Genomic DNA, 56,932 nt, shown 5'->3' on the forward strand with positions numbered 1-56,932 from the left:
AGCGGGTGCTGAGCGAGGCGGGCGCGGAGGACATGCGCAACCTGGGCACGCTGATGGCGGCGAACGACGTGCTGCCGTCGCGGATCGTAGCCAGCCAGTGGTGCCGCAACCAGCAGACGGTGGAGGCCCTCCTCGAAGGCTTCGACCGGGTGGACCCGGAGATTGCGGCGACCATGCCGGTCGCCTCCGACGCGGAGCTCAACCTGCTGCTGTCGCTGCAGGGCGCCCGAAGCACCGCCGCGCTGCGCGACCTGATCTCGGCCTGGGACGGCGACCCGGAGCGGTCGGGGCCGCTGCTGCTCGTCAGCCATTACACCAACATCGAGGAGCTGACGCAGTTCCGGGTGTTCGAGGGCGAGGTCCTGGTGCTCGACCCCGGGCGCGACAACCAGGTGCTGGGCTACCTGCGCCTGCGGTCGGCGGAGCCGGACGTGGGGCATTTCGCCGACGCGCTGGCCTCGCCGCTTCTCGACCGCAGCCGGGCGCTCGACATGCTGGACCGGTACTACGTGGCGCTGGACACCGGCGACGAGGATCTTCTGGCCGACATCCTCTCGGACCAATGGGTCATCCACGGAGGATCGCCGTCGCAGCCCGACCGGGACTCGGCCGGGTTCCTCGATGCGCTGTCGGGCCTGGCGCAGGGCCTCACGGACAGGACGCTGTCGGTCGACGACGTCTACCTCGCCGACGACGTCGTCACCGTGCGGGGCACGATCACGGGCCGCCACACCGGCCCGCTCTACGGCATTCCCGCGACCGGGCGGGAGGTCACCTTCGGCCACATGGGCGTCCACCGCATCGCGAACGGCAAGATCGTCGAGAGCTGGCAGATGCCCGACCGCGCGACCCTGATGGACCAGATCACCCGGGAGGAGTGAGCGACCGGCGGGATGCCACCCGCCCCCCGGGCATCATCGACGACGGCCGATCGCCCGATCGGCCCCGGACGACGGAGCATGGAATGGACGACGACATCGAGATCACCCGCGAGGAGAGCGAGACGAAGGGACGCTACGGCGCCCTCGTGGACGGTCACGAGGCCGAGATGACCTGGTCCCGCGCCGGCGCGGCGACGATCATCATCGACCACACCGCCGTGCCGGGCGCCCTGCGCGGCCGCGGCGTGGGCCAGGCCCTGGTGCGCCGCGCGGTCGAGGATGCCCGCGCCGAAGGCCGCAGGATCGTGCCCCTCTGCCCCTTCGCCCGCGCACAGATCGCAAGACACCCCCAATGGCAGGACGTGCTGGAAGGTTGATACCCGCACCCTGCGAACCATCCTGAAAGGACCAGGACCATGAGCTGGAGCCCCTGCCCCGACCCCGTCCCCGGCGACGTGGAAAGCGTGGACGCCGTCGAGACCCTGATCGTGCCGCGCGCGGTCGACCTGGGCGAGATGGAGGTGCGTCGCGCGCTGCCGTCCGTGAAGCGCCAGATGGTCGGGCCGTTCATCTTCTTCGACCAGATGGGTCCGGCGGAGTTCCTGACCGATCAGGGCATCGACGTGCGGCCGCACCCCCACATCAACCTCGCCACGCTGACCTATCTCTTCGAGGGACAGATCCATCACCGCGACAGCCTCGGCACCGATCTCGCCATCGAACCGGGGGCGGTGAACTGGATGAAGGCCGGACGCGGCATCGTCCACTCCGAGCGGACCGCGCCCGAGCGTCGCGCCACCGGTCAGCGCCTGTTCGGCATCCAGACCTGGATGGCCCTGCCCGAGCGCGACGAGGAGTCGGACCCCGCCTTCATGCATCACGGCAAGACCGACCTGCCCGTGGTCGAGGCCGAGGGCCTGAGCGCCCGCCTCATCGCGGGCTCGGCCTTCGGCGCGACCTCGCCGCTCGTGACCGCGTCCGACACGCTCTACGCCGACGTGACACTGGCCCCCGGCGCCCGCGCACCCATCGCCGCGAATGCCGAGGAGCGCGCGCTCTACACCCTCCATGGCCGGATCGACGTGGCCGGGGACACGTTCGAACCCGGCCAGCTTCTGGTGCTGCGTCCGGGCGACGAGATCACCGTCACGGCCCTGCCGGACGGCACGGGCGACCACGCGCGGTTCATGCTGTTCGGCGGCGCGCCGATGGACGGCCCGCGCTGGATCTGGTGGAACTTCGTCTCATCCCGCCCCGAGCGCATCGAGCAGGCCCGCGAGGAATGGCGGCGCGGCCGGTTCGAGACCGTGCCGGGCGACGAGGAGGACTTCATCCCCCTGCCCGAAGACCAGACCAAGGCACGACGCGCCGAAGGCGGCGTGCATTATCCGTGATCCACGTCCCGACCCTCTCGGCCGGGGCCAGGAAGGCGCAACACACGAAAGGCCCCGCAAGCGGGGCCTTTCTCGGTCTGCCAATCCGTGCGACCCCCACGGGCCGGGCCGGTCATTCGTTGACGGAATCCTTCAGCGCCTTGGCGATGGTCATCTTGACCACCTTGTCGGCGTCCTTCTTGAACTGCTCGCCGGTGGCCGGGTTGCGGACCATGCGCTCGGGGCGCTCACGGCACATGATCTTGCCGACGCCGGGAAGGGTGACGGCGCCGCCGTTCGACACTTCCTCGGTGATGATCGCGGTGATCGAGTCCAGCGCATTGGTCGCAGTCTTCTTGTCCGCATCCATCTTGTCGGCAAGTGCGGCGACGAGTTGCGTCTTGGTCATCGGTTTGTTGGCCATTTTCGGCTCCCCTTTCCCCGCAGGGATTTGTTGAGTTCGTCCGGACCTTAGACCACAGGATTGTCGGGTCACAAGATTTCAAAAGCAGCTTTTCCCCGGATTCCGGCGGAAATCGGCCTCAGAGAAAGGCCGTTTCCTCGAAACTGCGCAGTTTTCGGCTGTGCAGACGCTCCAGCGGCATGTCCCGCAGGTCCTCCATGGCACGGATTCCGATAAGGAGGTGCCGGCTGACCTGCGTTCGGTAGAAAGCCGAGGCCATGCCCGGCAACTTCAGCTCGCCGTGAAGCGGCTTGTCGGAGACGCATAGCAGCGTGCCATAGGGCACCCGGAAGCGGAACCCGTTGGCCGCGATGGTGGCCGACTCCATGTCGAGCGCCACGGCCCGGCTCTGCGACAGGCGCTGCACCGGGCCGGCCTGCTCCCGCAACTCCCAGTTGCGATTGTCGATGGTGGCCACGGTGCCCGTTCGCATGATGCGCTTGAGCTCGAACCCCTCGAGCGCGGTGACATGCTCGACCGCATCCTCCAGCGCCACCTGAACCTCGGCCAGCGCAGGGATCGGCACCCAGACCGGCAGGTCGTCGTCGAGCACGTGATCCTCGCGCAGGTAGGCGTGGGCCAGGACGAAATCGCCCAGGCTCTGCGAATTGCGAAGCCCGGCGCAGTGGCCCACCATCAGCCAGACATGGGGGCGCAGCACCGCGATATGGTCGGTGGCCGTCTTGGCGTTCGACGGGCCGACGCCGATGTTGACCAGCGTGATGCCCTGCCCACCCTTCCGCGTCAGGTGATAGGTCGGCATCTGCGGCAGCTTGGGCGGATCGACCATGGGCGCGTCCGGATCATCGGGCCCCAGCCGCTGGCCCATGGGCCCGACCAGCTCCTCATAGCCCGACGCGGGGTCGCGCAGCGCCTCGCGCCCGTAGGCCACGAATTCGTCGACGTAGAACTGGTAATTGGTGAACAGGACGTGGTTCTGGAAGTCCGACGGATCGGTCGCGGTGTAATGCGACAGCCGCGCCAGCGAATAGTCGATGCGCTGCGCGGTGAAGGGCGCGAGCGGCCGGGCGCCGTCCTCGTAGGTGAAGCCCACGCCGTTGACGATGGCGTCGTTGGTGCTTTCCAGGTCCGGCACGTCGAAGACGTCGCGCATCAGGAAGGGCAGGACGCCGTCCTGGGGCACCGAAAGCTCCGCATCGTTCAGGACGGCGAAATGCACCGGGATCGGCGTGCGCGAGAAGCCGATGATGACGGGCACGTCGTGCGAGGTCATCAGCAGGTCGATCTGCTGCGTCAGATAGCTGGCGAACAGGTCGGGGCGCGTGACGGTGGTGGCGTAGCGTCCCGGCTCGGCCACATGGCCGAAGGACAGGCGGCTGTCGGTGCGGCCGTAGCTGGTCGTGGTGATGCGGATCTCGGGGTAATAGGCGCGGAACCGGCAATCGGGCATCCCGCCCTCGATGGCGCGGGCGAATTCGCGCCGCAGGTAATCCGTCGACAGGTCGTAGAGGTGCCGCAGATGCGCCACCGCCTCGGCCGCGTCGGTGAAGCTGCGCGGGTCGGGCATGTCAGGCGTGCGAAGGGGGGCAAGGGTGCGGGTCATGGCGTCTCGATCAGGTCGGTGAGTTCGAATTTCGTGACATCCACCAGCCCCAGGTCGCTGATCCGCAACTCGGGGATCACGACGAGGGCCAGCAGGGAGTGCTGCATGTAGGCGTTGTTCAAGGTGCAGCCCGCGTCGCGCATCGCCTGCCCCAGCCGGTCGGTGCAGGCGGCCACCTCGGCGGCGGGCGCGTCGGACATCAGTCCCGCGATGGGCAGGGGCACCAGCGCCCGCTCCTTGCCATCCGCCCAGAATGTCACGCCGCCGCCGACCTCTGCCAGCCGGTTCGCGGCGCGCGCCATATCCTCGCGCGAGGTGCCGACGACGATCATGTGGTGGCTGTCGTGCGCCACGGTCGAGGCCATGGCCATCGGCCCCTCGTATCCGAACCCGGCGACGAAGGCGTTGACCACCCGGCCCGTGCCCCGGTGCCGCTCGACCAGCGCGATGTGGCAGGTGTCGTCCGCGCCCTCGATGGTGCCGTCCCGCACCGGTAGGTCGCGGCTCAGTGCGCGGGTGGGGGCCTGGTTCTCGACCACGCCGATCACGCGGACGCGCGCCTGCGACCCTTCGGCCACCACGGCAAAATCACGGGCCTCCAGCACGCGGCCCGGATGCACCGTATCGCGCGCGGCGGCGGGCCAGTCGAGGTGCGGACACTCCGCGACCAGCCGCCCGCCTTCGGCCACCGTCTGCCCCAGGGCGATCACGTGCTCGACGGGCAGGTCGCGCAGGTCCGACGTCAGGATCAGGTCGGCACGGCGGCCGGGGGCGATGGACCCGATCTCCCGCTCCAGCCCGAAATGGCTCGCGGTGTTGATCGTGCACATCTGAAGCGCGACAAGCGGATCGCACCCGCAGGCGATGGCATGGCGTAGCACCCGGTCCATGTGCCCGTCGTTCATCAGCGTCCCGGCCATGCAGTCGTCGGTGCACAGGACGAAGTTGCGCGGGTCCAGCCCCCGTTCGGTGACGGCGGTGATCTGGCTTTCGACGTCGTACCACGCCGACCCCAGCCGCATCATCGACCGCATCCCCTGGCGCACGCGGGCCAGGGCATCGGCCTCGCAGGTGCCTTCGTGGTCGTCGGCCGGCCCGCCCGCGGCATAGGCGTGGAACGCGGGGCCGAGGTCGGGCGAGGCGTAGTGCCCGCCGATCGTGCGCCCCGCCCGCGCCGTGGCCGCCATCTCGGCCAGCATCTTCGGATCGCCCGCCGCCACGCCGGGAAAGTTCATCATCTCGCCCAGCCCCACGATGCCGGGCCAGGTCATGGCTTCGGCCACATCCTCGGGCGTGATCTCGTGCCCCGTCGTCTCCAGCCCCGGGGCGGAGGGCGCGCAGGAGGGCATCTGCACGAACATCGAGCAGGGCTGCATCCGCGCCTCGTCGTGCATCAGACGCACACCCGCCAGCCCCATGACGTTGGCGATCTCGTGAGGGTCGGTGAACATGGTGGTGGTGCCGTGCGGCAGGACAGCGGCACAGAACCCCGCGGGCGTCAGCATCCCCGACTCCACATGCATGTGCGCGTCGCAAAGACCGGGGATCACATACCGACCTGCCGCGTCGATCACCCGCGTGTCCGGTCCGATGCAATGGCTTGCATCCGGCCCGACATAGGCAAACCGGCCGCGGGCGATGGCCACCTCCCACTCCAGCACTTCGCGCGTGTGGACGCAGACGACGCGTCCCCCGCGAACGACGGTCTCGGCAGGCGCGCGGCCGGCGGCGACGGCGATCAGGGTGGGGGCCGCTTCGGGCCAGGACGGCAGGGTGTCGGGAGTCATGGCGGAACGTCTCACGACGCGGCGGGGGGTGCAAGCGGCGGCGCAACCCGGATGCCCGATCGCGCGTTGCACGGGATGAAGCTGCCGGACCTCATCTACTATCCCGACGACCGCCCCGGCATCACTCGCCGGAAGGCCGGCACGGGCTGGTCCTATCGCGCCCCCGACGGCACCACCATCGACGATGCAAAGGAACGGGAGCGGCTGAACGCCCTGGCCGTGCCGCCCGCATATGTCGACGTCTGGATCAGTCCAGAGACGCGCGGCCACCTTCAGGCGACCGGCTACGATGAGAAGACGCGCAAGCAGTACCGCTATCACCCCGACTGGTCCGAGTGGCGCGCGCAGGAGAAATACGCCGAGCTTCCCGCCTTCGGGACGGCGCTGCCCGCGCTCCGGCGGCGCATCGCGCGGGCGCTCTCGGGCGAAGCGGGGGAGCGGGACTTCGCCATCGCCGCCGTGCTGCGCCTGATCGACCATACGTCGATGCGCGTCGGCTCCGAAGCCTACCGCGCCGAGAACGGGACCGAGGGGGCGACGACCCTGCGGTCGCGCAACCTGCGGATGGACGGCAAGGGACTGCGCCTAGACTTCACCGCCAAGGGCGGCAAGCGGGTGCGGCGGCAGCTGTCGGACCGGACGCTGCTGCGCGCGCTTCACGACCTGTCCGACCTGCCCGGCGCGCCGGTCTTCGAATGGATCGAGGAGGGCGAACGCCACACCGTCCAGGCCGACCATGTCAACGACTGGCTGCGCGAGGCGACGGGGCTGGAGGGGGCCACGGCCAAGACCTTCCGGACCTGGAACGGCTCCGTCGTCGCGCTGGAGGAGGCTATGAAGGCGGGCGAGGGCGTCACGATCAAGGCCATGTCGGAGGCCGCGGCGGAGGCCCTGCACAACACGCCGACCATCGCGCGCACCTCCTACATACATCCGCAGGTGATCGATCTCGCCGAGACATGGCGCGACCCCGCGGTGCCCGATGGCCCCGGCGGTCTGCGGCAGGCGGAGCGCGCCCTTCTGGGACTGATCGGTCAGGACAGATAGGGAATGTCCACCAGCGGAATGCCGATCCGGGTCAGGAACCAGTAAAGCCCGATCGCCGCGATGGCGACCGAGGCCGGGATGGCGATACGCCGCCGATACCAGGGCCGCGACCCGAACGGCAGGCCCAGCAGGAGGAACGCGGCGGCGATGACCGTGAGCTGCCCGATCTCGACGCCGAGGTTGAACGACAGGAGCTTGGCCAGGAAGTCGTCGCCCAGCCCGAATTCCGACAGGACGGCGGCGAAGCCGAGCCCGTGCAACAGGCCGAAGCCGAAGACGACCAGAAGCCGCGCGCGCCCGACCCGTCTGCCGCCGGGCGACAGGATGTTCTCGACCGCGACGAAGACGATGGAGAGCGCGATGAGCGGCTCGACCACCGACCCGGGCACGGCGACGATGCCCGTCGCCGCCAGCGCCAGCGTGACCGTATGTGCCAGCGTGAAGGCCGTGACTTGCCAGAGGAGCGGCCCCCAGGCGAGGCTGTAGAAGAACAGGCCCAGCACGAAGAGGATGTGGTCCAGCCCCTTTGGGATGATGTGATCGAAGCCGGAGGCCACATACCGCGTCACCACCGGGCCCGTGCCCGACAGGTCGGTCGCCACCAACGCGATGGCCAGCACCCCGAGCCCCCCTGCCGCAAGCGCGCCCAGCGGCGCGAGTCCCGTCATCCTCATGTCCAGTCCCCCTGTCGGTTCGCGATCGTTGGGACCACAGCCGCCCGGCGACCGCAAGCCCGCCGGACCCGCGTTGACGGCGACGGGCGCCCGGGGGTAATCCGATGCGGCACCTTCGGAGGGACCCATGGACAAGTTCGAGACCATCACCGGCGTGGCGGCGCCCCTGCCGCTGATCAACGTCGACACCGACATGATCATCCCCAAGCAGTTCCTGAAGACGATCAAGCGGTCGGGCCTGGGCGTGAACCTGTTCGACGAGATGCGCTATGGCGACGACGGGGAGGAATTGCCCGACTTCGTCCTCAACCGGCCCGCCTACCGCAACGCGCAGATCCTGGTCGCCGGCGAGAATTTCGGATGCGGGTCGTCGCGCGAACACGCGCCCTGGGCGCTGCTCGACTTCGGCATCCGCGCGGTGATCGCGCCCAGCTTCGCAGACATCTTCCATAACAACTGCTTCAAGAACGGCATCCTGCCCATCGTCCTGCCGCAGGATCAGGTCGATGCCCTGATGGACGATGCGCGCAAGGGAGAGAATGCACGCATTACCGTGGACCTCGAAAACCAGACCGTCACCACAACGGACGGCACGTCCTACCCGTTCGAAGTGGACGCTTTCAAGAAGCATTGCCTCCTCAACGGGTTGGACGACATCGGGTTGACGATGGAGAAGGCGCCGGCAATCGAAACGTATGAGTCGCGCTTGGGGCAGGACCGACCCTGGGTCTGACGTCAAGCACTTTAACATCATTCTATAAATCGTTGATCTTGCAAAGCCTTCCCGCCCCGCGGGAGGGTTTTGCGGCTTTCGGAACACACAAAATCGCCGATCGCCTTTCTGTTGCCAATCAGGTGCTTGCGAGACGAAGTTAAACAAGGCACGTTGGTGGCAACATTGAGGCAGCCGCCCCAACGAGGGCGGAGATTCTAAAACAGGACCCGCAAAAGGGTCCGACCGGCAAGGATCGACAGGCAGTGATATCGCAGCTTTCAGGTGCATGCATCCGAGCATTACTCATGGTGGCGATGGTCTTGACCCCATCGCTTCTGCTGCCGGAATCGAACCCGGAGATGACCGACGCCGCCGTCCTGATCGCATTGTTCGCAGCGGTCTTCGTGATCGTCGAATACGGCTCCACCTACCCGGGCCTGATCGAGTTCCGCGGCGCGCCGCCGTTCAATCGTGTCCGCTTCGCCACTCTGTTCGTCACACTCACCCTGATCTCGATCGCGCTGTCCTCGCGGCAGGAACCGACGGTCCTGTCGCGCCTGGTGTTGGCCGTGGGCGTCCTGCTGGGCCAGTCGATGGATTTCCCCCTGAGCCCCATCCGTCTGATCCTGTGGCTGCTGCCCGAAGGCACGACGCTGTCGCAGGTTCATTCGGTGCGGGCGGCGGTGGGTCTGGCCTATCTGACCGGACTCGTCGGGCTGACGGTCTTCGCCATCCTGATCCGGGTACGGGGCTGGCCCTCGCCCACCGGGTCGTTCAACGTCTGGATCAACCTGCCCACGTTCGATCCGACGGCGGGCGCCGACGTGGTCAAGCAACTGCGCCGCGACGGGGCCGTTAACATCCTGTTAGGGCTTCTGCTCCCATATGTGAGCCCGCTGGTTGCGATCCTTGTCGCACGCTCGCAGGGCGTCTCGATGCTGGACAGCGACCTGACCTTGACCTGGGTGATGTCGCTATGGGCCTTTTCTACCGTCTCGCTTCTCCAGCGGGGCATCGCAATGCGCCGGCTGGCACTGATGATCTCGCACAAGCGCCGCCGGATCGAAGCCGAGGACGGCCTGGCCGAGCCTGCCTTCCTGCCTGCCTGATCGCGCTCGCCATCGGGTTCTGCGCCGCGTCGGCGCAGGCCGAGACCATTCGCATCGCTGCCTATCATTCCGGACTGGGCCGCAAGGGGCCGGGCGTCATGCTGCGCGATCTGCGCGCCGCCCGCGACGACCAGGCGGAGGCCGCGCTGGCCGTCATCGCGGCCGCTGACCCGGACGTGATCCTGCTGCTCGACGTGGACTGGGACGTGGCGGGGGAGGGGCTGGCGACCTTGCAGGACAGGCTGGGCTATGACCATGCCCTTGCCCTGCAGCCCAATTCGGGCGTGCCCTCCGGCTTCGATCTCGACGGCGATGGCACCACGCATGAGGCGCGGGATGCGCTGGGCTATGGCCGGTTCACCGGCGACAGCGGGATGGCCCTGCTGTCCCGTCTGCCGCTGGGGCCGGCCAAGGACCTGAGCGCGACGCTCTGGGCCGACCGGGCGGAGACCGAGGGCCTGCTGCCCGAGGCGGCGCGCGGGGTGGTGCCGCTGGCCACGACGGCGCAGTGGGTCGTGCCGCTGGAGGTCGGCGACACGACGCTGACGCTGGTGACGATGGCGGCCGGCACCCCGGTCTTCGACGGGCCGGAGGATCGCAACGGCCTGCGGAATCGCGCCGAACTCGAACACGTCGCCGAACTCGCCCGCGAAGTCCCTTTGCCCGTCGTGCTGGGCCGCTCCAACCTCGACCCCGACACCGGGGAGGGATACCGCGACGCCATGCGTGCGCTGCTGGACCTGCCTGCGTTGCAGGACCCGATGCCGCGCGCGCCAGACGGCACCGACGACACCGTGGCATGGAGCGGGCCGGGCCCGATGCGCGTCGACTACGTCCTGCCCGCGCGCGACCTGACGGTCACGGGGTCGGGCGTCATCTGGCCCGGCGACGACGACCCCCTCGCCGCCGCCGCGCGCGACGCCGGCCCCGCGCGGCTGGTCTGGGTCGATGTCGCCCTTCCTTGACGGACGCGGGGTCACGGCTTACCCCGCTGGAAACCCCGCATCGAAAGGCCCCCCGACATGGCGAACCCCTCCCTCCTGATCCTGCCGGGCGACGGCATCGGCCCTGAAGTCATGGCCGAGGTGCGCCGGGTGATCGACTGGTTCGGGGCCAACCGGGGCCTGACCTTCGACGTGTCGGAGGATCTGGTGGGCGGCGCGGCCTACGACGCCCATGGCACGCCCCTGCACGACGACACGATGGCCAAGGCGCAGGAGGTGGACGCCGTCCTGCTGGGTGCCGTGGGCGGGCCGAAGTACGACGATCTGGATTTCTCGGTGAAGCCCGAGCGGGGGTTGCTGCGCCTGCGCAAGGAGATGGACCTGTTCTCGAACCTGCGGCCGGCGCAATGCTTCGACGCGTTGGCCGATTTCTCGTCGCTCAAGCGCGAGGTGGTGGCGGGCCTCGACATCATGATCGTGCGGGAACTGACCTCCGGCGTCTATTTCGGCGAGCCGCGCGGCATCCACCGCGAGGGGAACGAGCGTGTGGGCATCAACACCCAGCGCTATACCGAAAGCGAGATCGCCCGCGTCGCCCGGTCGGCCTTCGATCTCGCGCGCAAGCGGTCGAACAAGGTCTGCTCCATGGAGAAGGCCAACGTGATGGAATCCGGCATCCTCTGGCGCGAGGTCGTGCAGGAGGTCCACGACGCCGAATACCCGGACGTGGCGCTGACGCACATGTACGCCGACAACGGCGCGATGCAGCTTGTCCGCGCGCCCAAGCAGTTCGACGTGATCGTGACCGACAACCTGTTCGGCGACGTCCTGTCGGATTGCGCGGCGATGCTGACCGGGTCGCTGGGCATGCTGCCCTCGGCCTCGCTGGGCCTGCCGATGGCGAACGGGCGCCCGAAGGCCATGTACGAGCCGGTGCACGGATCGGCCCCCGACATCGCCGGACAGGGCAAGGCCAACCCCATCGCCTGCATCCTGAGCTTCGCCATGGCGCTGCGCTATTCCTTCGACGAGGGCGCGGCGGCCGACCTTCTGGAAGGCGCGGTCGAGAAGGTGCTGGCCGACGGTGTCCGCACCGCCGACCTGATGGGCCCCGACGGCGGGACGCCGGTTGGCACCACGCAGATGGGCGATGCCATCCTCGCCGCGCTCGACGCGGGCTGACAGCCGCACGAACCGCGCCCATGGCGCGCACGACCGGAGGGTTCCCGATGTCGGACAGAACGTCCCCGCTTTCGGGCATCCTGATGGCGCTCGCCGCCTTCGGCTTCTTCTCCATGCACGACGTGGCGGTGAAGCTGCTGGGCGGCGGCTACGCGACCTTTCAGATCGTGTTCTTCAGCGTGCTGCTGAGCTTCCCGCTGGTGATCTTCATGCTGCTGCGCGACCCGCAGCCGGGCACCCTGATCCCGCGGCATCCGTGGTGGACGGCGCTGCGGACTGCTTCGGCGGTGACGACGGGCACCTGCGCGTTCTATTCATTCTCGGTGCTGCCGCTGGCGCAGGTCTATGCGATCCTGTTCGCTTCGCCCCTCGTCATCACGCTGCTGGCGATTCCGATCCTGGGGGAAAAGGTCGGCGTGCATCGTGGCGCGGCGATCGTGGTGGGTCTGATCGGCGTCCTCATCGTACTGCGACCGGGCAACGTCACACCGGGCCTGGGTCATGCGGCCGCGCTGACGGCGGCGGTGTCCAGCGCCATGGCCTCGGTCATCGTGCGCAAGATCGGGCGGGAGGAACGGGCCGCCGTCCTGCTGCTCTATCCGATGGTGGGGAACTTCGTGTTGATGGGCGCGCTTCTGCCCTTCGTCTACCGGCCGATCCCCTTGCCGGATCTGGGGCTCTGGGCGCTGATGGCGGGGCTGGCCTTCCTGGCCGGACTCGCGCTGATCCAGGCGTACCGTCGTGCGGATGCGGTGCTTGTGGCGCCCATGCAGTACAGCCAGATCATCTGGGCCGCCCTCTATGGCTGGCTCTTTTTCAACGAGACCATCGACGCGGGCACGGCGGCGGGGGCGGCTGTCGTCATCGTCAGCGGTCTCTACATCGTGTTCCGTGAAGGGCGGGGCCGGTCGCGGAACTCGCCGGTCCTGCGGACCCGGTCGCGTCCCGAGACGGGGACCACGCCCCGCATCTCGCCTATGCTGGCCGAAAAAGACCGCAAGGTGCCGCAGGACCTGAGCGACCAGTCCGCGCCGCAATAGACGCTTGCATGGGCCCGATGGTGCCGATATGTGCCGCTGCACGGTCGGGCAGTGGCGCAGCCTGGTAGCGCACCTGCTTCGGGAGCAGGGGGTCGGAGGTTCGAATCCTCTCTGCCCGACCAGATTTCCGGTTTTGTCGATTGCAGAGATGTTCTGCCTTTCGGGGGTCTCTGTTGCGCAAATCAGTTGACGGCCAAGGGTCCTCTTTCCCCGGACACATTTATCCCACGGCTTCTGTGACGGGTATGCCACGGGCGGTGAAGTGGTTCATTGCGGCAACACGGAGCTGAAGCTCGGCAACCTGTCGGTCGGGGTCCCGTGCCATCAGCCTTTGACCGGGCAGTTTCATGCAGTGCATCCATCGACCGACAGAGTTATGCGAAGCATGATCCCGAGAGGCTCGGGTTCGGCACGACTTCGGCGGTGATATCCACTCCATCTCTGCCCATGCGCCCGGCCGAGGTGTCTCGACGGCCGCGGCGCCTCGTTGCCCGCGATGGCGCCTGCAGTGTCGGGCTTCCGGGGATTGGCGTTCTTGCGGGGCGGGACGACGGCATTGGCGCCCTCGTTAGCCCCTCTCATGCATGTAAACATGCGCTGCCGGGCAGTGGATGGCATCGTGGTACTTGCGCGTGTCGTAGGCGCCGTTTGCAGTGACGCTGCCGGTTTCCCACTCAGGCGGGATCCGGTCAAGAAGTCCCGGCAGCATGGAAGTATCTCCGATGTTGCTGCTGGTGAACTCCCTCTCAATGATTGCCTTGCAATCACCCGTCGGCAATGGACTGCCCGGGTTTCCAGTGTCTTTTCGTCGATACCGAGATGAACCTTGCGCCACACGCGGCGTTTGGAGCCGCGGTGCTTGCGCGCATTCCACTCACCTTCGCCTTTCACCTCCATACCGGTGCTATCGACCAGCAGGTGCAGCGGCCGCTGCGATCCCCGATACGGGATGTCCACGTTCAGCGCCTTTTGCCAGCGGCTGAGGGTGCTGAAATCCGGCGCCAGCCAGTCCGGCCCGCTCAGGCGCAGAAGACACTCCACCAAGCCGGTCGTCTGCCTGAGCGCCAGGCCGAACAGCACTTTCATCGCCAGGCAGGTCTGGATCGCAGCATCGCTTCAGGTGGGCTGTCGGCCACGTCTGCCGGTAGGCCTGGCCTTCAATGTCATCTCGGGATCGAACCAGATCGTCAGCGAGCCCCGGCGCTTGGGCGCTTCGTCATAGGCCCGCCAGTTCCTGGTCTTGTAGCTCGGGCGTGTCGGCCTGTTCATGACCTCCAACTACCACGCCCGATTCCCAGGATGAATCCCCAACTCGATCTGCGCAACAAATCCTGAGACAATCCCACTCGATCCGGTGCTGATCATCGTGTCACGCATCACGGGCACTGTCTCCTGTCCGGTAACAGTCGATTTCAAAGGGGGCTACTCGGAAACCCGGGCGGGGATCGTCTGAAACATGCAGCGCGTCATCAAGGCGCTGGCGGCTCACTGCTCCGCGTTGAAGGTGAAGACCTGCTCGCCGCCGACGCGGTAGCCGTCGATCAGGTCGCGGGCGGTGGCTGACACCAGCCAGTTCTCGACCGAACCGGCGGCATCGGCCTTCAGGTGATCGCCCTTGGCGGGGTTCACGGGCAGGTAGGCGTATTGGTTGAACAGCGCCGGATCGCCCTCGAACAGGATCGCCATGTCGGCCTTGTTGTCGAAGTTGAGCCAGGTCGCCCGGTCCGACAGGATATAGGCGCCCATCCCCACGGCGGTGTTGAGCGATGCGCCCATCCCCGCGCCGACGGGGCGGTACCATGTGCCCTCGGGCGCCATGCCCGCATCCTCCCAGAGCGCCAGTTCCGCCTTGTGCGTGCCGCTGTCGTCGCCCCGGCTGACAAACGAGGCTTCGGCTGCGGCGATGCGGGTCATGGCTTCGGGCGCGGTTCCGGCCCCCGTCACATCCGCCGGGTCGGCGACGGGGCCCAAGACGACGAAATCGTTGTACATGAAGGGCGTCCGGTGGGTGGCGTGACCCGCAGCGACGAAGGCCTCCTCCGCCGCGCGGGAATGGACGAGCACCGCATCGACGTCGCCCGCCTCGCCCAGACGCAGGGCCTGGCCGGTGCCGACGACGATCAGTTCCACATCCACGCCGGTCTCCTCGGCGATCCGCGGCACCAGGACTTCGGCCAGGCCCGAGTTCTGAAAGGACGTCGTGACAGCCATCTTCATGGTCTCGGCCGCGGCGACGATCGGCAGCAGGATCGACAGGGCGGCGGCGAGGAGGGGGATGCGGGTCATTCCAGGATATCTCCGTTCAGGAAGGCGCGGGCCTCGAGGGTGCGGGGGGCGTCGAAGAAGGCGTCGGCGGGGCCGCTCTCGTGGATGCGGCCATGAAGCAGGAAGATCACCTCGCGGGCAAGCCGCCGGGCCTGCCCCATGTCGTGCGTGGCCATGACGATGCGGGTGGTGGCGGCCGCGGAGAGCAGCATCCCCTCGATCCGGCGGGTGGCGGCCCCGTCGAGCGCGGCACAGGGCTCGTCCGCGAACAGGATCTCGGGGTCGGTGATGAGGGCGCGGGCCAGGGCCAGACGCTGCATCTCGCCCCCCGACAGCGACGGGGCGGACTGCGACAGGCGGTCGTCCAGGCCAACGCGCCGTGCGGCGTCCTCGGCGGCGGCGCGGGCCCGCGCGCGGGGGACGCCGCGCAGGCGCAGCGGGAAGGCCAGGTTCTCCAGCACCGACCGGCGCAGCGCCACAGGCTGCTGAAAAACATAGGACTGCCGCGTGCGGGCCGAGGCGTCGGGCAGGGCCCATTCCACGCGGCCCGCGGCGGGGCGCTGCAATCCGTGCATCAGCCGGAGAAGCGACGTCTTGCCGGATCCGTTCGGCCCGATCACCACCGTTGTGCCCCCCGCCGCGAGCGTCAGGTCGATGGGTCCCACCAGCGTCCGGCCTCGCCGGGCCAGCGTGGCCCCGGTCAGCCGCAGCGGCAGCACCGTCACCACCGGCCCCGCCGTTCCGTCCGCAGCGCCCAGTGGCTGGCAACCGAAACCGCAAGCGACAGGCCGATGAGGATGACGCCGAGGCCCAGGGCCAGCGCGAAATCGCCGCGCCCGGTCTCCAACGCGATGGCGGTGGTGAGCACGCGCGTCGCGCCTTCGATGTTGCCGCCCACGATCATCACCGCGCCGACCTCGCCGATGGCGCGGCCGAAGCCCGCCAGCGCCGCCGTCAGCAGCCCCCGTCGCCCGTCGATCAGCAACGTCGCGATCCGTTGCCACCGCGTGGCGTTCATCGAGATGAGCAGGTCGTGATAATCGGCCCAGAGGTCGCGCATCGCCTGATGCGCGATGCTGGCGACCAGCGGCGTGATGATGACCGCCTGCGCCGCGATCATCGCTGCCGGTGTGAACAACAGGCCCAGCACGCCGAGCGGCCCCGACCGCGACAGGAGCAGATAGACCACGAGACCCACGACCACCGGCGGAAGACCGATCAGCGCGTTCAGCGCGGCGATGGCGGCGCGGCGCAGACGGAAGCGGCGCACGGCGAGCCAGCCGCCCAGTGGCAGGCCGATGGCGCAGGCGATGGCCAGCGCGGTGAGCGTGACACCCAGCGACCGCAGCGTGATCTCGATGAGTTCCGGGTCAAGGGTCACGATCAGGTGCAGCGCACGTCCGAGCCCGGCCAGAAGATCCTGCATCCGCTCCACCCCCTTCCGCGCAGTTGGACCGGGGTGGCGCGCGGGTTCAACCCCCGCCGGCGCGTCAGAATCGGTTGAGCGCGACCGAGGCCCAGAGCCCCGCCTGACCCAGCGACCCGCCCCGGTGGATGCCGGTCCGCCGGAACGCGCTCAGCCGGGGGCGCAGCGGCCGGTCGCGCAGGGCGCGCACCTGGTCGAGCAGCGCCTGCGCCTCCGGCGTCACCAGGTCGCGGATCGCGTCGAGGTTGACCAGGTTCGCATCGGTCCAGTCGCGGTAGCGGCCCCGCACCATGTCGCGCATCCGCGACAGCGCGGCGACGGCCCCGCTGTTCGAGCCGATCAGGTTGGCGCCGTGCTGGCGGTAGAGAAGGCGCGGCACGTCGTCGAAGATCACCGCCCCCCCGGCGCCGGTCACGACCTGATAGATCCACCAGTCATGCACCGGAGTCGCGCGCAGCCGCCGGGCCGCCTGCCGCATGAGATCGGCGCCCGCACGGTTCAGCATCATGGTGTTGCCGCCCGCGAAGTTCCGCACCAGCGCGTGCCCGAAGGTGGGCGGAACGCGCAGGCCGCGCGACAGGCGGCGGCGGCCCAGGTCTTCGGTCACGACCCAGCTGCGACCGCCATAAAGGGCGGGGCGGTCCCGGGGCAGGGCATCGAGCGCGGCCATCGCCATCGCCGTCTTGTCGGGCAGCCAGACATCGTCCTGGTCAGCCAGCGCAAGATGCGTGGCACCCTCGGGCGCGATGGCCAGAAGCGAGGCGAAGTTGCGGCCGTAGCCGCGCCCCGGCCCCGCCACCACGGTCTGCATCCAGGGTGCGCCCGCCGCGAACCCGGCAAGGATGTCGCATGTGGCGTCGGTCGAGCCGTCGTCGCTGACCAGAAGGACGTCCGGGGGCCGCTGCTGTGCCGCGAGCGACTCGAGCTGGGCAGGCAGGAAGGCCGCGCCGTTCCGCGTCGCCAGGACGACGACAAGCAGATCCCGCGCTTCGGCCATGGTCATAGGATCGTCAGGTCGTCCGCCAGGCCCGCGATGGTTCCCAGACCGACGAGCCGGATGTGATCGCGTCCGCCGAAGTCGAACATCACGCCGTCGTCGACGATCCGCACGAAGGTGTCGACCACCGCCTGCACGTCCAACAGGCCGCCGGTCAGGGCGCGTCCGATCTCCATCCGGTCGATGCCGACTTCGTAGTCGCCGATGGAGTCGGGGCCGCAGCCGACCTCGAAGATGAAGGTGTCGGCGTCGCTGCCGCCGACCATGTAATCGCGCCCCGTGCCGCCGTTCAACCTGTCGCGCCCTTCGTTGCCGGCCATCCGGTCGTTGCCGTCCTCGCCGAAGATCACGTCGTCGCCCCAGGCACCGATGAGGCGGTCGTGGCCGGACCCGCCGTGGATCGTCGAATCCCCCGCGCCGTCATAGACGACGTCGCGCCCGTCGCCCGCAAGGAGGAGGTCGTCGCCCCCGCCGCCGATCAGGGTGTCGTTGCCCGCATCGCCCCATAGGCGGTCGTTCCCTTTCTCGCCCACCAGCCGGTCGTTGCCCGACCCGCCGTCCAGGACGTCGTCGCCGTCGCCGCCGTTCAGGATGTCGTTGCCGTCCGCACCCGAAAGGGTGTCGTGCCCCCGGCTGCCGATCAGGATATCGTCGCCGCCACGGCCCGCGATCAGGTCGTCCCCCCAGGAGCCGTTGATGATGTTCGCCCCCGCGTCCCCGCGCAGGTCGTCGTCGGCAAGCCCGCCGCGCAGGTCCTCGATGCCCAAGAAACGATCGCCGGCGGCATAGCCCGCGTTGTTGCGGTCGTCGGCCAGATCGGCGGTCAGGCCGCGCCGCGCGTCGATGTAGTCGGCCCGGTCTCGTCCCGCGCCGCCCCGCAGGTCGTCGGCCCCGGCCCCGCCCTGCAGGATATCGTTGCCGCGCATCCCCATCAGGACGTTGTTCCCGGCGTTGCCGACCAGCAGGTCGTCGCCGTCGCCCGTCACGATGTTCTCGACCGTGGTGCCGCCCGCGATGGTGAACCAGCGGTCGCCCGCGACCGTGACGGACCCATCGCGCCCCAGATCGGCCACGACGTCGCCCCGTACCGCCGACATGTCGATCCAGTCGGTGCCGCCGTCGGTGTCGGTCAGGCGGTCGCGCGCGCCGTCGCGGTCGCGGTAATACGCGAAGTCGTCGGTGAAGGTATGGACGTCGTTGGCCCCGGAGGGCGCGCCCCGCACTTCGACCCGGAAGTCGGTGAGGGTGCCGGTGTCGCCGCGCTCTGTATCGCGTACTTCGAGCCGCCAGGTCCCGGCCGACCCTTCGCCCATCAGGCCCGAGACCCCGAACTGCCAGTCGAGCGCGGTGACGGGCCGGCCGGAGGGATCGGTCAGGCCGGCCAACTCGTTCTGCATCAGCGTGATGCGCGTGCCTTGCGGAGAGATCAGCGTCAGGATCAGGTCGCCCACGTCCGAATGGGTGCCGGCGACGGTCACGGTGACGTGCTGGATCGCGATGTCGCGGTCGAGCGTCAGGGCGGCCGTGACCTGCCCCCGGTCGGGCACCGGCAGATCGCGCACGTTCGCACCGCGGAGGATGACGACGTTGCCCGAGGTTTCGGCCGGGCCGTGAACGACGGATCGCACTTCGGCCATGCGGACGGCGGCGAAGGCGTCGACCATGCCGTAGCCATAGCTGTGGTGCCAAGACAGGCCGCCGTTGTTCCAGCCGGTGGCCCCGTTGGCGAGCCAGGCCCCCTCCTCCCACCCCGAGGCCCCGCGTCCCATGGCGGAGCCGGTATGCGCGGCCGACAGCGCCAGAACCTCGCGGATGTCGCGCCAGCCGAGACCCGCGTTCGCGTCGAGCATCAGCGCGACCACGCCCGAGACCACCGGCGTGGCGGCCGAGGTGCCGCCGAAGTTGCCGATGTAATGGTCCGCGCTGTCGGACCCGCGCGAGCGGTCCGTCGTGACGGAGGCGGAGGGGGCGGCGATCAGGATGGCCGGACCCCAGTTGGAATAATACTGCACGTTCCCCGCACGGTCGGCCGCGGCGACCGACACGACCTCATGCATGTTGGAGAGCCCCTCGCCCGAGGCGTTGCCATGGAAGCCCATGTCCTCCAGCTCGAAATTGTTGTTCTCGTTCCCGGCCGCCTTGACCATGACGGTGCCAAGGCCGCCGCGTCCCTCCGCCGCGGCATGGCGGAACCCTGCGGCGTCGAACGTGCCGCCCAGCCGAAGGTCGACGCTCGCCTCATAGGTGCCGAGCGTCCCCCAGGAGTTGTTGACCACGTCGAACCGCGCCATGTGGCGAAGCACCGCCGCGTAGGACGTGCCGGACAGCCATTGCAGATCGTTGAGAAAGTCGACCCCGGTGATGCGCGCGTCGAAGGCCACCCCGACGCCGCCCCGCCCGTTCGCTTCGGCCGCGAGGATGCCCGCCACCGCGGTTCCATGCCCGTCCGCGGCCGTATTGGGCTGGCCGTCGTCGCGCAGTCTGCCGAAGGTGAAGTGCCGACCGGCGTCGTAGTTGTCGTCGAGGTCGCCGTGCCCGCGTTCCACACCGTCGTCGAAGATGCCGACGTTGACCCCGATGCCGGTGAACTCGTCCCAGACGGACCGGATGTCACCGATCAGGCCGAAGTGCCATTGGTCGGCGAGGAGCGGATCGGTGGGTCGCATGGTCATCTCCGGCGCGGCGTCGGGTTCGGAATACCTTGCCGGCTGTCGCCTGACGAGGGCGGATATTTGCAAATTACAGACAACGTGACCGGATTGTCCCGTCGCGCGTCACCGGCCCTCGCGGTCGAGCAGGCCGCGGGCGATGCGCACCCAGTGCCGGCTGTCCAGCTCGTCACGCCAGAGAATGTCGCCCGGAACCGCCGGGGGGCTGACTGCGAAGTCGGGCTGCTGCGGCTGCACCCGCGCCTCCAGCGCCTCGTTCAGGGGCGCGTGGGCCGCGGTCAGCGCGTCGTGTTCGGCGCGGGTGAACAGGCTGGTGGGGCGGTCGGGTCCGAAGGGCCGGGCGGCGGCCAGCGTGGCGATCAGGTCGTCCGGGATGGGGTTCGGCTCGGCCATGCGGGTTGCGATGAGGACGCAGAGCGGGTCGGCCGAGATGTTGGACTGCGCCGGGGGTGCCGGTTTCAGGTCTTCCGCCGTCAGGGATACGCCCGCCAGGCGCAGGAAGGCACCCAGCACGCCGCCGGACTCCCTGCGGATCGTATCGTAGTCGAGGAAGGTGATCCGGTCGGGCGGAAACCCTTGACGCAGGAGATCCCACACGCGGCCATGATCGAGCCAGAGGCCGGAGGCGAGCCCCGTGTCCATCGCCTTGCGGTAAAAGGCGGACCAGGGCGGCACGGGGGCCGATCTGGCCCGTTGCAGCCAGATGGATTGCAGGAACGCCGGCTGCTGGCGGACGGTATAGACCACGCGAACGGAGTCGAAGGGGTCGAGGCGGCGGGCGAGGTCGGCCATGTCGACGCGCCCCGTCTCGGCGCGAGAGAACACCTCGGCCGAAAGGAGGACCGTGCCGCGAAGGCCCGCGTGATCGTCGACGAAGCGGCGCCACAGGCCGTCCGGCCCGCCGGGACCGTAGTGGGCCGGCGGTACGCCGTCGACGTCGATCCAGGGGCCGGCCAGGATGTGATGGGCGGGATAATGGCGGATCTTCGGGTAGATCAGCCCATGGCGGGCCAGAAGGCCGCGGTTCAGCGAGAGCGTTCGTTGCAGGAAGCTGGTCGCCGTCTTGTGGGCGCCGATATGGAGGATCAGGTCGGCCATCGGTCAGGCAAAGCCCGCGAGGTCGCGGCAGAACGGCAGCCAGAACGCCTCGTCCATGCGGTCGCGCAGGACGGTGGCAGGCGCGACCGAGACGGGCGCCACGCGAAAGTCGGGCTGGCGGGGGGCCAGTCGCGCCTCCAGCCTGCGGTTCAGGGGAGAGTATTTCGCGTCGAGCGCGGACACTTCCCCCGCCGAGAAAAGCGAGGTCCGCTCCCCGCCGAAGACCTGCCGGACGTGGTCGTCGACGCGCTGCATGAGCGCCCTGTCGGCCCGTTTCGGCGCGGCGATGAGCGTGGCGGCAAGCGTGGCTACAGGGGCTACCGAGACGTTGGACCGGCCGTCGGCAAAAGGCTCCAGCGCGTCGGCCCCGATCGGTGCGCCGAGTTCGCGCAGGATCGCGCCGACGATGCCGCCCGGCCCGGCGCTTGCCACTTCATATGACAGGAAGCGGATCTGGTCGGGCGCAAACCCCGACAAGAAATGGTCGTGCAGCCGGAGATAGTTGAGCGTCAGGCCGTCGACATGCTGCGCCTGCATCGCCCGGTCGAGGAAGGCGTCCCATTCCATCGGCGCCCGGTCGTCCGCGATCTGCTGATACACCGATTGCACGAACCCCGCCTGATTTCTCAACGTGCAAAGGACGGTGACGTCGTCGAAGGGCGCGACGGTCGCGGCCAGTGCGGCCATGTCGACGATCCGGCCGTGCAGGCGGCTGAACTCCTCCGACGACAGGAAGACGGTGCGGTCGGAGACTGCGTGTTCCCCGACTATGGCGTCCCAGGCCATCGCGGCATCGGCCTGCGGCAGGCCGTAGGGCGCGGGCAGGTCGACCCATTTGCCCAGAAGGCCGTGATGGCCGCGGTTCAGCCCGATCTCCGGATAGACGATGCCGTGCTTCGCCAACAGGTCCGAGTTGCGGAAGAACAGGTCCTGGATGTGGGTGGTCGCGGTCTTATGCGTGCCCACATGCAGGACGATCCGCGACATCAGCCGTCCTCCGCGGGGGTGCAGACCTCGGCCAGGACGCGCAGGTAAGCGTCGCCGTATTGCTCCGACGGCTCCATCACGGCCTTTTCGGCCCATTCGTTCCAGGCGTTCACGAACAGCTCGCCGCGATAGCTTTCGGGCAGGCGCTCGACGCAGAGGTCGCGCAGCCAGCGGCGGAAGGCGCCCGGATTGGCGCCATAGGCGATGTGGGCCGAGGGGCCGCGCCGCGCCGTGTTGTCCCAGCCGGGCATGATGCCCGCGATGATCCGCGCAGGCAGATGCGCGAGATATTCGGCATCGGTGCTGCGCGTGGACAGGGTGGTATAGTCGTAGACCAGCCCGTCGAAGTTGCCGGGCAGGTCGAAGGGCAGGCGGTTGCCGTCGCGCCCGCCCCAGAGGAACTGGCCGTCGCGGACGAGGCCGTGGGGCGGCATCTCGACCCAGAAGTCGAACAGGTCGGCGGCAACGGGATGCTCGCCCTCGATATGGAACCGGACGGCGCCCAGCTCCACCTCGCCCACCCCCCGGTCGCGCCAGGTCTGCCGCATCTGCGCGACGGCGCCCGCCGGGTCGGTCATGTCCTCGGGGCGATAGATGACGAAACGGGGCCGCGTGCCATCGGGCCGCAGATAGCGCGGATCGGCGAAATAGGGCACGAGGCTTTCGGCCAGCGCGGCACCGAAGCCCGGGGCATAGGACTGCGGCATCAGAACGTCGCCCGACAGCCCGTCCCAGTTGCGCCGCCAGCTTTCGTTGGCCCAGCACAGGTAGAACGGGAAATCGACCTCGGGGCGGGCCAGCAGGTTGTCGATGGGCGCCTCCAGGATGCGGGCGCCGTCGAACCAGTAGTGATAGACGCAGAAGGCGTCGATGCCGTGGGCGCGCGCAAGTTTCGCCTGCGCCGCCATCGTGTCGGTCAGCCGCAGGTCGTAGAACCCCAGGTCGGACGGCAGGGCGGGCTGCCCATGCCCCGGCCATATGGCGCGTGCGCGCGTGACGTTGTGCCATTCGGTGAAACCCGGACCCCACCAGACGTCGTTCTGCGGCACCGGATGGAACTGGGGCAGGTAGAAGGCCGTCACGAGCCGCGGCCGGGGCAGGGCGTGTGGGGGGCGGATGCGGTCCAGATCGCTGGCCTGCAGGATCGTCATGCCGCAGGCTCGCGAGATATAGCCCAGGGCACGTTCCATCGCATGCGCCGTCGTGCCGTCGACCTGCGAATCCTCGGGGTCGAAGTCGCCCGGCGTCAGCGCCATGCCCCGCACCATGTCGAGGATCACGGGCTTCACCCAGTAGATCGACCCCGCAGGAAACGACAGGGCCGATGGGTCAGCCTCGCACTCGATCCGCCGCATCAGGTTCTCGGTCCGGGCCGCGTTCGACCCCCACCATTCGGTTCCCTTGTAGTGCTGCCCGTCGGCCACCCAGAAGGCGGCGTCGCCGTCTGCCAGAAAGCGGTCGAGCCGGTGTCGGACACGGTCGGGGTCGCCCAGGATGCCGTCGATCAGGTGCCTGCGCCAGATGTCTCCGTCCTGCCGGTGGGGGCTGCGCTTGGTGTGCAGCTTGCAGACGGTGGCATAGGGAGCGAGCGCACCGGCGTTCACCAGTGTGACGAAGGGCAGGATGTCGCGCCCCTGGTTGGGCACGTCGATGACCACGGCAGCCGGGAAATCGGCCCGGATCGCGGCCTGCACGTCGTCCGTCTCCTCCGCGAAGCGGACGACGGTCACGAACAGGTCGAAGTCGAAGGTCTGCCGGCGCAGGATCTCGGCGAACTCGGGCCACATCTCATGGTAATAAAGATGGACGACGACGGCGAAGCGCGCCGGCGGCTGCGGCAGGTCGATGGGGCGCAGGCGCGGCGCGGGCAGCGGGATGTGGTTGCGGTCGACGACCGGATCCAGCGTCTGGCGGCCCTCGGCCAGGCCGTGCGTGACGTAGTGACGGAACGGCCGCACCGCGCGGGGGTCCAGATCGGGGTTGCCGCGCAGATAGGCCGCAGGGGAAAACTCGGGATTCGGCCGCAGCCCCATCGCCTCGCCCCGCAGGATGTAGTGGCGTTCGGGAAACAGGCTGCTCAGCCAGTGCATCCGGGGATTGGTAGAGCGGTAGAACTGCCGGTCGAACAGGTTCGACCCCCGCACCGCGCGCAGATAGGCGCGGTCGTCCGCCCCGGGCACGAGCATGCGCGCCGCGGCGCGAAGGCGCGACAGGAATCGGTCATCCATATCCGGCTCCGGGCTGAAACACCGGGCGGGACTAACCCGCCCCGCACCGCCGATGCAACGCCGATCTGGCCTCAGCGCAGCACGATGTCCTTGTGGTAGTTGAGCAGGAAATAGAGCCCGAGAAGCCCCAGGAAGAACGACAGGCCGTAGACGTAGACCGGATCGACATGCACCGCGTCGTAGATGCCGTAGACCCCGCGCCGCATCTCGGAGGTGATGTGCATGAGGGGGTTCCACATCAACAGGTCGCGGAACCGCTCCGGCACGTTCTCGGGCAGGAAGATGATCCCCGATACGAGGAACACGGGCCGGTTCAGGACAGCCCAGACCCGTTCCCAGAGCGGATACATCGAGATGAGAAAGCAGTTCGAGACCCCCACCGCGACGCCGAAGGCGGTGGCCATGCCCAGCGCGTTGGCGATGGCCGACCAGGTCAGGATCGGGCGCAGGTCGAACCACCAGATGATGCCCGACATGATGATGGCCATGACCAGAAGCTGCGTGAACGCCGCCAGCAGGAAGCGCGCGACCAGCGCGTCGACGATGGTCACGGAGGGATATTCGAGGAGCTGCCGCGAATAGCGCACCGCCGACATGAGCGACCCTGCGACCGCACTGTAGAGCATGAAGACCAGAAAGCCCGAGGCATAGAAATAAGGAAAGTTGCTGCCCAGAAGCGGTGCGCGCAGCATGATCGAGAACACGAGGGTGAGCAGCGCCACGCCGGCCACCGGCTCTAGGATGGCCCAGATGTAGCCCCCGGGCGAGCGGCCGTAGGTCGAGCCCATCTCGCGCAGGATGAGGGCCGCGACGCTGCGGAAGAAGCGGAAACCCCTGGCGCGGCGCGGCAGGGCGGCGGATCGGATCATCGGGACGGCTCCGGCGAGTTGAACCATACGGTCTGGAATGATCCGACCGCTTTGGATAACCCCTCTAGTCGATGCGCTGTCGGTAATACAGCGCCCGGACGCGGAGACCTTCATGTCGGCCACCCCCAGTCAGAACGACGGCGCCAGCCCGGTGGACGCCCCCGGCCTGACCGAGGAGCAGCGCCTGCGCCGCCGCAGGCTCCAGGCGCAGAAGGACAGGGCCGCCGAACAGGCCGCACAGGTCCGCGTGATCGAGGTTGCGCCCGCGGCACGGCGCGCCCGGATGCGGCGGCGGCACGTCTTCATGGCGCTGAGCTTCTTTCTCATCGTTGTCGTGCCGACCCTGATCGCGGGGCTCTACCTCGAGTTCCGGGCGGCCGACCAATACGCCTCGACCGTCGGCTTCACCGTCCGGCGCGAGGAAGGCGGATCGGCGATCGAGCTTCTGGGCGGGATCTCCAGCCTGGGGGGCACCTCGTCGTCGGACACCGACATCCTCTACGAGTTCATCCAGAGCCAGGGCCTGATCCGGGCCGTGGACGCGCGGCTTGACCTGTATGCCATCTACGGCAAGCCCGAGTCGGACCCGATCTTCACCCTGTCCGAGGACGCAACCATCGAGGAGCTGTCGGACTACTGGTCGCGGATGGTCCGCATCCTCTACGATGCCGGAACCGGCCTGATCGAGTTGGAGATCCGCAGCTTCGACCCCGAGGACAGCCGCGCCATCGCGCGCGCGATCTTCGAGGAGTCGAGCGACATGATCAACGAGCTGTCGGCCATCGCCCGCGAGGACACCATCGGATATGCCCGCGAGGAGCTGGAACTGGCGCAGGAGAACCTGCGGACGCAGCGCGCACTTCTTCAGTCGTTCCGCAACGAGAAGCAGATCGTCGATCCGGCCGCGGACCTTCAGGGACAGATGGGTCTGGTCAATTCGCTCCAGGCGCAGCTCGCCTCCGCACTTATCGAGCTGGACCTGCTCGGCTCGACCACGCGCGAGGGCGATCCGCGTCTCGACAGCGCGCGCCGCAAGATTTCGGTGATCCAGTCCCGCATCGAGGAGGAGCGCGCCAAGTTGGGCGCCGTGGGGACGGAAGGGCCGGACGCCTATGCCGACGTGATCGGCCAGTTCGAGACGTTGCAGGCCGACCTGGAGTTTGCGCAGCAGGCCTATACCGCGGCGCAGACCGCCTATAACGCGGCGCTGGCCGAAGCGCGCCGCAAGAGCCGCTATCTGGCCGCCTATTCGCCGCCCAGCCTCGCCGAAGCGTCGATCTACCCCAAACGCGCGGTCCTGCTGGGCGGGGTGTTTCTCGTGCTGTTCGGGCTCTGGGCATTGATGGTTCTGGTGTTCTACGCCCTGCGGGACCGTCGATGATCGAGTTCCACGGCGTCTGCAAGACGTTCCACCTGTCGGGCAGCAGGAAGGTCATCGCCGACAACATTTCGGCCGTCTTTCCGCCGCGGCGGTCTGTGGCCCTTCTGGGGCGCAACGGCGCGGGCAAGTCGAGCCTTCTGCGGATGATCTCGGGCGCGATCCGGCCCGATCAGGGGACGATCCGCACCACGGGGTCGGTGTCTTGGACGGTGGGATTCCAGGGCAGCTTCCACCCCGACATGAGCGGCGCGCAGAACGTCCGTTTCGTGGCCCGCGTCTATGGCGTGGATACGGACGAGCTTCTGGATTTCGTGGCGGATTTCGCCGAACTCGGCGGCCATTTCGATCAGCCGGTCCGGACCTATTCCTCGGGGATGCGGTCGCGGCTGGCCTTTGCCGTATCCATGGGCATCCATTTTGACACCTACCTCGTGGACGAGGTGACGTCGGTCGGCGACGCGGCCTTCAAGGTCAAGAGCGAGGCGGTGATGAACGACCGGTTGCGCCGGTCGGGTGCCGTGGTCGTCAGCCATTCCATGGGCCTGATCCGGCGCATCTGCAACGCGGCCGCCGTGCTGGAGCGGGGGCATATGACCTACTACGACAGCATCGACGAGGGCATCGCCGCGCATGAGCGCAACATGAACGCCGTGGCCCCCGACGACGATTGAAGACGGGGTCCGAGGCCCTTAGACGACCAGCATCCCGTGGTCGAGATGGTGGAGCGACCCGATCCCCTGCAGCGTCACGCTGTTGCCGTCCCCGAAATCGAAGGTCACCTGACCGCCGGCCACATGGGCGTATCGCGCGATGATCTCGGTCGGGTCGGTCAGGCCGTCCACCAAGGCATCGTCGATGAACAGCCGATCGTGGCGCGGGGTGAAATCGGTGATCGTGTCCCGGCCGCTGCCCGCCTGGAAGACGAAGATGTCGCGGTCATCGCCCCCCGTCAGCAGGTCGTTCCCGTCGTTGCCCGCGATCGTGTCCCGCCCGGCACCGCCCATCAGGGTGTCGTCGCCGTGATACCCCAGCAGGCGGTCGCTGCCGGCGCCGCCGGACAGAAGATCGCCGCCCACGCCCCCGAACAGGGTCGAATCGTCGGCGCCGTCGAGGATCGTGTCGTTCCCGCCATAGCCGATCAGCTTGTTGCGACCGTCGCCTCCGTCGAGCAGGTCGTCGCCGTCCTCGCCCACGAGACGGTCGTCGCCATCCTCCCCCATCAGGACGTCGTCGTCCTCGCCTCCGTTGAGGACGTCGTTGCCCTCACCGCCGCGCAGCGTGTCGCGCCCGCGGGAGCCGATGAGGATGTCGTCGCCGCCACGCCCCATGATGAAGTCGTTCCCCCAGGAGCCGTTGATGAGGTTGTCGCGGTCGTCGCCCCGCAGGTCGTCGTCGCGCAGCCCGCCGCGAAAGGCCTCGACGTCGAAGAACAGGTCGCCTGCGGCGTCGCCCGCGTTGAAGGACGGATCGAGAAGGTCGAACTTCAGCGGTTTGCGCGACCCTAGGTAGTCTACCGAGTCGAACCCCTCCCCCCCGATCAGGCGATCGGCCCCCGGCCCGCCGATCAGCGTGTCGTCGCCGCGGCCCCCGTCCAGCGTGTCGTTGCCGCCGTTGCCGATCAGCATGTCGTCGCCGTCGCTGCCCGCCAGCAGCTCCCCCAGGTCGGTGCCGGTCAGGGTGTCGCCAAGGGGCGGTTCGGGCTCGGGCTCGGGTTCGGGCGGCTTGACCTGAGGCGGCTCGACGCCGGGCAGCGGTGTGACGTTGCCCAGTGGCCCGCGCGACGCCGCGCCGATATCGATGGTCGCCAGGATCGCGTCGATCCGCAGGGTGCCGCCATGATGCGACCGCAGGACGATGGTCTCGTCCCCGAAGGTCAGGATCGCCCCGGTGGCGGTGGATTCGATCGTGATCGAGGATGCATCGCGCAGCGCCTCGACCCGCGACAGGTCGAGCCGGTCCTGTGCCGGGTCGAAGTCCGCCACGGTGTCCACCTCCCCATCCGCCGAAAGGGCGAAGATGTCCGCCCCCGCCCCACCCGTCATCGTATCGCGCCCCGTGCCATCGATCAGAATGTCGGCACCGTCGCCCCCGGTCAGACGGTCGTCCCCCGCCGCGCCCCAGAGAACGTCCCGGCCTGCCGTTCCGGTCAGGACGTCCCCCCCCGTGGACCCGGTCCGCAGCTTGCCCATGCCCGCGAGCGACAGGACGAACTGTGAGATCCCGGCCTCCGCCTGGCTGGACACGAAGACCTGCAACTCGTCGCCCACGACCGCCGCCGCGATGTCCGAGACGTTGGCGAGGCTCGTCCCGTGATCGTCGGCCAGCGTGTCGAGGTGTTGCAGCCGACCGTCGGGCAAAAGCAGGAACAGGCTGACCCCGTCGTCGGCCCCGCCCGCCAGCACGAAGGTCCAACCGTCCGCCATGACCGTCTCCAGCGCGGTGATCCCGGCGAACCGTGTGTCGCGCGTGTCGAGCAGATGTTCCGTAGGTGTCAGCGTGCCGTCGGCATCCAGCTGCATCACGCTGATCGAGGAACTGCCTGCGCCACCTACGAGGACATGGGTGACGCCGCCCACCACGGCCGTCCGCAGCACGGTGGGGATCGACAGGCCGAGGCCGTCGTCATGACCGTGGCGATCCGTCTCGGTCAGCGCGCCGTCCGTGCCCACGCCGAAGGCCATGACCGCATTCGTCCCGTTCACCGCCGCCAGCAGGAAGGTGGCGCCGCCCACGTCCACCGACGTCATGTCGAGGACGTCGCCCCCCGGCATGTCGCCCGTCACCGCACCCGCCTGCCTCAGCTCCAGATCGTCGCCGATGTGGAACCCGGTCAGGCCGGCCACCCCGCGTTGCGAGACATAGACGAACTGCTCCCCCGCCGTCCGGGCCGTCGCCGCCCCGGTCAGGGGGCCGTCGAAGGCGGCCGCGTTCTCCAGCACGCCCCACCGGCCGAGGTGGCCGCCGTCGCCCACGTCGAAGGTGATGAGGTCATCGGTCCAGGTGCTGTCGATGAAGACGTAGGAGGTGCCCTGCACCGTCACCGAAGCCATCCCCTTCATCCCGAAGGACGACAGCCAGCGGGGCATGTCGCGAAAGTCCACGTCCCGCCCCAGGACGTCATCGTCCAGCCCGTGCGTCTGGATGCCGTGGTCCACAAGGCTGAGCGACTGGAGGAAGATCTCTCCGCCTTGGCGATGAATCTGGAGGTCGACGATGCCGCTGCCCGTCGTATCGGTGGCGGGGGCAAGCTGTCCGCGGTGGATGAGGAAGGCCATGGTGAAGGTTCCGATAAGAGGTCGGAACCTTGGTCAGCGTCATAAGTGGAGGCTGCGGGCCATCCTTGCGGCCAACATTGGGCAAATCGCGCCCATTCGAGACGCAACAGCACCGTCTTTTAGGACAATTCAGGCGGTGAGGCCCGCCGGACAGCGCGCGTAGTCGTCGGCATAGCGGATGATGTCGTCCTCGCCCAGATAGCTGCCGGTCTGAACCTCGATCAGCTCCATCGGCCGCTCGCCGGGGTTCGACAGCCGGTGCCGCGCCCCTTGCGGGATGAAGACGGAGCCGTTCTGCTCCACCAGCCGCTCCTCGGTACCGATGGTGACGCGGGCCGTGCCCGTGACGACGACCCAGTTCTCGGCCCGGTGGACATGGCTCTGCAGGCTGAGCGAGGCGCCGGGGTCGACGACGATGCGCTTGACGCGGAAGCCCTCTCCTTGGGTCAGCGTCTCGAAATAGCCCCAGGGGCGACGCTCGCGCGGGAAGCTGTCTGCCTGCGCCACGCCGTCCGCCCGGAGCTTCGCGACGATGGGCCCCAGTTCGCCCGTGCGGTCGCGACTGGCGATCAGGACGGCGTCGGGCATCGCCACCGCCACCACATTGTCGAGCCCGAGCGCGACGAGCCGCTGGTCGCTTCCCTCCACCCGCAGATAGGTGTCGCGACAGTCGAAGGCATGTGCCCCGCCCTCGGTCGTCACGCCCCGGCCGTCGGCGGGGGACAGGCGGCGCACCGCGTCCCATCCGCCAAGATCGGACCAGTCGCCGTCGTGCGCCGTGACCCAGAGGTTGCCGGCCTTTTCCAGCACCGCATAGTCGACCGAGACGTCCTCGCAGTCGCGCCACGGCGCCTCGCCCAGGCGCAGGAAGCCCAGGTCCGCGCGCGCGGTCGCCATCGCCGCCTTGACGCGGTCGAGGATGTGCGGGGCGTGACGGCGGAACGCCTCCACCATCACCCGGGCGCGGAACAGCAGGATGCCCGCGTTCCACAGGAAGACGCCGCTGGCCAGCATCGCCTCGGCCTCCGCCCGCGCGGGCTTTTCGACGAAGCGGCGCAGTGGCGCGCCCCGCGCGGTCAGCGGCCCATCAGGATGGAGGTAGCCGAAGCCCGTCTCCGGGCGGTCGGGCCGGATGCCGAAGGTCACGATGCGCCCGGCCCGCGCAGCCGGCTCGGCGCGGCGGACGCTGGCGCGGAAGGCCGCGTCGTCGGCGATGCGGTGGTCCGACGGAACCGCGAGGACGAGCGCATCAGGGTCGGCGGCTGCGACGGCGATGGTCGCGGCCAGCAACGCCGCGGCAGTGTTGCGGCCCTCCGGCTCAAGGAGCACGGGGCCGGGGTCGACCCCGACCTCGGCAAGCTGCTGGGTGACGGTGAAGCGGAAATCGGCGTTCGTCACCAGCACGGGCGGCGCGAACCCCGGCTGCGCGAGCCGCAGCGCAGCCTGCTGGAACAGGCTGCCCTGGCCCACGATGGCCGCGAACTGCTTGGGATGGTCCCGCCGCGACAGGGGCCAGAGCCGCGTCCCCGCGCCCCCGCACAGGATGACCGGTGTGATCGTCGTCGTCATGGTGCCGTTCCCCGTCCGAATCCCCGGTTTTCCGGGGTTCGGACGAGGGTTGCCGAGAGTTGGTTAAGCGTTCCTTAACGCGGGACGTCCGAATGCGCGACGTGGCCCCCGCGTCACGATCTGGATGCCGATGGCGTCGCTCTGCAAGGGTTCCGCCGCGCCGGGCCCCCACGCGCGCAAACGTTCTTGCGCGCGTCCCGCGCGCCCGCCTTGCCGCTCGGGCGAGGCGTGGCTATGGCCTCGCCCGAGCGGCCCGCCGCCCCAATTGCCCCGGAGACAAGACATGACGACGACCGCACGCAAGGGAATCATCCTGGCCGGAGGATCGGGCACGCGGCTCTATCCCGTGACCGCGGGCGTGTCGAAGCAGCTTCTGCCGGTCTACGACAAGCCGATGATCTACTACCCGATCTCGGTCCTGATGCTGACGGGCATCCGCGAGATCGCGATCATCACCACCCCCGAGGACCAGGCCCAGTTCCGGCGCACCCTGGGCGACGGTAGCCAGTGGGGTCTGCGGCTGACCTATGTGGCCCAGCCCTCGCCCGACGGGTTGGCGCAGGCATACCTTCTGGCGGAGGAATTCCTCGACGGCGCGCCTTCGGCCATGGTGCTGGGCGACAACGTGTTCTTCGGCCACGGCCTGCCCGAGATCCTGCGCGCCGCCGATGCGCGCACGGACGGCGGCACCGTCTTCGGCTATCAGGTGGCCGACCCCGAACGTTATGGCGTGGTCGATTTCGACGCCGACGGACGCGCGCGCCAGATCATCGAGAAGCCCGCCGTGCCGCCGTCCAACTATGCGGTGACGGGGCTCTATTTCCTCGACGGCACGGCGCCCGCACGCGCCCGCGACATCGCGCCCTCCCCGCGCGGAGAGCTGGAGATCACGTCGCTTCTGCAGATGTATCTCGACGACGGCGCCCTGTCGGTGGAGCGGATGGGCCGGGGGTATGCCTGGCTCGACACCGGGACGCACGGCAGCCTGCTCGACGCGGGGAACTTCGTGCGCACGCTGGAGAAGCGGCAGGGCCTGCAGACCGGCTGCCTGGAGGAGATCGCCTTCCATGCGGGCTGGATCGACCGGGACTGCCTGCTCGATCAGGCGGGCCGCTATTCCAAGAACGGCTATGGCGCCTATTTGCGCAACCTGACCGATGAGGCGAGGACAGCCTAGGCCCGGACGGCCTGGCGCGCCAGCCGCGCCAGAAGGCCCTGCCGGTCCACCGCCCCGACGATCCGGCCGGACCGCTGCACCGGGATGCGGCCGTCGCGCATGGCGCAGAGCCGGATCAGGTCGCGCACCGGCATGTCGGCCGGAATCGCCTCGCCCGTGCCGGGGGGGCCGTCGGTCATCGCGTCGGCCGCGGTCAGCACCCCCAGCGGGTTCATGTGGGCCACGAAATCGGCGACGTAGTCGTTGATTGGGTTGGTGAAGATGTCCGACGGAGTGCCGGCCTGCACGATGCGGCCGCCTTCCATCACCGCGATGCGCTGGCCCAGCTTGAACGCCTCGTCCAGGTCATGGCTCACGAAGACGATGGAGCGTTTCAGCCGGGCCTGAAGCTCCAGCAACTCGTCCTGAAGCCGGGTGCGGATCAGCGGGTCGAGCGCGCTGAACGGCTCGTCCATCAGGAGGATCGGGGCGTCGGTGGCGAAGGCCCGGGCCAGGCCCACGCGCTGCTGCATCCCGCCCGACAGCTCGCCCACCTTGTGATCCGCCCAGTCGGTCAGGCCCACGAGTTCGAGCTGCCGGTCCACGGCGGCATTGCGGTCCCGGGCGCCCATGCCCGCCAGCTCCAGCCCCAGGCCCACGTTGTCGCGCACCCGCCGCCAGGGCAGCAGGCCGAACTGCTGGAACACCATGGCGACGCGGGTCTGGCGCAGACGGCGCAACTCGGCCTTCTTCGCGTGGGTCACGGAGACCATCCGCTCCCCGTCGTCGATTCGCACCTCGCCCCGCACCAGCGGGTTGAGCGCGTTGACGGCGCGCAGCAGCGTCGACTTGCCCGACCCCGACAGCCCCATGAGAACGAGGATCTCGCCCTCCTCCACCGTCAGCGAACAGTCGTGGACACCGAGGACCTGCCCCGTCTCCTGCTGGATCTCGGCTCGGGTCATGCCCCGGTCCATCAGCGGCAGGGCGCTTTCAGGCCGGTCCCCGAAGACGATCGAGACGTTGTCGAACTCGACGGCGGGCCTGGTCATGCGTTGTCCTCGACCCGCTCGAAACGCAGGTGGCCCGCGATGCGGGAGACGCCGGTGTCGCGGGGGTGCTGTTGCCCGTCCATCACCGGAACGACGGGAAGGAAGGGGTCGTGTCCGTCCAGACAGGCAAGGTTGACGCCGTATTCGTCGGGCTCCGACCGGCGCCGGTGATGCGTGTAGATGCCGCAGATGCGGCAAAAGAAGTGCTGCGCCGCCCCCGTGTTGAAGGTGTAGCGCGTCAGCGTCTCCTCGCCCTGCAGGACGGCAATGTCGTCCAGCCGGGCGCTGACCGCCACCGACCCCCGCATGGCGCAATAGGAACAGGTGCATCGCCGCGCGGTTTCGATGCCGTCGGTCAGCCGGACGGTGAAGCGGACCGCGCCGCAGTGACAGGCGCCCCGGTGGATCACCGCCGCTCCATCCGCAGCATCCGGTCGAGCATGATGGCCACGACGACGATGATGAACCCGCTTTCGAAGCCCAGGGCCGTGTTCACCTGGTTGAGCGCGCGTACCACCGGCACCCCGAGGCCGTCGGCGCCCACCAGCGCGGCGATGACCACCATCGACAGCGACAGCATGATCGTCTGGTTCAGCCCCGTCATGATCTGCGGCATGGCATAGGGCAGTTCGACCTTCCACAGCGTCTGGCGCGGGGTGGCGCCGAAGGCCTGCGCCGCCTCGGTCAGGGCGCGGGGGGTGGAGGAGATGCCCAGATGCGTCAGCCGGATCGGCGCGGGCAGCACGAAGATCACCGTGGCGATCAGGCCCGGCACCATGCCGATGCCGAAGAACACAATGGCCGGGATCAGGTAGACGAAGGTGGGCAGCGTCTGCATCAGGTCCAACACCGGCCGCATCCAGGAATAGAGACGCGGGCGGTGGGCGGCAGCGATGCCGATGGGCACGCCGATGGCCATGCAGACGAGGCAGGCAGACAGGACCAGCGTCAGGCTTTCCGTCGTCTCCTCCCAATAGTCCTGGTTGAGGACGAACAGGAACCCGAGCGCCACGAACAGGCAGACCTTCCACGACCTCTGCGCGAACCAGGTCAGCGCCACGAAGACCGCGATCACGACCAGTTCGGGCGGCGTCTGCAGGAGCCAGAGGATGGCGTCGATCATCGCCTCCATCACGCGGGCCAGGCCGTCGAAGAACGGCTGGCCCACGTCCTGCAGCCAGTCGAACCAGGAGGCGGCCCATTTGCCGATGGGGATCTTGTTGTCGGTCAGCCAATCCATCGGACGCTCCGGCGCGGGGAAAGGGGGGCCGCGCCCGGCCCCCCGCAGGTCATTCGAGCGCGGCCGTCACGGCCTCGAGGCCGTCGCCGCCGTCCAGCGTCGTCACCCCGGAGAGCCAGCCGTCCAGCGCGCCCGTGTTGGCGCGCAGCCAGTCCGCGGCCGCGTCCTCCGGGTCGGCGCCGTCGTTCAGGATCGCGCCCATGATCTCGTTCTCCATCGCCAGCGTGAACTCCAGGTTCTGCAACAGCTGCCCCACGTTCGGACAGTCCGCGACATAGCCCGCGCGCGTGTTGGTCAACACCGTCGCGCCGCCCAGGTCGGGGCCGAAGAAATCGTCGCCACCCTCCAGATAGGTCAGGTCGAAGTTGGCATTCATCGGGTGCGGCTCCCATCCGAGGAAGACGATGGGCTCCTCCCGCCGGGTCAGGCGGTCCACCTGCGCCAGCATCCCCTGCTCGCTGCTCTCGACGATCTCGAAGCCGCCCAGGCCGAAGGCGTCCTGCTCGATCATCGACTGGATCAGACGGTTGCCGTCGTTGCCCGGCTCGATCCCGTAGATCTTGCCGTCGAGCGCGTCGGCATTGGCGGCGATGTCCTCGAAGGAGGCGATGCCCAGGTCGCGCGCCGCGCTGTTGGCGGCCAGCGTGTACTTCGCGCCTTCCAGGTTGGTGCGCACGACGTCCACGGTTCCCGCCTCGCGGTAGGGGGCGATGTCGGCCTCCATCGTGGGCATCCAGTTGCCGAGGAAGACGTCGATGTCGCCTTCGGCCATCGAGGTATAGGTGATGGGCACCGACAGCACCTTGACGTCGGTGTCGTAGCCCAGCGCCTCCAGCAGGGTGGTCGCCACGGCGGTGGTCGCGGTGATGTCGGTCCAGCCGACGTCGGCCAGGGTGACGTCGGAGCAGGCGGGGTTGGCCTGCGCGTAAGCGGCGCCGGTCAGCGCGCCCGACATGAGCGTCAGGGCGGATGCGGCGGACAGGATGCGGATCATTCGGAACTCTCCCGGTTGTTGACGTTCGCCTCTCGGGCGGTTTTTATTGACTGGCGGATCAATCAAGATAACGGTCCGCCGCCTTGCAACTGACCGGATAGTGCTTTGCCCCGCACCGGAATGGAACCCCGCCGTCGCGACGACCTCGTCCGCGCCGCCATCGCCGAGATCGCGGCCTGCGGCACGGCCGACGTCACCGTGGCCCGCATCGCCCGGCGCGCCGGCATGTCGCCGGCACTGGCGCACCACTACTTCGGGTCCAAGGACCGGATGCTGCTGGCCGCCATGCGCCACGTCCTGTCGGTCTACGGCACGGCCGTCCGCGATGCCCTTCATCAGGCCCCCACCCCCCGCGCGCGGCTGGAGGCCATCGTGCGGTGCAGCTTTGCGCCCGCGAACTTCCGCGACGAGGTGGTGGCCGCCTGGCTCAACTTCTACGTCCAGGCGCAGCGCAGCCCCGACACGCGTCGCCTGCTGCAGGTCTATCACGCGCGGCTGCGGTCGAACCTGATCCACGCGCTGCGCCCGCTGACCCCCGATCCGGCACTTCTGGCCGAAGGCATCGGCGCGATGCTCGACGGCCTCTACGTGCGTCAGGCGCTGCGTGCGGACGGGATGACGAGCGAGGCCTCCACGGCGCTGGTGCTGGGCTATATCGACCGGGGGCTCGGGGCATGACGGGTCCGAACGTCCTCATCCTCATGGTCGATCAGCCGAACGGCGCGCTGTTCCTCGACGGTCCCGCCGATTGGCTCCATGCGCCGAACCTCCGCGCCCTCGCCGCCCGGTCGCGCCGGTTCCGCAAATGCTACGCCGCCTCGCCCCTTTGCGCGCCGGGGCGGGCCAGCTTCATGTCGGGCCTGCTGCCGTCCCGGACCCGCGTCTACGACAACGCGGCCGAGTTCGCCCCCGACATTCCGACCTATGCCCATCACCTGCGCCGGGCGGGCTGGCAGGCCTGCCTGTCGGGCAAGATGCATTTCGTCGGCCCCGACCAGCTGCACGGGTTCGAGGAGCGGTTGACCACCGACATCTATCCCGCCGACTTCGGCTGGACGCCGGACTATCGCGAGCCGGGCGAGCGGATCGACTGGTGGTATCACAACATGGGGTCCGGCACCGGCTCCGGCGTGGCCGAGACCACGAACCAGATGGAATACGACGACGAGGTCTGCCACCACGCCCGGATGCGGCTCTGCGACCATGGGCGCGGCCACGACCCTCGGCCATGGTGCCTGACCGTCAGCTTCACCCACCCGCACGACCCCTACGTCGCCCGGCACGAGTCCTGGGACCTTTACGCTGACTGCGGGCACCTGACGCCGCAGGTCCCCCAAATGCCCCCTGAGGATCACGATCCCCATTCGAAGCGCATCCTCGACGCCAACGACCGGGGCGACTTTGACGTGACGAAAGAAGACGTCCGCCGGTCCCGCCGCGCCTATCTCGCCAACATCAGCCATCCGGACGCCAAGGTGGGCGAGATCCTGAAGGTGCTGGACGACACGCGGCAGGAGGCGGTGATCCTGTTCGTCTCCGACCACGGCGACATGCTGGGGGAGCGGGGGCTGTGGTACAAGATGTCCTTCCTCGAAGGCTCCGCCCGCGTGCCCATGATGATCTGCGCGCCGGGCATGGAGCCGGGGCCGGACCTCACGCCGGAGAGCAACATCGACGTCTGTCCGACGCTCTGCGACCTCGCCGGGGTGGACACGTCGGAGGTGGCGCCCTGGACCACGGGGCGAAAGCCTCGTGCCCCTGGGGCAGGGCGGGGTGCGGGATACGCCGGTGGCGATGGAATACGCGGCCGAAGGCGGCTTCGCGCCGCTGGTCGCGCTGCGGCAGGGGCAGCGGAAATACACCCGTTGCGACCTCGACGCCGAACAGCTGTTCGACCTCCACGCCGACCCGCACGAACCGACGAACCTTTCGGGCGATCCGCAACATCGCGACACGCTGGAGCGATTCCGCGCCAAGGCCGGCACCAGGTGGAACCCTGCACGCTTCGACGCGACGTGCGCGAGAGCCAGGTGCGTCGCTGCGTCGCCGACGAGGCCTTGCGGCAGGGCGGACACTACCCCTGGGACTGGCACCCGATGCGCGTGGCCAGCGAGCGGTCCATGCGCAACCGCATGGACCTGAACGTCCCGGAGGAGAGCCAGCGGTTTCCGTGGGGGAAATAGGGGGCGGGACCAGCGCTCGCGCTTCCCGAGATACATGAAATGCAAAAGACGGGGCCTGGGCCCCCGACCGGAGATCCGATGACAAGACCCGATGCACAGCCTGTTGCAAGCCATTACATCGACGGTGGATATGTCGAGGATACGGCGGGCGCGCCCATTCCCGTCATTCATCCCGCGACTGGCGAGACGATCGCCACCGTCCACGCCGCGACGTCGGAAACGATCGACCGCGCGCTGGCGTCCGCCGCGCGGGCGCAGACGGAATGGGCGGCGAGGGACGGCGCGGACCGGGGCCGCATCCTGCGCCGGGCGGCCGAGATCATGCGGGCGCGGAACCGGGAGCTGTCGGTGCTGGAGACGCTCGACACCGGCAAGCCCCTGCAGGAGACGCTGGTGGCCGATGCCGCATCCGGTGCGGATGCGCTGGAGTATTTCGGCGGTCTGGCCGCCGATGTCACCGGCACGGCGATTCAGTTCGGCGGCGACTGGGCCTATACGATCCGCCGGGCATTGGGTGTCTGCGTGGGGCTGGGGGCTTGGAACTATCCGACCCAGATCGCCTGCTGGAAGGCCGCGCCGGCGCTCGCCACCGGCAACGCGATGGTGTTCAAGCCGTCCGAATCCACCCCGCTCTGCGCCCTCAAGGTAGCCGAGATACTGACTGAGGCCGGTCTGCCCGCGGGCCTGTTCAACGTGGTGCAGGGCGCCGGCGAGGTGGGTGCCGCCCTGACGACCGATCCGCGCGTGGCCAAGGTGTCGCTGACCGGCTCGGTGCCCGTAGGGCGCCGCGTCGCGGCGGCGGCCGCGGGGAACATGAAGCACGTCACCATGGAGTTGGGCGGCAAGTCCCCCATCCTGATCTTCGACGACGCCGATCTGGACGACGCCGTGTCGGCGGCGATCAACGGCAACTTCTATTCGTCGGGGCAGGTCTGTTCCAACGGCACGCGCGTCTTCGTGCAGGACGGCATCGCGGAACGGTTCCTCGCCCGGCTGAAATCGCGTCTGTCGAACGTCATCCCCGGCGATCCGCTGGACGAGGCGACGAACTTCGGCCCGATGACCACGCGGGCGCAGATGGACGTCGTGCTGCGCCATCTGGACCGCGCCCGCGCGGAAGGCGCGACCGTCGCCACGGGCGGCAACCGCATGGCGCGCGACGGCTTCTGGATGGAACCCACGGTGCTGACGGACCTGACGGACGACATGGCCTGCGTGCGCGAGGAGATCTTCGGGCCGGTCATGTCGGTCCTTACCTTCGCGGAGGAGGCCGAGGGCATCGCTCGTGCCAATGCGACCGAGTTCGGCCTGGCCGCCGGCGTCTTCACCCGCGACCTGGCCCGCGCGCACCGCGTGGCGCGCGCGATGCAGGCCGGCACCGTCTGGATCAACCAGTACAACCTGACGCCCGCCGGGATGCCCTTCGGCGGGTCGAAGGCGTCCGGCATCGGGCGCGAGAACGCACGGATGGCCATGGACCACTTCACCGAGGCCCAGACGATCTATGTCAGCATGGGCCGGGTCGAGGCGGCCTTCTGATGGCGGCGACCGTCGCGGACTATGTCGTCGTGGGGGCGGGAAGCGCGGGCTGCGCCATCGCCTATCGCCTGGCCGAGGCGGGGAAATCCGTCCTAGTGGTCGAATACGGCGGCAGCGATGCCGGACCGCTGATCCAGATGCCGGGGGCGCTGTCCTTTCCGATGAACATGCCGCGCTACGACTGGGGGTTCCGGTCCGAACCGGAGCCGCATCTGGGCGGCCGCATCCTCGCCACGCCGCGCGGCAAGGTGCTGGGCGGATCGAGCAGCATCAACGGCATGGTCTATGTCCGCGGCCACGCCCGCGACTTCGACCACTGGCGCGACGCGGGGGCGCGGGGCTGGGGCTTCGCGGAGGTCCTGCCCTATTTCAAGCGGATGGAGCATTGGCACGACGGCGGCCATGGCGGCGACCCGGACTGGCGGGGCGCCGACGGGCCGCTGCATGTGACGCGGGGCACGCGGCTGAACCCGCTCTATCATGCCTTCGTCGAGGCGGGCCGGCAGGCTGGGTATCCGGTGACGGACGACTACAACGGCCGCCAGCAGGAAGGCTTCGGCCCGATGGAGCAGACGGTCTGGCGGGGGCGCCGCTGGTCCGCCGCCAACGCCTACCTGCGTCCCGCCCGCGCCACAGGCCGCTGCACCGTGGTGCGCGGTCTCGCGGAGCGGATCGAGTTCACCGACAACCGCGCCACCGGCGTGCGCCTTGCGGACGGACGGCTGGTCGAGGCGCGGGCGGAGGTCGTGGTCGCGGCTGGCCCGATCAACTCGCCCCGTCTTCTGATGCTGTCGGGCATCGGCCCCGCCGCCCATCTGCGCGACCACGGCATCGCGGTGCGCGCCGACCGGGCGGGGGTGGGGCGGAACCTTCAGGACCATCTGGAGATCTACGTCCAGATGGCGGCGAGCCAGCCCATCACGCTGTTCCGCTACTGGACCCTGACCGGCAAGGCCTGGGTCGGGGCGCGCTGGCTGTTCACCCGGACGGGGCCGGGGGCCACGAACAATTTCGAGTCGGCGGCCTTCGTGCGGTCGGCGCCGGGGGTCGAATACCCCGACATCCAGTATCACTTCCTGCCGCTGGCCGTGCGCTACGACGGGCAGGCGGCGGCCGAGGGGCACGGGTTCCAGGCCCATGTCGGGCCCATGCGGTCGGCCAGCCGGGGGGACGTGACGCTTCGCTCCGCCGACCCGCGGGACGCCCCGCGCATCCGCTTCAACTACATGTCCGACCCGCAGGACTGGGCCGATTTCCGCACCTGCATCCGCCTCACGCGCGAGATCTTCGCCCAGGATGCCTTCGCCGCCTTCCGCCGGCACGAAATCCAGCCCGGCGAGGACGTGCGGACCGACGACGATCTGGACGCCGCGATCCGGGAGCATGCCGAATCGGCCTACCACCCCTGCGGCACCTGTCGCATGGGGGCCGTCGACGACCCGGGCGCCGTGGTCGACCCGGAGTGCCGCGTGATCGGGGTGACAGGGTTGCGCCTGGCCGACAGTTCGATCTTTCCGCGCATCACCAACGGAAACCTGAACGCGCCCACGATCATGGTGGGCGAAAAGGCGGCGGACCACATCCTGGGCCGCAGCCTGCCGCCGTCGGATGCGGAGCCGTGGGTCAACCCCGCCTGGCGGGTCGCGCAGCGCTAGCGCATCCGCACCGTGGCGCCGGGCATCAACTCGCACGGCAGGCGCGTCACCGCGTCGGGGTGCAACCCATTGAGCCGGGCCAGCAGCGTCTTGGCTCCGGTGACGCCGATCTGGCGCCGCGGCGTGCGGATCGTGGTGATCGGACGGGGCAGGACGGTCGTCAGGTCCAGCCCGTTGAACCCCACGATGCCGATATCGTCGGGCACCGACAGCCCGGCCTTCTGTGCGGCCATCATCCCGCCGAAGGCCATGTTGTCGGTCAGGAAGAACACCACGTCGGGCCGGTCGCGCAGGTCGAGCTGTCCGAACCCTCCGGCGCCTGCGACGAAACTGTTGCCGCCCGTGACCGACACCCGGCGCACCTCCCGCGCGCCCACGTCGCGGAAGGCGCGGACGAGGCCGCGGAACCGCTGGTCCGCGCGCAGGTCCAGCCCCGGCGGCGCGCCCACCCACGCGGGTCTGCGATAGCCGAGCGCTGCCACATGCCGCGCCAGCGTCAGCCCGGCGTCGAGATGGTCGATGCCCACGCAGATGTCGATCGGGTCGTCGGTGACGTCCCAGATCTCCAGCACCGGCAGGCGTTCGCGCAGCAGGCGGGCGCGGAGGGCCGGGTCATGCGTCGTGCCCGTCAGGATCAGCGCGGCGGGCCGCCAGGCCAGCGTCCGCTCCGCCCACTCGCGCTCGCGCGCGGGGTCGTAGTCGCTGGTGTCCATCACCGAGGAATAGCCCGCCCGGTCGAGCGTCCGCCGCATCCCCGACAGGACGTCGGCGAAGACGTCGTTGAGGAGCGTGGGCAGCGAGATCCCGATCAGGGTCGAATTGGTCACGGCCAGCGCGCGGGCGGCGGAGTTCGGGAAGTATCCCATCTCGCGCGCCAGACGCACGATGCGCTGCCGGGTGGCGTCCGACACGCCGTCGACGCCCCGGATCGACCGCGAGACGGTCATCAGCGACACGCCCGCCGCCCGCGCGACGTCGTTGATGCCGATGGTGTCGGTCGACCGGCCGCGCGGCATGTCTCTCCCAGCGTTAACGTTAACGTCGATCCCGAAGTTGCCATCTTCCCCTGCGGGCGTCCACCGGGAAGGATGGTGCATGCATCACGGGGGAGGTCCGGGTTGCCCCGCATCAGGTTCGACAGGGTCGAGAAGAGCTTCGGCAGGACGCTTGTCCTGCCGCCTCTCGACCTGACGCTGGAAGACGGGGAATTCACCGTCCTCGTCGGCCCTTCGGGTTGCGGCAAGTCCACGACGCTCCGCCTCGTCGCCGGGCTCGAGACGCTGTCGGGGGGCGAGATCTGGTTCGACGATCGCGCCATCGGCAAGCTGGAGCCGAAGGATCGGGACGTGGCGATGGTGTTCCAGGATTACGCGCTCTATCCCCATATGAATATCGCGCGGAACATGTCGTTCGCGCTGCGCCTGGCGAGGCAGCCCAAGGCGAGGATCGACTCCGAGGTCCGGCGCGTGGCCGAGATGCTCAACATCGCGCATCTTCTGGAGCGCAAGCCGGCGGAGCTGTCGGGCGGGCAGCGGCAGCGGGTGGCGATGGGGCGGGCGATGGTGCGCGATGCGGGCGTGTTCCTGTTCGACGAGCCTTTGTCGAACCTAGATGCCAAGCTGCGCGCCCGGATGCGGACCGAGCTGGCCGAGATGCGCGACACCATCGACAAGAACATGATCTACGTCACCCACGACCAGATCGAGGCGATGACCCTGGGCGACCGGATCGTCGTGATGAACGAGGGCACGATCCAGCAGCAAGGCACGGCGGAGGACTTGTTCGCGAACCCCGTCAACCGCTTCGTCGCGGGCTTCATCGGCAGCCCGGCGATGAACTTCCTGGACGGAGAGATCACGGGCGACCGGGTGGCGGGCGACGGCTTCGACCTGCTCCTGCCCGCCCCGCTCGCCCGCCGGGCCGAGGCCGCGGCCGGCCGCCGGGTCGAGGTGGGCATCCGCCCCTCGCACATCGTGCTCGACGGCGGGGCGCCCATCGACCTGCGGGTGGTGGTGTCCGAATACCTGGGCGCGCAATCGGTGCTGGTGACACGCTGCGGGGCGGCGGAAATGCGCGCCGAGATCGCCAGCGAGGACCGCATCCCGACAGGAGAGACGCGGCGTTTCGGCATACTGACCGACGACATCATGCTGTTCGACAGGGAGACCGGCGCGCGCCTCTGACGCCCTGCCGGGAACACAAGGGAGGAAAGACATGCGACACTGGAAACTGACCGGAGCGGCCATCGCGGTGGCCATCGCGGGCGCGGCGGGCGCCGACCCGTACGAGGAATATGCGGGCACGACGCTGGTGGTGAACTTTCCCGCCCATCCGCATTACGACGCGGCGATCCGCGTTCTCGACCAATTCACCGAGGAGACGGGGATCGAGGTCGAGGTGGACCAGCTCCAGTATCTCAAGATGCGCGAGCGCCAGACGCTGGAGCTGACGAAGGACGAAGGCGACTACGACCTGATCGCCTTCGTCGTCTTCTCGAAGGCCGACTACGTCTATGCCGACCAGTTGGAGAACCTGGCGCGGTATTTCATGAACCCGCGGCTGGCCGATCCCGGTTACGACCAGGCCGACCTGATCCCCGGCTATGTCGAGAACATCGGCGTGGCGGGTGGTGCCAAGGGATACCTGCCCGGCCAGCTCGGCAGCGCCTACGGCGTGCCCTTCGGGGCAGAGACGAGCATCCTCGCCTATCGCACGGACATCTTCGAACGCCACGGCCTGACCCCGCCGGACACCTACGAGGAGCTTCTGGACCTCGCCTGCCGGATCCCCGAACTGGAGCCCGGCGTCGGCGGCATGGCGTCGCGCGCGGCGTCGGGCCATCAGGCAAGCCACGCGTTCCTGCTGCACCTCGCCCCCCTGGGCGGCAAGGTCTTCGACGACGCCTGGGAGCCCGTGATCAACGACGAGGCGGGGGTCGCGGCGGCCAATGCGCTCAAGACCATCGTCGATTGCGGCCCCGAAGGCGGAACCACCTTCGGCCCGGCCGAGGCGGCGGCGGCCTTCAAGCAGGGGCAGGCGGCGATGTTCCTCGACTCGATCGCCTTTGCGGCCGGCTTCGAGGATCCGAGCGAGTCCACCGTCGCAGGCAAGGTGGGCTACGTCATGCATCCGATGGGCGAGCGTCGGGCCAGCCAGACCGGGGGATTCGGCCTCGCCATTCCGAAGAACGCGCCCAACAAGGAGGCCGCGTTCCTGCTGCTGCAATGGCTTACATCGAAGGAGGGCGACTTTGCGGTGGCGATGGAGGGCGGCAACCCCTCGCGCTTCTCGACCTATGCCGATCCGGAGCTGAATGCGAAGTATCCCTACTCCGAGACCTTCGGCGAGGCGCTCAAGTTCGCCGATCCTGACTGGCGCCCGATCATCCCCGTCTGGGGGTCGATCAACGCCGACATCGGCACCACCATGAGCCAGGTCCTGACCGAAGGGCTCGACCCGCAGGAGGCGCTCGACGGCGTGGCGGAGCGGACCCGCGACACGATGGAGGAAGCGGGATACTACACCTGGTCGCCCGCCGAATGACCCGACCGCCGGCCCCCGCCCGGGGCCGGCTCCACCCCTTTGGCCCGGAGCCCCGATGCTCGCCAACGCGAACAGACTGACGCCCTACCTGTTCCTCGCTCCGGCGGTGGCGGTGATGGCCGTCGCGCTGCTCTATCCGATCGGCTACATGATCTGGGCGTCGTTTCTCGACTGGAACCCCAGCCAGCGGATCGGCGAGGCCGATTTCGTGGGCCTTCGCAATTACGTCGATCTGCTGGGCGACGCAGCCTTCCGCGAGAGCTTCTGGGTAACGATCCGCTTCGCCGCCATCGTCGTGGCGTTCGAGATGGTGCTGGGCGTGGGGCTGGCACTGCTGCTCGATCGGGAACTCCGGGGCATGACCCTGCTCCGGACGGTGTTCATCCTGCCGATGATGATCGCACCCATCGTCGTGGGCCTGGTGTGGCGGTACATGTACCACCCCACCGTCGGCACGTTCAATCGCGTGCTGGACGATCTGGGCCTGCCGTCGGCGCCCTGGCTGTCGGACGGGGACTGGGCCTTCGCCTCGGTCGTGATCGCGGACGTCTGGCAGTGGACGCCCTTCATCTTCATCCTGTCGCTCGCCGCGCTGCAATCCCTGCCGCGCAGCGCGATCGAGGCGGCGCGCATCGACGGGGCGACCGGTTGGCAGATGATCCGGCACATCAAGATCCCCCTGATGATGCCGGTGCTGATCGTGACGGCGCTTTTGCGGATGATCGATGCCTTCAAGGTGCTGGAGGTCATCCTGGTGCTGACGAACGGGGGGCCGGGTCTTTCCACCGAGATTCTCGCCCTGCGGATCAGCCGCACCGCGTCCGAGTTCCGCGAGCTGGGCTATGCCGCGGCCATGTCGAACCTGCTGCTGATCCTGCTGCTGGTCCTGACGCTGGCCATGTTCGGCTATACCCGCCTGACCGAGGCGCGCACCGCCCGGCTGGCCCGCGCGCGGGAGATCGAGGTCGGATGAGCACCCCCGCCACCAGACGCCCCGGCCCCGCGTTCTACGCCCTGCTGTTCGCGCTGGCGTTCATGGCGCTGGGCCCGATCGTCCTGATGGTGTCCAACTCGCTCAAGCTGAACGTCGACATCACCTCGCCCACGGCAAGCCTTCTGTTCACGCCGACGATCCGGAACTACGAGACGGCGCTCTGCAACTTCCTGCCCTATGAGCCCGAGCATATAAGCCGCTGCGACAAGACCTTCGGGCGGGCGCTGGTCAACAGCCTCGTCATCTCGGTCGCGGCCACGGCGATCACGCTGATCCTCGGCTGCATGGCGGCCTATGCACTGGTGCGGTTCCGTTTCATGGGCCGGGGGGTCACGTCGCTCACGACGCTGCTGGTGCGGATGGTTCCGCCCGCCGTCCTGCTGGTCCCGGTCTTCGGGATCTGGACGTTCCAGTTCGGCATCGACGGCACGCTCTACGGGATCGTCCTCGTCTACGTGGCCATGAACCTGCCCTTCGTCATCTGGATCCTGCAGAGCTTCATCGTGCAGGTGCCGATCCAGTTGGAGGAAGCCGCGCGGATGGACGGCGCGGGGCCGTTCCGCACGTTCTTTCTGGTGGTCCTGCCGCTGATCCGACCGGGGCTTGCGGCGGCTGCGATCTTCACCTTCCGCATCGCCTGGAACGAGTTCCTGCTGGCCAACGCGCTGGCCGACCGATCGACCCGGACGGTGCCGGTGACCATCGTCAACTCGCTGACCGAATACGACATCGACTGGGGCGTCATCATGGCCACCGGCACCCTGCTGGCCATTCCGCCCATCCTGTTCACCCTGGTGGCGAGCCGTCAGATCATCACCGGGATGACCGCCGGTGCCGTCAAGGGCTGAGCCGATGGCCGACCCGACCCTCCTCGACTGGCTGCTGACCCCGATCGACGCGGGGCGGCCGCACGACCTCGGCTGGCATCTGAAGTATCACGGGCGCGTCATGGTGGTGGCCTGGGGGTTCCTCGTGCCCGCGGGCATCATCGCGGCACGGTTCTTCAAGGTCCTGCCGCGCCAGAGGTTCCCGGAGGAGGTCAACAACCTAGTCTGGTGGCGCAGCCATGTCGCGGCGCAGGTGGGCGCGCTGCTTCTGATGACGCTGGGCCTGTGGCTGGTGCTGATGCGGCCCGAGACGACGCGGTCGCTGACCGCCGCGATCTGGGTGCACCATGCCTTCGGATGGGGCGTTCTCTGGCTGGGGGTGATGCAGCTCGTCTCGGCGGGCTTGCGCGGCACCATGGGCGGGCCAACCGACCGGCGCCACGGCCTTCGGGGCGACCACTACGACATGACGCCCCGCAGGCTCGCATTCGAGGTACTGCACAAGACGGCGGGATACACGGCCCTCGGGCTGTCGATCCTCGCGGTGCTGACGGGGATGTGGCAGGCCAATGCGCCCATGTGGATGTGGATCGTCCTGCCCGGATGGTGGGCGGTGCTGGCGGTGCTGTTCATCCTGTTCCAGCGGCGGGGGATGGTGATCGACACCTATGTCGCGATCTGGGGCCCGGACGCCATGCATCCCGGGAACGCGCGGCGCGGGCGCGGGCCGGACGGCTGACGGCTTGCGCGCGGCGCGAAAGGGTGGTCCCATCCCGCGCACAGACCCCGGCACGGGGGTCGTTTCCATCAGGAGAGCCACGAGATGCTTCGCACCACTGCCCTTGTCACCATCGTATCCCTCGCCGCCGGCGCGGCCTCGGCCGAGACGCTGCGATGGGCCCGCGCGGGCGACGCGCTGACGCTGGATCCGCACGCCCAGAACGAAGGCCCGACGCATACCCTCAACCACCAGATCTATGAGCCACTGCTGATCCGCGACACCACCGGCGCCTTCGAGCCTGCCCTGGCGACCGAATGGTCGGTGAACGAGGACGACCCGAACATCTGGACGTTCAAGCTGCGCGAGGGGGTCAAGTTCCACGACGGCGCGGACCTCACCGCCGAGGATGTGGTCTTCAGCTTCAAGCGCGCGCAATCCGAAAACTCCGCCATGAAGGAGTTGTTGACCTCGATTGAGGACGTCCGCGCCGTGGACGACCTGACGGTGGAATTCGTAACCGACGGACCGAACCCGATCCTGCCCAACAACTTCACCAACCTGTTCGTCATGGACAAGGGCTGGGCCGAGGAGAACGACGTCACCGAGGTCCAGAACTTCGCCGACGGCCAGACGACCTTCGCCACCACCAATACCAACGGGACAGGCCCCTTCACCCTCACCTCGCGCGAGGCGGACGTGAGGACGGTGCTCGAGCAGAACCCCGACTACTGGGGCGCGGGCGAGTTTCCCATGGACGTCACCCGCATCGAGTTCACGCCCATCCAGAACGCGGCGACGCGCGTCGCGGCGCTCCTGTCGGGCGAGGTCGATTTCATCCAGGACGTGCCGGTGCAGGATCTGGGCCGCGTCGACGGCACGGGCGGACTCGTGGTCAAGGATACGCCGCAGAACCGGACCATCTTCCTCGGGATGAACATCGGCGCCGACGACCTGACCACCGACAGCGTCGACGGCGCGAACCCCCTGTCGGACGTGCGCGTCCGCCGGGCGATGGACATGGCCATCGACCGTGCCGCCATCCAGCAGGTCGTCATGCGCGGCCAATCGGCGCCCGCGGGCATGATCGCGCCCCCCTTCGTCAACGGCTGGACCGAGGAACTGGATCAGATCACCGAGGCCGACACCGAGGGTGCGAAGGCCCTGATGGAGGAAGCGGGTTACGGGGACGGCTTCACCCTGCAACTCGACTGCCCCAACGACCGCTACGTCAACGACGAAGCGATCTGCCAGGCGGTTGCGGGGATGCTGGGCCAGATCGGCATCAAGGTGAACCTGAACGCCCAGACCAAGGCGCTGCACTTCCCGCTGATCGAGAACGGCCGGACCGACTTCTACATGCTGGGTTGGGGCGTCCCGACCTATGACAGCGAGTATGTCTTCAACTTCCTCGTCCACACCAAGGAAGGCGACCGGGGATCTTGGAACCCCACCGGCTTCTCGGACCCGGAACTCGACGCCAAGATCGAGGCGCTGGCCTCGGAGGTCGACCTGGAGGCCCGCAACGCAGCCATCGACGAGATCTGGCAGCGCGTGCAGGAGGAACAGCTCTACCTGCCGCTCCATCACCAGGTCCTCAACTGGGGCATGACCGACGCCATCCAGACCGAGGTGGACCCGGAGGACCAGCCGAAGTTCAAGCATTTCACCATGAACTGAGCTGGACCCTTCCAGTGATCGCGGGGCCCTTCGGGGCCCCGTTTGCATGGGGTCAGATCAGTTGGGCCCGGATCGTCGCCTCCTGCCAGAGCGCGGCGAAACCGGGCGTCGGCGCCGTTCGTTTTCCGAGAACCAGCGGAATGTTCAGAAAGTGGTCCCGTTGGCCATCGGGGCGGCAGTCCGACAGATACCGCTCGGCCATGCCGGAGAACACGATGTCCGGCGAGGTCGCGGCCAGTATTTCGTCGTGGAAGAACCGCGTGCGACAGAAGATGATCCTGCGGTAAAGCGGCGCGAGGTAAGGCAACATCAACCGGAAGAACGAATCTCCGAAGATCAGGAGCGTCTTTTCGGTCAGTGCAGCGGCGTTCTTCTGGATAAGGAGCAACCCGTCGTTGCCGCTTTCGACCCCGTTGGTCTCCTGCACGATGTCGGGATCGGGATGGAAGCGCGGAACCGTCTCCGACCGGGGCGGAACGCAGGCCCGGCCGAGATCGCCGCTGTAGGGCCGTGCATCGCCCATTCCCGCCTCCAGCCGTGCGCCGACCGCATCGGCCACCTCGGGATGACAGGTTTCGGCCAGGCGTCTGGCGATGGCGAGGAACCCCGCGCTGGAATAATGCGTGTCGGTTTTCGTGAAACAGCGATCCTCGCCGTCCAGCAGATCGATGGGGTAGACGATCCTGGAGTCGGACCCATCCCCTGACGCATAATCCCGGAGGAATACCGACTCGATTTCGTCACCCATGACGAGGTGCTTTCGGAGCGCACGGCACTTCTCGGGAAATATCACCATCCTGAAGTCGATGCCGCGGGCCGCGCAAAGGGCCGCACGTCTTGAAAGGTTGTCGTAGAACGTCTCCCTCGACGCCCGGCTCGGTCCGGTCTTCCCGGTGAACAGGTCGAAGACGGAATGACGGCCGCCCCCGAGAAAGAGATAGCCGTTCTTTCCTTCATGCACGTGGGTCGGTACGTTCATTGTCATGCTCCCGCCGCAGCCTTCCGAACGGACGCCGCTGCCTTTTTGACGCCCGCATCGCCGGGCCGACCGTCCATTCGAACCGGGCGGATAGAGCGGCGCCCCGGAATTCGCAAGCGACGCGGTCGCTGCTTTCTTGTCATCAGACGCGGATGGCTCCGCGCCGCTTTCAGATCGGGACCGCCTGTGGCACCATCGGTCCGGCAACCATCCGGGGGACCGCCATGAAAACCGTCATCGCCGCCGTGCTGCTGGCCGCGGCCCTGCCAGCCGGGGCCGCCGAGCTTCGGTTCGCGACCACTGCCGACCCCAACACGCTCGACCCGCATGCGGGCAATTCGTCACCGGTGTTCAGCATGCTGGGCAACGTCTACGAGGGGCTGGTGCGGCGGGGGCGGGATATGTCCATCGAACCCGCGCTCGCCACCGCTTGGGAGCCGATCGGCGACGGAGAGGGCTGGCGGTTCACCCTGCGCGAGGGCGTGACGTTCCACGGCGGCGAGGCCTTCACCGCCGAGGACGTGCTGTTCAGCTATGAGCGCGCCTCCGCCCCCGAGGCCGACACCGCAAGCTGGTTCGCGGGCGTCGACCGGGTCAAGGTGGTGGACCCCCTGACGGTCGAGTTCCATACCGAACGCCCGAACCCCATCTTTCCCGACAGCATCGCCAACTGGATGATGATGGATGCGGGCTGGGCGGCCGAAAACGGCGCGGAACGGCCCGACATCGAACGGGGCAACTTCGCCACGCTCAATACCAACGGCACCGGTCCCTATCGCGTGACGGAACGGCAGCCCGGTCTCAGGACGGTGCTCGACTCCTTCGACGGCTGGTGGGGCGACGACCGCGGCAACGTGACCCGCGCCGTCCATACGCCGGTGCAGAACGCGGCGACGGCGGTCGCGGCGCTTCTGTCGGGCGAGCTGGACCTGATCGACCCTGTGCCCCTTCAGGACATAGACCGGCTGCGCGCGGCCGAGGGCGTGGACGTCATCCAGGGGATCGAGGCGCGCATCATCATGCTGGGCTTTCCCCACGATGCGGAGGGGCTGCTCGCCGGGGGCGAGGGCAACCCCTTCACCGACCCCCGCGTGCGCGCCGCCGTCGCCCACGCCATCGACGTGCCCGCCATCGTGCAGACGGTGATGCGCGGCGCGGCCGAGCCCGCGACGCAGCTGATCGGGGCGGGGCTGCGGGGATATTCCGAGGGCGTGACGGCCCCCGCCTACGACCCCGACCGCGCCCGCGCGCTTCTGGCGGAGGCGGGGCACCCGGACGGCTTCGCCTTCTCGCTGCGCTGTCCCAACGACCGCTATCTCAACGACGAGGCCGTCTGCACCGCGATCTCGACCATGCTGTCGCAGGTGGGGTTGCAGCCGGTGCTGGAGACGATGCCGGTCGCCAACTACTGGCCAGCGCTGCGCGCCGACGACCACGACATGTACCTTCTGGGCTGGTCGCCCGGCACCTTCGACGCCGAGCATCCCCTGCGGTTCCTCGCCGCCACGCCGGACGAGGCGCAGAAGCTCGGGTCGTGGAACTTCGGCGGCTATTCGGACGCGCGCGTCGACGAACTCCTGCCGCTGATCCAGTCGGAAATAGACGAACCCGCCCGTCAGGCGATGATCGACGAGGTGGTGCGGATCATGGCCGAGGACACCGCCTATGTGCCGCTCTACGTCGAGCCGCTGGTCTGGGGCCTGCGCGACGGGGTCGAGGTGGTGCAGCGGCCCGACAACTTCCTCAACCTGCGGTGGATCCGGATGCCCGGCTAGGACGATGTGACGCAACGCCACCGGCGGCCGGGCCGGGCGCTGGTGGCGCAACCGTCTTGACGCCGCCCGCACAAGACTGGAAACCCCACCGATGCTCGCCTTCATCATCCGCCGCGTCTTTCAGTCCGTGATCGTCCTCCTGGCGGTCGGATTGGTCGCGTTTTCCATGTTCCGCTTCGTGGGCGACCCGATCGAGAACCTGCTGGGGCAGGAACGCACGGTGCAAGACGTCGAGCGCCTGCGCGAGACGCTGGGCCTGAACGACCCGTTCCCGGTGCAATACGCTCGCTTCCTCGGACGCGCGGTGCAGGGCGACTTCGGCATCAGCTATCGCCAGTCGCGCCCGGTGGCGCAGATCATCGCCGAACGCGCGCCCGCGACGCTCGAGCTTGCCTTCGTGTCGGGGTTCCTCGCCCTGACCGTGGGGATCGGGCTGGGCGTCTTCACCGCGATCCGCCGCGACGGCTGGGCGGCCAACGTCATCATGTCGGCGTCGCTGATCGGGGTGTCCCTGCCCACCTTCCTCATCGGCATCCTGCTCATCTACGTCTTCGGGGTGCAGCTTCGCTGGCTGCCCACATTCGGGCGCGGCGAGGTGGTGCAGCTTGGCTGGTGGTCCACGGGGTTCCTGACGCAAAGCGGACTGAAATCCCTGATCCTGCCGGCGATCACGCTCGGCCTGTTCCAGATGACGCTCATCATGCGGCTGGTGCGGTCGGAAATGCTCGAGGTGCTGCGGCAGGACTACATCCGCTTCGCCCGCGCGCGGGGGCTGGCGGCGAAATCGGTGAACTTCCGCCACGCGCTCAAGAACACGATGGTGCCGGTGATCACGGTCACGGGCCTGCAACTTGGCGCGATCATCGCCTTCGCCATCATCACCGAGACCGTGTTCCAGTGGCCGGGCGTGGGTCTTCTGTTCATCAACGCGGTGCAGTTCGTCGACATCCCCGTGATGGCCGCCTACCTCATGCTGATCTCGGTGATGTTCGTGATGATCAACCTGCTGGTCGACATCCTCTATGTCTGGGTAGACCCCCGCCTTCGCATCGACGGGAGGCACGCATGAGCGATCTGCCCGACGCCACCCGTCAGGGACCGAAGCCCACGGAGCGCCTGGAGACCGCCGAGGTCGTCCGCCCCTCCCGCTGGCGCGCGATCTGGGACGCGGACCTCGCCTGGTCGTTCCGCCATTCGCCCGTCGCCATGGTCGCGGCCTTTGTCACGCTGGCGCTGGTGCTGGCCGCGATCTTCGCGCCGCTGGTGGCCACGACGAACCCCTTCGATCCCTCGTCGCTGAACCTGATGAACGGCTTTTCGGCGCCCGGCGTGCCCAACGCCTTCACCGGCGAGACGTTCTGGCTGGGCACCGACGACCAGGGGCGCGACGTCTATTCGACGATCCTCTACGGGCTCAGGATCTCGCTTTTCGTGGGATTCATGGCGGTGCTTTTCGCGCTGGTCCTGGGCGTGACCCTGGGGCTTCTGGCGGGCTATCTGGGCGGCTGGACCGAGACCGTCATCATGCGCGTGGCCGACGTGCAGCTGACCTTCCCCTCGATCCTCGTCGCGCTTCTGATCTTCGGCATCGCGCGGGGGATCATCCCGATCGAATACCGCGACCAGATGGCGATATGGGTGCTGATCCTGGCCATCGGCCTGTCGGACTGGGTGCAGTTCGCGCGGGTCGTGCGTGGCGCCACGCTGGTCGAGAAGAACAAGGAATACGTGCAGGCCGCGCGCCTGATCGGCCGGTCGTCGGGCGCGATCATGCTGCGTCACATCCTTCCCAACGTCCTCTCGCCGGTGCTGGTCATCGCCACCATCTCGCTCGCCCTCGCCATCATCGCGGAGGCCACGCTCAGCTTCCTCGGCGTCGGTGCGCCGCCGACGCAACCGTCGCTCGGCACCCTCATCCGCATCGGGCAGGATTTCCTGTTTTCGGGCGAATGGTGGATCCTGTTCTTCCCCGCCTGCACGCTCCTCGCGCTCGCGCTGTCGGTGAACCTCCTGGGCGACTGGCTGCGCGACGCGCTGAACCCGAGGCTCAAATGACCGTCCCCGTCCCCGTCCTCTCCCTCCGCGACCTCACGGTCGACATCCCGACCCGCCACGGCACCCTGCGGCCGGTGGACCAGGTGTCATGGGACATCGCGCGGGGCGAGATCCTGGGCGTGGTGGGCGAATCCGGCGCGGGCAAGTCGATGACCGGCAACGCGGTGATCGGGCTCCTGGACCCGCCCGCGCATATCTCGGGCGGGCAGGTCCTGCTGGAGGGGGAGCGGATCGACGACCTGCCGCTGGCGAAGATGCGGCGCATCCGCGGCAAGCGGATCGGGATGGTGTTCCAGGACCCGCTGACCTCGCTCAACCCGCTGCTGACGGTGGGCGACCAGTTGACCGAGACGATCCTGCGCCACCTCGACGTCGACCGGGAGGAGGCGGCGCAGCGGGCCATCCGCGGTCTGGACGAGGTGGGCATCCCCTCGGCCCGAAACCGGATGGGCGCCTATCCGCACGAGTTCTCGGGCGGAATGCGACAGCGCGTGGTCATCGCGCTGGCGCTTTGTGCCGAGCCGACGCTGCTCATCGCGGATGAACCCACGACGGCGCTCGACGTCAGCGTGCAGGCGCAGATCATCGCGCTGTTGAAGCGTCTCTGCCGGGAGCGGGGGATGGCCGCGATGCTCATCACGCACGACATGGGCGTCATCGCCGAGACCGCCGACCGCGTCGCGGTGATGTATGCAGGCCGGCTGGCCGAGATCGGGCCGGTGGCGCAGATCGTGGGCCAGCCGCGGCATCCCTATACCGACGGCCTCATGGCCTCGACCCCCGCGGCGAGTGCGGGGCAGGCGCGTCTGCGGCAGATCCCCGGCGCGATGCCGCGGCTGAACGCCCTGCCGGACGGCTGCGCCTTCAGCCCCCGCTGCCCGCGCGCGCAGGACAGATGCCGCCACGACCCCCGCCCCCGCGTGGGCGAGGCCGACGCCCGCGCCGCCTGCTGGTTTCCCATCGAGCCGGAGGAGGACGCGGCATGACACTCGTCTCGGTCAAGTCCCTGACGCGCGTGTTCGACGTCTCGAAACCCTGGCTCAACCGCCTGATCGAGCGGCTGCCCAAGCGCCACCTCACTGCCGTGTCGGACGTGAGCTTCGATATTCCCGAACGCACCACCTATGCGCTGGTGGGTGAATCCGGGTCGGGCAAGTCCACCATCGGCAAGATGGTCGTCGGCCTGCTGCGCCCCACGTCGGGGCATGTGGAGATCGGCGGCGTCGATCTTGTGACCGAGAAGGACCGCGCCGCGATCGACCGGGTGCGATCCGATATCCAGATGATCTTCCAGGATCCTTTCGCATCGCTCAACCCGCGCTGGCGGGTGCGCGACATCATCGTGGAGCCGGTGGCCGCGCGGGGCGGCGACACCACGGGCATGGCGGAGCGGCTGCTGGAGCAGGTGGGCCTCTCGGCGGACGATGTCGGGAAATACCCCCACCAGTTCTCGGGCGGGCAGCGGCAGCGCATCTGCGTGGCCCGCGCGCTGGCCTCCGAACCGAAGCTGATCGTCTGCGACGAGCCGACCTCGGCCCTCGACGTCAGCGTGCAGGCACAGGTCCTCAACATGATGAGCGACCTCAAGGACGAGCACGGCCTGACCTATCTGTTCATCAGCCACGACCTGACCGTTGTGCGCCACATGGCCGACACCATCGGCGTCCTCTATCTCGGCCGCCTGGTCGAGGAAGCGCCGCCCGAGACGCTGTTCACCACGCCCGCGCATCCCTACACCGCCATGCTGATCGATGCGGCCCCCCGGCTCGACGCCTTCGGCCGCGAGGTGGAGCCGCCGGAGGGCGAGATCCCCGATCCGATCGACCCGCCCAAGGGCTGCGCCTTCCATCCGCGCTGCCCCCTGGCCATCGACCGCTGCACCGCCGAACGTCCCGCGCTGAAGCCGTTCGGCCCGGGCCGGGTCGCCTGCCACCGCGCGGGCGAGATCACGTTGAAGGGCGCGGCCTGACCGGACATCGTCGCCGCCACAGGGAGATTGCAGCATGTTCTGGTTCGAAGCCCACGACCACCGCTTCCGCCACTATGTCCTCGGGAATGCACCGCTCAAACAGATCGCCACCGGCTTCGACTGGGTCGAAGGGCCGGTCTGGTTCGGTGACGCGGGATGCCTTCTGTTCTCGGACATTCCCAATGACCGCATCCTGCGCTGGACGCCCGAGGCAGGCATCAGCACCTATCGCAGCCCTTCGCATTTCTCGAACGGCCACACCCGCGACCGGCAGGGGCGGCTGATCAGCTGCGAACACGGCACCCGCCGCGTCACCCGGACGGAATACGACGGCACCATCACCGTCATCGCCGACAGCTTCGACGGCAAGCGGCTGAACAGCCCCAACGACGTGGTGGTGAAGTCCGACGGCACGATCTGGTTCACCGATCCGCACTACGGCCTGTCGACGGATTACGAGGGCACACGCGCCGAGCAGGAGCTTCCTTGCGTCGTCTACCGGGCCGATCCCGCGACGGGGACGATGCAGGTCATGGTCGACGACATGAACGGGCCGAACGGGCTGGCCTTCTCGGCCGACGAGAGCCTGCTCTATGTCGCCGACACGGGGCGGTTCGGCACCGACGACCGACAGCATCTGCGCGTCTACGACGTGACGGAGGACGGCCCCCTGCGCGGGCGGGACTTCCACCGCGTCGACGCCGGCATCAGCGACGGCTTCCGGCTCGACGAGGATGGCAACATCTGGTCCTCGGCGGGCGACGGGGTGCATTGCATCTCCCCCGACGGCAAGTTGCTGGGCAAGATCCTTGTTCCCGAGGTGGTGTCCAACGTCTGCTTCGGCGGCCGTGCGCGGCATGTGCTGTTCATCACCGCCTCCACCAGCCTTTACGCCATCGCCCTCAACCGGCGCGGTCTTTGCACCCTCTGACTCTGGGGATCAGCTTTTCCACCAGCGGCGCGGTGGGACGTTCTCCGGCTTCATGTCGGCGGCGACCTCGCGCGCGACGCGGTGGATGGTGGCATAGGT

General features: G+C 68.6%; 49 protein-coding genes, 1 tRNA gene and 2 pseudogenes (1 of these 52 cut by a window edge). 29 read left to right on the plus strand and 23 right to left on the minus strand.

Features of this window, described 5'->3' with window-relative positions; all coding sequences use genetic code 11:
- The 3 genes from JAN5088_RS09635 to JAN5088_RS09645 all read left to right on the plus strand — a co-directional run.
- A partial coding sequence (locus JAN5088_RS09635) for an ester cyclase (protein WP_055682617.1) occupies positions 1-881 on the plus strand: 881 nt, incomplete at its 5' end.
- An 83-nt stretch (positions 882-964) separates the two neighbouring features.
- On the plus strand, positions 965-1,258 hold the full coding sequence (locus tag JAN5088_RS09640) for a GNAT family N-acetyltransferase (RefSeq protein WP_055683303.1): 294 nt from the start codon (positions 965-967) through the stop codon (positions 1,256-1,258).
- A gap of 39 nt (positions 1,259-1,297) precedes the next feature.
- The gene (locus JAN5088_RS09645; RefSeq protein WP_055682618.1) at positions 1,298-2,275 is read left to right on the plus strand and encodes a pirin family protein; all 978 of its coding nucleotides are present in this window, start codon (positions 1,298-1,300) and stop codon (positions 2,273-2,275) included.
- Positions 2,276-2,387: 112 nt separating this feature from the next.
- On the opposite strand, the gene JAN5088_RS09650 is transcribed toward JAN5088_RS09645, so the two are convergent.
- From JAN5088_RS09650 to JAN5088_RS09660, 3 genes are all read right to left on the minus strand, one after another.
- Positions 2,388-2,678 carry an HU family DNA-binding protein gene (locus JAN5088_RS09650; protein WP_055682619.1) on the minus strand — a complete coding sequence of 97 codons (291 nt, stop codon included), beginning with the start codon at positions 2,676-2,678 and terminating at the stop codon, positions 2,388-2,390.
- Positions 2,679-2,796: 118 nt separating this feature from the next.
- A complete protein-coding gene (locus tag JAN5088_RS09655) occupies positions 2,797-4,281 on the minus strand; it encodes an AMP nucleosidase (RefSeq protein WP_055682620.1) in 1,485 nt (494 codons plus the stop codon).
- Positions 4,278-6,068 carry an adenine deaminase gene (locus JAN5088_RS09660; protein ID WP_055682621.1) on the minus strand — a complete coding sequence of 597 codons (1,791 nt, stop codon included), beginning with the start codon at positions 6,066-6,068 and terminating at the stop codon, positions 4,278-4,280. Before JAN5088_RS09660 ends, JAN5088_RS09655 begins: the two co-directional genes overlap by 4 nt.
- A 51-nt stretch (positions 6,069-6,119) precedes the next feature.
- Here JAN5088_RS09660 and JAN5088_RS09665 point away from each other — a divergent pair, with 51 nt between their 5' ends.
- Entirely contained in the window at positions 6,120-7,115 is a 996-nt protein-coding gene (locus tag JAN5088_RS09665) for a DNA topoisomerase IB (protein ID WP_143114615.1), read from the plus strand.
- Here the strand turns inward: JAN5088_RS09665 and JAN5088_RS19275 are convergent.
- The gene (locus JAN5088_RS19275) at positions 7,103-7,789 is read right to left on the minus strand and encodes a HupE/UreJ family protein (protein ID WP_370736412.1); all 687 of its coding nucleotides are present in this window, start codon (positions 7,787-7,789) and stop codon (positions 7,103-7,105) included. The two genes, JAN5088_RS09665 and JAN5088_RS19275, sit on opposite strands and share 13 nt — an antisense overlap.
- Before the next feature lie 127 nt (positions 7,790-7,916).
- Here JAN5088_RS19275 and leuD point away from each other — a divergent pair, with 127 nt between their 5' ends.
- The 6 genes from leuD to JAN5088_RS09700 all read left to right on the plus strand — a co-directional run bounded on the left by leuD (position 7,917) and on the right by JAN5088_RS09700 (position 12,901).
- On the plus strand, positions 7,917-8,522 hold the full coding sequence (leuD, locus tag JAN5088_RS09675; protein ID WP_055682624.1) for a 3-isopropylmalate dehydratase small subunit: 606 nt from the start codon (positions 7,917-7,919) through the stop codon (positions 8,520-8,522).
- A gap of 302 nt (positions 8,523-8,824) precedes the next feature.
- On the plus strand, positions 8,825-9,613 hold the full coding sequence (locus tag JAN5088_RS09680) for a hypothetical protein (RefSeq protein WP_370736413.1): 789 nt from the start codon (positions 8,825-8,827) through the stop codon (positions 9,611-9,613).
- A 98-nt stretch (positions 9,614-9,711) separates the two neighbouring features.
- Positions 9,712-10,578, plus strand: coding sequence for an endonuclease/exonuclease/phosphatase family protein (locus tag JAN5088_RS09685; protein ID WP_055682626.1), 867 nt, complete (start codon positions 9,712-9,714; stop codon positions 10,576-10,578).
- A gap of 57 nt (positions 10,579-10,635) precedes the next feature.
- Positions 10,636-11,739, plus strand: a complete 1,104-nt coding sequence (gene leuB, locus JAN5088_RS09690) for a 3-isopropylmalate dehydrogenase (RefSeq protein ID WP_055682627.1) — start codon at positions 10,636-10,638, stop codon at positions 11,737-11,739.
- A 47-nt stretch (positions 11,740-11,786) separates the two neighbouring features.
- The gene (locus JAN5088_RS09695) at positions 11,787-12,779 is read left to right on the plus strand and encodes a DMT family transporter (RefSeq protein WP_055683304.1); all 993 of its coding nucleotides are present in this window, start codon (positions 11,787-11,789) and stop codon (positions 12,777-12,779) included.
- 45 nt (positions 12,780-12,824) lie between these two features.
- Positions 12,825-12,901, plus strand: a tRNA-Pro gene (locus JAN5088_RS09700).
- A gap of 98 nt (positions 12,902-12,999) precedes the next feature.
- Here the strand turns inward: JAN5088_RS09700 and JAN5088_RS09705 are convergent.
- The 10 genes and pseudogenes from JAN5088_RS09705 to JAN5088_RS09750 form a co-directional block, all read right to left on the minus strand.
- Positions 13,000-14,048 (minus strand): annotated as a pseudogene (locus tag JAN5088_RS09705) (IS5 family transposase).
- Positions 14,049-14,264: 216 nt separating this feature from the next.
- Positions 14,265-15,065, minus strand: a complete 801-nt coding sequence (locus JAN5088_RS09710; RefSeq protein ID WP_055682628.1) for an ABC transporter substrate-binding protein — start codon at positions 15,063-15,065, stop codon at positions 14,265-14,267.
- Positions 15,062-15,772 (minus strand): ATP-binding cassette domain-containing protein, encoded by a 711-nt coding sequence (locus JAN5088_RS09715; protein WP_143114617.1) that lies wholly within the window; start codon positions 15,770-15,772, stop codon positions 15,062-15,064. Before JAN5088_RS09715 ends, JAN5088_RS09710 begins: the two co-directional genes overlap by 4 nt.
- Positions 15,766-16,470, minus strand: a complete 705-nt coding sequence (locus tag JAN5088_RS09720) for an ABC transporter permease (protein WP_055682629.1) — start codon at positions 16,468-16,470, stop codon at positions 15,766-15,768. The genes JAN5088_RS09715 and JAN5088_RS09720 overlap by 7 nt, the downstream gene beginning before the upstream one ends.
- A gap of 64 nt (positions 16,471-16,534) precedes the next feature.
- Positions 16,535-17,473, minus strand: coding sequence for a glycosyltransferase (locus tag JAN5088_RS09725; protein WP_233489754.1), 939 nt, complete (start codon positions 17,471-17,473; stop codon positions 16,535-16,537).
- Entirely contained in the window at positions 17,470-20,133 is a 2,664-nt protein-coding gene (locus JAN5088_RS19550) for a S8 family serine peptidase (RefSeq protein ID WP_074962449.1), read from the minus strand. The genes JAN5088_RS09725 and JAN5088_RS19550 overlap by 4 nt, the downstream gene beginning before the upstream one ends.
- 108 nt (positions 20,134-20,241) lie before the next feature.
- Positions 20,242-21,234, minus strand: coding sequence for a sulfotransferase domain-containing protein (locus tag JAN5088_RS09735; protein WP_055682631.1), 993 nt, complete (start codon positions 21,232-21,234; stop codon positions 20,242-20,244).
- A 3-nt stretch (positions 21,235-21,237) separates the two neighbouring features.
- On the minus strand, positions 21,238-22,221 hold the full coding sequence (locus JAN5088_RS09740) for a hypothetical protein (protein ID WP_055682632.1): 984 nt from the start codon (positions 22,219-22,221) through the stop codon (positions 21,238-21,240).
- Complete coding sequence (locus JAN5088_RS09745; protein WP_143114619.1) at positions 22,221-24,449, minus strand: glycoside hydrolase family 99-like domain-containing protein; 2,229 nt, start codon at positions 24,447-24,449, stop codon at positions 22,221-22,223. Before JAN5088_RS09745 ends, JAN5088_RS09740 begins: the two co-directional genes overlap by 1 nt.
- A 71-nt stretch (positions 24,450-24,520) precedes the next feature.
- Positions 24,521-25,318 carry an ABC transporter permease gene (locus JAN5088_RS09750; RefSeq protein ID WP_055682633.1) on the minus strand — a complete coding sequence of 266 codons (798 nt, stop codon included), beginning with the start codon at positions 25,316-25,318 and terminating at the stop codon, positions 24,521-24,523.
- A 112-nt stretch (positions 25,319-25,430) separates the two neighbouring features.
- Between JAN5088_RS09750 and JAN5088_RS09755 the strand changes: the two genes are divergently transcribed.
- Positions 25,431-26,699 carry a KpsE/RkpR family capsule polysaccharide export protein gene (locus tag JAN5088_RS09755; RefSeq protein ID WP_233489755.1) on the plus strand — a complete coding sequence of 423 codons (1,269 nt, stop codon included), beginning with the start codon at positions 25,431-25,433 and terminating at the stop codon, positions 26,697-26,699.
- Positions 26,696-27,370 carry an ABC transporter ATP-binding protein gene (locus tag JAN5088_RS09760; RefSeq protein WP_055682634.1) on the plus strand — a complete coding sequence of 225 codons (675 nt, stop codon included), beginning with the start codon at positions 26,696-26,698 and terminating at the stop codon, positions 27,368-27,370. Before JAN5088_RS09755 ends, JAN5088_RS09760 begins: the two co-directional genes overlap by 4 nt.
- Positions 27,371-27,388: 18 nt before the next feature.
- Here the strand turns inward: JAN5088_RS09760 and JAN5088_RS09765 are convergent, their stop codons facing one another.
- Positions 27,389-29,974: a calcium-binding protein gene (locus JAN5088_RS09765; RefSeq protein WP_055682635.1), complete on the minus strand. Its 2,586-nt coding sequence runs from the start codon at positions 29,972-29,974 to the stop codon at positions 27,389-27,391.
- Between the two features lie 129 nt (positions 29,975-30,103).
- Positions 30,104-31,543, minus strand: a complete 1,440-nt coding sequence (locus tag JAN5088_RS09770) for a mannose-1-phosphate guanylyltransferase/mannose-6-phosphate isomerase (protein WP_055682636.1) — start codon at positions 31,541-31,543, stop codon at positions 30,104-30,106.
- A gap of 283 nt (positions 31,544-31,826) precedes the next feature.
- Between JAN5088_RS09770 and rfbA the strand changes: the two genes are divergently transcribed.
- On the plus strand, positions 31,827-32,720 hold the full coding sequence (gene rfbA / locus JAN5088_RS09775) for a glucose-1-phosphate thymidylyltransferase RfbA (protein ID WP_055682637.1): 894 nt from the start codon (positions 31,827-31,829) through the stop codon (positions 32,718-32,720).
- On the opposite strand, the gene choV is transcribed toward rfbA, so the two are convergent.
- From choV to JAN5088_RS09795, 4 genes are read right to left on the minus strand one after another with little or no spacing between them, the layout of a single operon-like run.
- Positions 32,717-33,751 (minus strand): choline ABC transporter ATP-binding protein, encoded by a 1,035-nt coding sequence (gene choV, locus JAN5088_RS09780; protein WP_055682638.1) that lies wholly within the window; start codon positions 33,749-33,751, stop codon positions 32,717-32,719. The two genes, rfbA and choV, sit on opposite strands and share 4 nt — an antisense overlap.
- Positions 33,748-34,161 (minus strand): GFA family protein, encoded by a 414-nt coding sequence (locus JAN5088_RS09785; RefSeq protein WP_055682639.1) that lies wholly within the window; start codon positions 34,159-34,161, stop codon positions 33,748-33,750. The genes choV and JAN5088_RS09785 overlap by 4 nt, the downstream gene beginning before the upstream one ends.
- On the minus strand, positions 34,158-34,991 hold the full coding sequence (gene choW / locus JAN5088_RS09790; protein ID WP_055682640.1) for a choline ABC transporter permease subunit: 834 nt from the start codon (positions 34,989-34,991) through the stop codon (positions 34,158-34,160). Before choW ends, JAN5088_RS09785 begins: the two co-directional genes overlap by 4 nt.
- A gap of 49 nt (positions 34,992-35,040) precedes the next feature.
- The gene (locus JAN5088_RS09795) at positions 35,041-35,946 is read right to left on the minus strand and encodes a choline ABC transporter substrate-binding protein (protein WP_233489782.1); all 906 of its coding nucleotides are present in this window, start codon (positions 35,944-35,946) and stop codon (positions 35,041-35,043) included.
- A gap of 144 nt (positions 35,947-36,090) precedes the next feature.
- Here JAN5088_RS09795 and betI point away from each other — a divergent pair, with 144 nt between their 5' ends.
- The 4 genes and pseudogenes from betI (at position 36,091) to betA (ending at position 41,362) form a co-directional block, all read left to right on the plus strand.
- Complete coding sequence (betI, locus tag JAN5088_RS09800) at positions 36,091-36,663, plus strand: choline-binding transcriptional repressor BetI (protein WP_074962450.1); 573 nt, start codon at positions 36,091-36,093, stop codon at positions 36,661-36,663.
- Positions 36,660-38,168: pseudogene (gene betC, locus JAN5088_RS09805) on the plus strand (choline-sulfatase). Before betI ends, betC begins: the two are co-directional and overlap by 4 nt.
- Before the next feature lie 78 nt (positions 38,169-38,246).
- Positions 38,247-39,707, plus strand: a complete 1,461-nt coding sequence (gene betB / locus JAN5088_RS09810; RefSeq protein ID WP_055682642.1) for a betaine-aldehyde dehydrogenase — start codon at positions 38,247-38,249, stop codon at positions 39,705-39,707.
- The gene (betA, locus tag JAN5088_RS09815; protein ID WP_055682643.1) at positions 39,707-41,362 is read left to right on the plus strand and encodes a choline dehydrogenase; all 1,656 of its coding nucleotides are present in this window, start codon (positions 39,707-39,709) and stop codon (positions 41,360-41,362) included. Before betB ends, betA begins: the two co-directional genes overlap by 1 nt.
- Here the strand turns inward: betA and JAN5088_RS09820 are convergent.
- A complete protein-coding gene (locus JAN5088_RS09820; RefSeq protein WP_055682644.1) occupies positions 41,359-42,378 on the minus strand; it encodes a LacI family DNA-binding transcriptional regulator in 1,020 nt (339 codons plus the stop codon). The genes betA and JAN5088_RS09820 overlap by 4 nt on opposite strands.
- A 102-nt stretch (positions 42,379-42,480) precedes the next feature.
- On the opposite strand from JAN5088_RS09820, the gene JAN5088_RS09825 reads away from it, so the two are divergent.
- The 6 genes from JAN5088_RS09825 to JAN5088_RS09850 all read left to right on the plus strand — a co-directional run bounded on the left by JAN5088_RS09825 (position 42,481) and on the right by JAN5088_RS09850 (position 49,124).
- Positions 42,481-43,545, plus strand: a complete 1,065-nt coding sequence (locus tag JAN5088_RS09825; protein ID WP_055682645.1) for an ABC transporter ATP-binding protein — start codon at positions 42,481-42,483, stop codon at positions 43,543-43,545.
- A 31-nt stretch (positions 43,546-43,576) separates the two neighbouring features.
- The gene (locus JAN5088_RS09830) at positions 43,577-44,905 is read left to right on the plus strand and encodes an extracellular solute-binding protein (RefSeq protein ID WP_055682646.1); all 1,329 of its coding nucleotides are present in this window, start codon (positions 43,577-43,579) and stop codon (positions 44,903-44,905) included.
- A 55-nt stretch (positions 44,906-44,960) separates the two neighbouring features.
- Complete coding sequence (locus tag JAN5088_RS09835; RefSeq protein ID WP_055682647.1) at positions 44,961-45,878, plus strand: carbohydrate ABC transporter permease; 918 nt, start codon at positions 44,961-44,963, stop codon at positions 45,876-45,878.
- Complete coding sequence (locus tag JAN5088_RS09840) at positions 45,875-46,747, plus strand: carbohydrate ABC transporter permease (RefSeq protein WP_055682648.1); 873 nt, start codon at positions 45,875-45,877, stop codon at positions 46,745-46,747. The genes JAN5088_RS09835 and JAN5088_RS09840 overlap by 4 nt, the downstream gene beginning before the upstream one ends.
- A gap of 4 nt (positions 46,748-46,751) precedes the next feature.
- Positions 46,752-47,465, plus strand: coding sequence for a cytochrome b561 domain-containing protein (locus JAN5088_RS09845; RefSeq protein WP_055682649.1), 714 nt, complete (start codon positions 46,752-46,754; stop codon positions 47,463-47,465).
- A gap of 84 nt (positions 47,466-47,549) precedes the next feature.
- Positions 47,550-49,124 (plus strand): ABC transporter substrate-binding protein, encoded by a 1,575-nt coding sequence (locus JAN5088_RS09850; protein WP_055682650.1) that lies wholly within the window; start codon positions 47,550-47,552, stop codon positions 49,122-49,124.
- Positions 49,125-49,176: 52 nt separating this feature from the next.
- Here the strand turns inward: JAN5088_RS09850 and JAN5088_RS09855 are convergent, their stop codons facing one another.
- Positions 49,177-50,103, minus strand: a complete 927-nt coding sequence (locus JAN5088_RS09855; RefSeq protein WP_055682651.1) for an alginate O-acetyltransferase AlgX-related protein — start codon at positions 50,101-50,103, stop codon at positions 49,177-49,179.
- A 224-nt stretch (positions 50,104-50,327) separates the two neighbouring features.
- Here JAN5088_RS09855 and JAN5088_RS09860 point away from each other — a divergent pair, with 224 nt between their 5' ends.
- From JAN5088_RS09860 to JAN5088_RS09885, 6 genes are all read left to right on the plus strand, one after another.
- On the plus strand, positions 50,328-51,878 hold the full coding sequence (locus JAN5088_RS09860) for an ABC transporter substrate-binding protein (protein ID WP_055683310.1): 1,551 nt from the start codon (positions 50,328-50,330) through the stop codon (positions 51,876-51,878).
- A gap of 91 nt (positions 51,879-51,969) precedes the next feature.
- Positions 51,970-52,947: an ABC transporter permease gene (locus tag JAN5088_RS09865; protein WP_055682652.1), complete on the plus strand. Its 978-nt coding sequence runs from the start codon at positions 51,970-51,972 to the stop codon at positions 52,945-52,947.
- The gene (locus tag JAN5088_RS09870) at positions 52,944-53,933 is read left to right on the plus strand and encodes an ABC transporter permease (protein WP_055682653.1); all 990 of its coding nucleotides are present in this window, start codon (positions 52,944-52,946) and stop codon (positions 53,931-53,933) included. Before JAN5088_RS09865 ends, JAN5088_RS09870 begins: the two co-directional genes overlap by 4 nt.
- Positions 53,930-54,919 carry an ABC transporter ATP-binding protein gene (locus tag JAN5088_RS09875; RefSeq protein ID WP_055682654.1) on the plus strand — a complete coding sequence of 330 codons (990 nt, stop codon included), beginning with the start codon at positions 53,930-53,932 and terminating at the stop codon, positions 54,917-54,919. Before JAN5088_RS09870 ends, JAN5088_RS09875 begins: the two co-directional genes overlap by 4 nt.
- On the plus strand, positions 54,916-55,902 hold the full coding sequence (locus tag JAN5088_RS09880) for an ABC transporter ATP-binding protein (protein ID WP_055682655.1): 987 nt from the start codon (positions 54,916-54,918) through the stop codon (positions 55,900-55,902). Before JAN5088_RS09875 ends, JAN5088_RS09880 begins: the two co-directional genes overlap by 4 nt.
- 34 nt (positions 55,903-55,936) lie before the next feature.
- Positions 55,937-56,833: an SMP-30/gluconolactonase/LRE family protein gene (locus JAN5088_RS09885; RefSeq protein ID WP_055682656.1), complete on the plus strand. Its 897-nt coding sequence runs from the start codon at positions 55,937-55,939 to the stop codon at positions 56,831-56,833.
- 9 nt (positions 56,834-56,842) lie between these two features.
- Here JAN5088_RS09885 and JAN5088_RS09890 read toward each other — a convergent pair whose 3' ends face one another.
- On the minus strand, positions 56,843-56,932 hold the end of the coding sequence (locus JAN5088_RS09890; RefSeq protein WP_055682657.1) for a TRAP transporter substrate-binding protein. Its footprint extends 1,143 nt past the window's final position; the window shows 90 of its 1,233 coding nt (coding positions 1,144-1,233); its start codon lies off the right edge, out of view; the stop codon is at positions 56,843-56,845.

Origin of the sequence: Jannaschia rubra (assembly GCF_001403735.1) — a bacterium.
Lineage (GTDB): Bacteria > Pseudomonadota > Alphaproteobacteria > Rhodobacterales > Rhodobacteraceae > Jannaschia > Jannaschia rubra.

What these genes read in the sequence shown, in the direction of transcription:
- JAN5088_RS09855 (WP_055682651.1), bottom strand. Translation starts at nt 50,103, where the DNA reads ATGAACGTACCGACCCACGTGCATGAAGGAAAGAACGGCTATCTCTTT.
- JAN5088_RS09740 (WP_055682632.1), bottom strand. Translation starts at nt 22,221, where the DNA reads ATGTCGCGGATCGTCCTGCATGTGGGCACGCATAAGACCGCGACCACC.
- choV (WP_055682638.1), bottom strand. Translation starts at nt 33,751, where the DNA reads ATGACCAGGCCCGCCGTCGAGTTCGACAACGTCTCGATCGTCTTCGGG.
- JAN5088_RS09685 (WP_055682626.1), top strand. Translation starts at nt 9,712, where the DNA reads ATGCTGCGCGATCTGCGCGCCGCCCGCGACGACCAGGCGGAGGCCGCG.
- JAN5088_RS09720 (WP_055682629.1), bottom strand. Translation starts at nt 16,470, where the DNA reads ATGCAGGATCTTCTGGCCGGGCTCGGACGTGCGCTGCACCTGATCGTG.
- JAN5088_RS09850 (WP_055682650.1), top strand. Translation starts at nt 47,550, where the DNA reads ATGCTTCGCACCACTGCCCTTGTCACCATCGTATCCCTCGCCGCCGGC.
- JAN5088_RS09820 (WP_055682644.1), bottom strand. Translation starts at nt 42,378, where the DNA reads ATGCCGCGCGGCCGGTCGACCGACACCATCGGCATCAACGACGTCGCG.
- JAN5088_RS19275 (WP_370736412.1), bottom strand. Translation starts at nt 7,789, where the DNA reads ATGAGGATGACGGGACTCGCGCCGCTGGGCGCGCTTGCGGCAGGGGGG.
- betB (WP_055682642.1), top strand. Translation starts at nt 38,247, where the DNA reads ATGACAAGACCCGATGCACAGCCTGTTGCAAGCCATTACATCGACGGT.
- choW (WP_055682640.1), bottom strand. Translation starts at nt 34,991, where the DNA reads ATGGATTGGCTGACCGACAACAAGATCCCCATCGGCAAATGGGCCGCC.
- JAN5088_RS09755 (WP_233489755.1), top strand. Translation starts at nt 25,431, where the DNA reads ATGTCGGCCACCCCCAGTCAGAACGACGGCGCCAGCCCGGTGGACGCC.
- JAN5088_RS09750 (WP_055682633.1), bottom strand. Translation starts at nt 25,318, where the DNA reads ATGATCCGATCCGCCGCCCTGCCGCGCCGCGCCAGGGGTTTCCGCTTC.
- JAN5088_RS09795 (WP_233489782.1), bottom strand. Translation starts at nt 35,946, where the DNA reads ATGTCGGGCGCGCTGACCGGCGCCGCTTACGCGCAGGCCAACCCCGCC.
- JAN5088_RS09865 (WP_055682652.1), top strand. Translation starts at nt 51,970, where the DNA reads ATGCTCGCCTTCATCATCCGCCGCGTCTTTCAGTCCGTGATCGTCCTC.
- JAN5088_RS09725 (WP_233489754.1), bottom strand. Translation starts at nt 17,473, where the DNA reads ATGACCATGGCCGAAGCGCGGGATCTGCTTGTCGTCGTCCTGGCGACG.
- JAN5088_RS09735 (WP_055682631.1), bottom strand. Translation starts at nt 21,234, where the DNA reads ATGGCCGACCTGATCCTCCATATCGGCGCCCACAAGACGGCGACCAGC.
- JAN5088_RS09770 (WP_055682636.1), bottom strand. Translation starts at nt 31,543, where the DNA reads ATGACGACGACGATCACACCGGTCATCCTGTGCGGGGGCGCGGGGACG.
- JAN5088_RS09660 (WP_055682621.1), bottom strand. Translation starts at nt 6,068, where the DNA reads ATGACTCCCGACACCCTGCCGTCCTGGCCCGAAGCGGCCCCCACCCTG.
- JAN5088_RS09650 (WP_055682619.1), bottom strand. Translation starts at nt 2,678, where the DNA reads ATGGCCAACAAACCGATGACCAAGACGCAACTCGTCGCCGCACTTGCC.
- JAN5088_RS09830 (WP_055682646.1), top strand. Translation starts at nt 43,577, where the DNA reads ATGCGACACTGGAAACTGACCGGAGCGGCCATCGCGGTGGCCATCGCG.
- JAN5088_RS09665 (WP_143114615.1), top strand. Translation starts at nt 6,120, where the DNA reads ATGCCCGATCGCGCGTTGCACGGGATGAAGCTGCCGGACCTCATCTAC.
- JAN5088_RS09765 (WP_055682635.1), bottom strand. Translation starts at nt 29,974, where the DNA reads ATGGCCTTCCTCATCCACCGCGGACAGCTTGCCCCCGCCACCGATACG.
- JAN5088_RS09655 (WP_055682620.1), bottom strand. Translation starts at nt 4,281, where the DNA reads ATGACCCGCACCCTTGCCCCCCTTCGCACGCCTGACATGCCCGACCCG.
- JAN5088_RS09835 (WP_055682647.1), top strand. Translation starts at nt 44,961, where the DNA reads ATGCTCGCCAACGCGAACAGACTGACGCCCTACCTGTTCCTCGCTCCG.
- JAN5088_RS09695 (WP_055683304.1), top strand. Translation starts at nt 11,787, where the DNA reads ATGTCGGACAGAACGTCCCCGCTTTCGGGCATCCTGATGGCGCTCGCC.
- JAN5088_RS09710 (WP_055682628.1), bottom strand. Translation starts at nt 15,065, where the DNA reads ATGACCCGCATCCCCCTCCTCGCCGCCGCCCTGTCGATCCTGCTGCCG.
- JAN5088_RS09880 (WP_055682655.1), top strand. Translation starts at nt 54,916, where the DNA reads ATGACACTCGTCTCGGTCAAGTCCCTGACGCGCGTGTTCGACGTCTCG.
- betA (WP_055682643.1), top strand. Translation starts at nt 39,707, where the DNA reads ATGGCGGCGACCGTCGCGGACTATGTCGTCGTGGGGGCGGGAAGCGCG.
- JAN5088_RS09845 (WP_055682649.1), top strand. Translation starts at nt 46,752, where the DNA reads ATGGCCGACCCGACCCTCCTCGACTGGCTGCTGACCCCGATCGACGCG.
- JAN5088_RS09645 (WP_055682618.1), top strand. Translation starts at nt 1,298, where the DNA reads ATGAGCTGGAGCCCCTGCCCCGACCCCGTCCCCGGCGACGTGGAAAGC.
- leuB (WP_055682627.1), top strand. Translation starts at nt 10,636, where the DNA reads ATGGCGAACCCCTCCCTCCTGATCCTGCCGGGCGACGGCATCGGCCCT.
- JAN5088_RS09745 (WP_143114619.1), bottom strand. Translation starts at nt 24,449, where the DNA reads ATGGATGACCGATTCCTGTCGCGCCTTCGCGCCGCGGCGCGCATGCTC.
- leuD (WP_055682624.1), top strand. Translation starts at nt 7,917, where the DNA reads ATGGACAAGTTCGAGACCATCACCGGCGTGGCGGCGCCCCTGCCGCTG.
- JAN5088_RS09870 (WP_055682653.1), top strand. Translation starts at nt 52,944, where the DNA reads ATGAGCGATCTGCCCGACGCCACCCGTCAGGGACCGAAGCCCACGGAG.
- JAN5088_RS09875 (WP_055682654.1), top strand. Translation starts at nt 53,930, where the DNA reads ATGACCGTCCCCGTCCCCGTCCTCTCCCTCCGCGACCTCACGGTCGAC.
- rfbA (WP_055682637.1), top strand. Translation starts at nt 31,827, where the DNA reads ATGACGACGACCGCACGCAAGGGAATCATCCTGGCCGGAGGATCGGGC.
- JAN5088_RS09885 (WP_055682656.1), top strand. Translation starts at nt 55,937, where the DNA reads ATGTTCTGGTTCGAAGCCCACGACCACCGCTTCCGCCACTATGTCCTC.
- JAN5088_RS09840 (WP_055682648.1), top strand. Translation starts at nt 45,875, where the DNA reads ATGAGCACCCCCGCCACCAGACGCCCCGGCCCCGCGTTCTACGCCCTG.
- JAN5088_RS19550 (WP_074962449.1), bottom strand. Translation starts at nt 20,133, where the DNA reads ATGCGACCCACCGATCCGCTCCTCGCCGACCAATGGCACTTCGGCCTG.
- JAN5088_RS09860 (WP_055683310.1), top strand. Translation starts at nt 50,328, where the DNA reads ATGAAAACCGTCATCGCCGCCGTGCTGCTGGCCGCGGCCCTGCCAGCC.
- JAN5088_RS09640 (WP_055683303.1), top strand. Translation starts at nt 965, where the DNA reads ATGGACGACGACATCGAGATCACCCGCGAGGAGAGCGAGACGAAGGGA.
- JAN5088_RS09760 (WP_055682634.1), top strand. Translation starts at nt 26,696, where the DNA reads ATGATCGAGTTCCACGGCGTCTGCAAGACGTTCCACCTGTCGGGCAGC.